The 57,028-nt window shown below is 74.0% G+C and carries 50 protein-coding genes, 2 pseudogenes and 1 riboswitch (1 of these 53 cut by a window edge); of the genes and pseudogenes, 30 read left to right on the top strand and 22 right to left on the bottom strand.

The annotated features are described in order from the left end of the window. A partial coding sequence (locus AB0B85_RS27260; protein ID WP_357411811.1) for an AAA family ATPase occupies positions 1 to 1,240 on the bottom strand: 1,240 nt, incomplete at its 3' end. A gap of 193 nt (positions 1,241 to 1,433) precedes the next feature. Between AB0B85_RS27260 and AB0B85_RS27265 the strand changes: the two genes are divergently transcribed. After that, the gene (locus AB0B85_RS27265) at positions 1,434 to 3,662 is read left to right on the top strand and encodes an adenylate/guanylate cyclase domain-containing protein (protein ID WP_357411812.1); all 2,229 of its coding nucleotides are present in this window, start codon (positions 1,434 to 1,436) and stop codon (positions 3,660 to 3,662) included. Positions 3,663 to 3,711: 49 nt separating this feature from the next. Here AB0B85_RS27265 and AB0B85_RS27270 read toward each other — a convergent pair whose 3' ends face one another. From AB0B85_RS27270 to AB0B85_RS27285, 4 genes are all read right to left on the bottom strand, one after another. Then, positions 3,712 to 4,527, bottom strand: a complete 816-nt coding sequence (locus AB0B85_RS27270) for a class I SAM-dependent methyltransferase (protein ID WP_357411813.1) — start codon at positions 4,525 to 4,527, stop codon at positions 3,712 to 3,714. Between the two features lie 98 nt (positions 4,528 to 4,625). Beyond that, positions 4,626 to 5,192 (bottom strand): dienelactone hydrolase family protein, encoded by a 567-nt coding sequence (locus AB0B85_RS27275; RefSeq protein ID WP_357411814.1) that lies wholly within the window; start codon positions 5,190 to 5,192, stop codon positions 4,626 to 4,628. Positions 5,193 to 5,247: 55 nt separating this feature from the next. Continuing rightward, positions 5,248 to 6,354: a nucleotide disphospho-sugar-binding domain-containing protein gene (locus AB0B85_RS27280; RefSeq protein ID WP_357411815.1), complete on the bottom strand. Its 1,107-nt coding sequence runs from the start codon at positions 6,352 to 6,354 to the stop codon at positions 5,248 to 5,250. Between the two features lie 302 nt (positions 6,355 to 6,656). Then, positions 6,657 to 7,106, bottom strand: a complete 450-nt coding sequence (locus tag AB0B85_RS27285) for a MarR family transcriptional regulator (RefSeq protein WP_357411816.1) — start codon at positions 7,104 to 7,106, stop codon at positions 6,657 to 6,659. A 137-nt stretch (positions 7,107 to 7,243) separates the two neighbouring features. Here AB0B85_RS27285 and AB0B85_RS27290 point away from each other — a divergent pair, with 137 nt between their 5' ends. The 7 genes from AB0B85_RS27290 to AB0B85_RS27320 all read left to right on the top strand — a co-directional run bounded on the left by AB0B85_RS27290 (position 7,244) and on the right by AB0B85_RS27320 (position 13,752). Further along, the gene (locus tag AB0B85_RS27290; protein ID WP_357411817.1) at positions 7,244 to 8,464 is read left to right on the top strand and encodes an MFS transporter; all 1,221 of its coding nucleotides are present in this window, start codon (positions 7,244 to 7,246) and stop codon (positions 8,462 to 8,464) included. A gap of 141 nt (positions 8,465 to 8,605) precedes the next feature. After that, positions 8,606 to 9,364 (top strand): class I SAM-dependent methyltransferase, encoded by a 759-nt coding sequence (locus AB0B85_RS27295; protein ID WP_357411818.1) that lies wholly within the window; start codon positions 8,606 to 8,608, stop codon positions 9,362 to 9,364. A gap of 109 nt (positions 9,365 to 9,473) precedes the next feature. Beyond that, a complete protein-coding gene (locus tag AB0B85_RS27300; RefSeq protein ID WP_357411819.1) occupies positions 9,474 to 9,950 on the top strand; it encodes a CrcB family protein in 477 nt (158 codons plus the stop codon). Continuing rightward, positions 9,947 to 10,309, top strand: a complete 363-nt coding sequence (gene crcB / locus AB0B85_RS27305; protein WP_357411820.1) for a fluoride efflux transporter CrcB — start codon at positions 9,947 to 9,949, stop codon at positions 10,307 to 10,309. Before AB0B85_RS27300 ends, crcB begins: the two co-directional genes overlap by 4 nt. A 91-nt stretch (positions 10,310 to 10,400) precedes the next feature. Then, on the top strand, positions 10,401 to 10,925 hold the full coding sequence (locus AB0B85_RS27310; protein ID WP_357411821.1) for a PadR family transcriptional regulator: 525 nt from the start codon (positions 10,401 to 10,403) through the stop codon (positions 10,923 to 10,925). Then, a complete protein-coding gene (locus AB0B85_RS27315; RefSeq protein ID WP_357411822.1) occupies positions 10,922 to 11,602 on the top strand; it encodes an ABC transporter ATP-binding protein in 681 nt (226 codons plus the stop codon). Before AB0B85_RS27310 ends, AB0B85_RS27315 begins: the two co-directional genes overlap by 4 nt. Further along, on the top strand, positions 11,599 to 13,752 hold the full coding sequence (locus AB0B85_RS27320; protein WP_357411823.1) for an FtsX-like permease family protein: 2,154 nt from the start codon (positions 11,599 to 11,601) through the stop codon (positions 13,750 to 13,752). The genes AB0B85_RS27315 and AB0B85_RS27320 overlap by 4 nt, the downstream gene beginning before the upstream one ends. Before the next feature lie 3 nt (positions 13,753 to 13,755). Here the strand turns inward: AB0B85_RS27320 and cobA are convergent, their stop codons facing one another. The 12 genes and pseudogenes from cobA to cobN form a co-directional block, all read right to left on the bottom strand. Continuing rightward, positions 13,756 to 15,381, bottom strand: coding sequence for a uroporphyrinogen-III C-methyltransferase (cobA, locus tag AB0B85_RS27325; RefSeq protein ID WP_357411824.1), 1,626 nt, complete (start codon positions 15,379 to 15,381; stop codon positions 13,756 to 13,758). Beyond that, complete coding sequence (locus AB0B85_RS27330) at positions 15,378 to 15,974, bottom strand: precorrin-8X methylmutase (protein ID WP_357411825.1); 597 nt, start codon at positions 15,972 to 15,974, stop codon at positions 15,378 to 15,380. Before AB0B85_RS27330 ends, cobA begins: the two co-directional genes overlap by 4 nt. Positions 15,975 to 16,003: 29 nt before the next feature. Next, positions 16,004 to 16,165, bottom strand: a pseudogene (locus tag AB0B85_RS27335) (4Fe-4S binding protein); the annotation flags it as partial. Next, complete coding sequence (gene cobJ / locus AB0B85_RS27340; RefSeq protein WP_357411826.1) at positions 16,153 to 17,946, bottom strand: precorrin-3B C(17)-methyltransferase; 1,794 nt, start codon at positions 17,944 to 17,946, stop codon at positions 16,153 to 16,155. The pseudogene AB0B85_RS27335 and the gene cobJ, both read right to left, overlap by 13 nt. Then, positions 17,928 to 19,241: pseudogene (gene cbiE / locus AB0B85_RS27345) on the bottom strand (precorrin-6y C5,15-methyltransferase (decarboxylating) subunit CbiE); the annotation flags it as partial. The gene cobJ and the pseudogene cbiE, both read right to left, overlap by 19 nt. A 5-nt stretch (positions 19,242 to 19,246) precedes the next feature. Further along, a complete protein-coding gene (locus AB0B85_RS27350; protein ID WP_357411827.1) occupies positions 19,247 to 20,398 on the bottom strand; it encodes a cobalt-precorrin-5B (C(1))-methyltransferase in 1,152 nt (383 codons plus the stop codon). Continuing rightward, positions 20,395 to 21,228 (bottom strand): precorrin-4 C(11)-methyltransferase, encoded by an 834-nt coding sequence (gene cobM / locus AB0B85_RS27355; protein ID WP_357411828.1) that lies wholly within the window; start codon positions 21,226 to 21,228, stop codon positions 20,395 to 20,397. The genes AB0B85_RS27350 and cobM overlap by 4 nt, the downstream gene beginning before the upstream one ends. After that, a complete protein-coding gene (gene cobI / locus AB0B85_RS27360) occupies positions 21,225 to 22,046 on the bottom strand; it encodes a precorrin-2 C(20)-methyltransferase (RefSeq protein WP_357411829.1) in 822 nt (273 codons plus the stop codon). Before cobI ends, cobM begins: the two co-directional genes overlap by 4 nt. After that, positions 22,043 to 23,398 carry a cobyrinate a,c-diamide synthase gene (locus AB0B85_RS27365; protein WP_357411830.1) on the bottom strand — a complete coding sequence of 452 codons (1,356 nt, stop codon included), beginning with the start codon at positions 23,396 to 23,398 and terminating at the stop codon, positions 22,043 to 22,045. The genes cobI and AB0B85_RS27365 overlap by 4 nt, the downstream gene beginning before the upstream one ends. Continuing rightward, positions 23,392 to 24,003: a cob(I)yrinic acid a,c-diamide adenosyltransferase gene (cobO, locus tag AB0B85_RS27370; protein ID WP_357411831.1), complete on the bottom strand. Its 612-nt coding sequence runs from the start codon at positions 24,001 to 24,003 to the stop codon at positions 23,392 to 23,394. The genes AB0B85_RS27365 and cobO overlap by 7 nt, the downstream gene beginning before the upstream one ends. 60 nt (positions 24,004 to 24,063) lie before the next feature. Further along, positions 24,064 to 26,346 carry a VWA domain-containing protein gene (locus AB0B85_RS27375; RefSeq protein WP_357411832.1) on the bottom strand — a complete coding sequence of 761 codons (2,283 nt, stop codon included), beginning with the start codon at positions 26,344 to 26,346 and terminating at the stop codon, positions 24,064 to 24,066. Beyond that, positions 26,343 to 30,011, bottom strand: a complete 3,669-nt coding sequence (cobN, locus tag AB0B85_RS27380; RefSeq protein WP_357411833.1) for a cobaltochelatase subunit CobN — start codon at positions 30,009 to 30,011, stop codon at positions 26,343 to 26,345. Before cobN ends, AB0B85_RS27375 begins: the two co-directional genes overlap by 4 nt. A 338-nt stretch (positions 30,012 to 30,349) precedes the next feature. After that, a riboswitch (cobalamin riboswitch) is annotated at positions 30,350 to 30,479 on the bottom strand. A gap of 349 nt (positions 30,480 to 30,828) precedes the next feature. On the opposite strand from cobN, the gene AB0B85_RS27385 reads away from it, so the two are divergent. Next, positions 30,829 to 31,536, top strand: a complete 708-nt coding sequence (locus AB0B85_RS27385) for an MBL fold metallo-hydrolase (protein ID WP_357411834.1) — start codon at positions 30,829 to 30,831, stop codon at positions 31,534 to 31,536. A gap of 11 nt (positions 31,537 to 31,547) precedes the next feature. Here AB0B85_RS27385 and AB0B85_RS27390 read toward each other — a convergent pair whose 3' ends face one another. Next, positions 31,548 to 31,883, bottom strand: coding sequence for a hypothetical protein (locus AB0B85_RS27390; RefSeq protein WP_355032578.1), 336 nt, complete (start codon positions 31,881 to 31,883; stop codon positions 31,548 to 31,550). Between the two features lie 119 nt (positions 31,884 to 32,002). On the opposite strand from AB0B85_RS27390, the gene AB0B85_RS27395 reads away from it, so the two are divergent. The 8 genes from AB0B85_RS27395 (at position 32,003) to ileS (ending at position 40,194) form a co-directional block, all read left to right on the top strand. Further along, complete coding sequence (locus AB0B85_RS27395) at positions 32,003 to 32,584, top strand: RNA polymerase sigma factor (RefSeq protein WP_357411835.1); 582 nt, start codon at positions 32,003 to 32,005, stop codon at positions 32,582 to 32,584. Continuing rightward, entirely contained in the window at positions 32,577 to 33,287 is a 711-nt protein-coding gene (locus AB0B85_RS27400; protein ID WP_357411836.1) for a hypothetical protein, read from the top strand. Before AB0B85_RS27395 ends, AB0B85_RS27400 begins: the two co-directional genes overlap by 8 nt. An 88-nt stretch (positions 33,288 to 33,375) precedes the next feature. Further along, on the top strand, positions 33,376 to 33,936 hold the full coding sequence (locus AB0B85_RS27405; protein ID WP_357411837.1) for a hypothetical protein: 561 nt from the start codon (positions 33,376 to 33,378) through the stop codon (positions 33,934 to 33,936). 90 nt (positions 33,937 to 34,026) lie between these two features. Then, complete coding sequence (locus AB0B85_RS27410) at positions 34,027 to 35,097, top strand: DUF5937 family protein (protein ID WP_357411838.1); 1,071 nt, start codon at positions 34,027 to 34,029, stop codon at positions 35,095 to 35,097. 62 nt (positions 35,098 to 35,159) lie between these two features. After that, positions 35,160 to 35,285 carry a hypothetical protein gene (locus AB0B85_RS27415; RefSeq protein WP_357411839.1) on the top strand — a complete coding sequence of 42 codons (126 nt, stop codon included), beginning with the start codon at positions 35,160 to 35,162 and terminating at the stop codon, positions 35,283 to 35,285. Continuing rightward, the gene (locus AB0B85_RS27420; protein ID WP_357411840.1) at positions 35,282 to 36,073 is read left to right on the top strand and encodes a metallophosphoesterase; all 792 of its coding nucleotides are present in this window, start codon (positions 35,282 to 35,284) and stop codon (positions 36,071 to 36,073) included. Before AB0B85_RS27415 ends, AB0B85_RS27420 begins: the two co-directional genes overlap by 4 nt. Positions 36,074 to 36,105: 32 nt before the next feature. Beyond that, positions 36,106 to 36,768 (top strand): hypothetical protein, encoded by a 663-nt coding sequence (locus AB0B85_RS27425; RefSeq protein ID WP_357411841.1) that lies wholly within the window; start codon positions 36,106 to 36,108, stop codon positions 36,766 to 36,768. Positions 36,769 to 37,047: 279 nt separating this feature from the next. Continuing rightward, positions 37,048 to 40,194, top strand: coding sequence for an isoleucine--tRNA ligase (ileS, locus tag AB0B85_RS27430; protein ID WP_357411842.1), 3,147 nt, complete (start codon positions 37,048 to 37,050; stop codon positions 40,192 to 40,194). Between the two features lie 19 nt (positions 40,195 to 40,213). Here ileS and AB0B85_RS27435 read toward each other — a convergent pair whose 3' ends face one another. Beyond that, the gene (locus AB0B85_RS27435; protein ID WP_357411843.1) at positions 40,214 to 41,110 is read right to left on the bottom strand and encodes an aldo/keto reductase; all 897 of its coding nucleotides are present in this window, start codon (positions 41,108 to 41,110) and stop codon (positions 40,214 to 40,216) included. 73 nt (positions 41,111 to 41,183) lie between these two features. Then, complete coding sequence (locus AB0B85_RS27440; protein WP_357411844.1) at positions 41,184 to 42,443, bottom strand: MFS transporter; 1,260 nt, start codon at positions 42,441 to 42,443, stop codon at positions 41,184 to 41,186. 160 nt (positions 42,444 to 42,603) lie between these two features. On the opposite strand from AB0B85_RS27440, the gene AB0B85_RS27445 reads away from it, so the two are divergent. Next, a complete protein-coding gene (locus tag AB0B85_RS27445) occupies positions 42,604 to 43,596 on the top strand; it encodes a LacI family DNA-binding transcriptional regulator (RefSeq protein WP_357411845.1) in 993 nt (330 codons plus the stop codon). 93 nt (positions 43,597 to 43,689) lie between these two features. Here AB0B85_RS27445 and AB0B85_RS27450 read toward each other — a convergent pair whose 3' ends face one another. Together AB0B85_RS27450 and AB0B85_RS27455 are read right to left on the bottom strand one after the other, a co-directional pair. Beyond that, the gene (locus tag AB0B85_RS27450; RefSeq protein WP_357411846.1) at positions 43,690 to 44,835 is read right to left on the bottom strand and encodes an FUSC family protein; all 1,146 of its coding nucleotides are present in this window, start codon (positions 44,833 to 44,835) and stop codon (positions 43,690 to 43,692) included. Positions 44,836 to 45,380: 545 nt separating this feature from the next. Further along, positions 45,381 to 45,806, bottom strand: a complete 426-nt coding sequence (locus AB0B85_RS27455) for an NUDIX domain-containing protein (protein ID WP_357411847.1) — start codon at positions 45,804 to 45,806, stop codon at positions 45,381 to 45,383. Between the two features lie 315 nt (positions 45,807 to 46,121). On the opposite strand from AB0B85_RS27455, the gene AB0B85_RS27460 reads away from it, so the two are divergent. From AB0B85_RS27460 to AB0B85_RS27515, 12 genes are all read left to right on the top strand, one after another. Further along, entirely contained in the window at positions 46,122 to 46,916 is a 795-nt protein-coding gene (locus AB0B85_RS27460; protein ID WP_357411848.1) for a DUF3153 domain-containing protein, read from the top strand. A gap of 145 nt (positions 46,917 to 47,061) precedes the next feature. Then, positions 47,062 to 47,397 carry a hypothetical protein gene (locus AB0B85_RS27465; protein ID WP_357411849.1) on the top strand — a complete coding sequence of 112 codons (336 nt, stop codon included), beginning with the start codon at positions 47,062 to 47,064 and terminating at the stop codon, positions 47,395 to 47,397. A gap of 11 nt (positions 47,398 to 47,408) precedes the next feature. Then, the gene (locus AB0B85_RS27470) at positions 47,409 to 48,017 is read left to right on the top strand and encodes a glycine zipper family protein (protein ID WP_357411850.1); all 609 of its coding nucleotides are present in this window, start codon (positions 47,409 to 47,411) and stop codon (positions 48,015 to 48,017) included. Next, positions 48,014 to 48,712, top strand: a complete 699-nt coding sequence (locus tag AB0B85_RS27475) for a carboxypeptidase-like regulatory domain-containing protein (RefSeq protein ID WP_357411851.1) — start codon at positions 48,014 to 48,016, stop codon at positions 48,710 to 48,712. Before AB0B85_RS27470 ends, AB0B85_RS27475 begins: the two co-directional genes overlap by 4 nt. Before the next feature lie 23 nt (positions 48,713 to 48,735). Then, positions 48,736 to 49,998, top strand: coding sequence for a phage tail sheath subtilisin-like domain-containing protein (locus AB0B85_RS27480; protein WP_357411852.1), 1,263 nt, complete (start codon positions 48,736 to 48,738; stop codon positions 49,996 to 49,998). Position 49,999: 1 nt separating this feature from the next. Next, a complete protein-coding gene (locus AB0B85_RS27485; protein ID WP_357411853.1) occupies positions 50,000 to 50,485 on the top strand; it encodes a phage tail protein in 486 nt (161 codons plus the stop codon). Then, positions 50,460 to 51,929, top strand: a complete 1,470-nt coding sequence (locus tag AB0B85_RS27490; protein WP_357411854.1) for a hypothetical protein — start codon at positions 50,460 to 50,462, stop codon at positions 51,927 to 51,929. The genes AB0B85_RS27485 and AB0B85_RS27490 overlap by 26 nt, the downstream gene beginning before the upstream one ends. Then, the gene (locus AB0B85_RS27495) at positions 51,929 to 52,855 is read left to right on the top strand and encodes a hypothetical protein (RefSeq protein WP_357411855.1); all 927 of its coding nucleotides are present in this window, start codon (positions 51,929 to 51,931) and stop codon (positions 52,853 to 52,855) included. Before AB0B85_RS27490 ends, AB0B85_RS27495 begins: the two co-directional genes overlap by 1 nt. Then, positions 52,852 to 54,444, top strand: coding sequence for a contractile injection system protein, VgrG/Pvc8 family (locus AB0B85_RS27500; RefSeq protein ID WP_357411856.1), 1,593 nt, complete (start codon positions 52,852 to 52,854; stop codon positions 54,442 to 54,444). The genes AB0B85_RS27495 and AB0B85_RS27500 overlap by 4 nt, the downstream gene beginning before the upstream one ends. Continuing rightward, positions 54,444 to 54,782 (top strand): hypothetical protein, encoded by a 339-nt coding sequence (locus tag AB0B85_RS27505; protein WP_357411857.1) that lies wholly within the window; start codon positions 54,444 to 54,446, stop codon positions 54,780 to 54,782. The genes AB0B85_RS27500 and AB0B85_RS27505 overlap by 1 nt, the downstream gene beginning before the upstream one ends. After that, the gene (locus tag AB0B85_RS27510) at positions 54,779 to 55,213 is read left to right on the top strand and encodes a GPW/gp25 family protein (protein ID WP_357411858.1); all 435 of its coding nucleotides are present in this window, start codon (positions 54,779 to 54,781) and stop codon (positions 55,211 to 55,213) included. Before AB0B85_RS27505 ends, AB0B85_RS27510 begins: the two co-directional genes overlap by 4 nt. Continuing rightward, positions 55,210 to 57,028: the 5' portion of a putative baseplate assembly protein gene (locus AB0B85_RS27515; protein ID WP_357411859.1), read on the top strand. 824 nt of this gene lie beyond the right edge of the window; 1,819 of the gene's 2,643 nt are visible here — the first part of the coding sequence; the start codon lies at positions 55,210 to 55,212; its stop codon lies beyond the right edge, outside the window. The genes AB0B85_RS27510 and AB0B85_RS27515 overlap by 4 nt, the downstream gene beginning before the upstream one ends.

Genomic DNA, 57,028 nt, shown 5'->3' on the forward strand with positions numbered 1-57,028 from the left:
GCCAACCGCTTCCGCATCGTCCAGTCTCGACGCCACGCCTGATCTCTGGCGGATTTCCGGGGGCAGCACCGTTCCTCGTTGCCCCCGGAAACGCGCGCGCCGGCTCACCGGCCAACCGCCAGTGGTGGGCCAGCCGGGCCTGGTGCAGCTCACCCGGCGCGGCGGTCAGCGCCTCGGCGTAGCGGCGGTGCAGCCCGGAACGCTCGGCCGGCAACAGCTCGTGGGCGAGCACCTCGGCGACCAGGCGGTGCCGCAGCCGGTAACCGTCGTCGGCGCCGACAAGCAGCCGGTGGGCCACCGCGGCGCGCGCCGCCTCGATCAGCTCGTGCTCCGGCAACCCCAGCACCTGGGCCAGCAGCCAGTGTTGGACCGGCTCCACCCCGGCGGCCACCGCGTGCACCACGGCGTGCGCGTGCTGGGGCAGCGCGTCGACCCGGTCGAGGAAGATCTCCCGCAGTGTCTCGGACAGGCCGTCGCGGCCGTCGCGCAGGTCGCGGGCCAGCTCCTCGATGACGAACGGGTTGCCCCCGCTGCGCTGCCAGATCTGCTCGGCCGACTCGGCGGGCAGTGCCCGGCCGACCACTGCGGCAGCGAGCTTCTCGGTGCCGGCCCGGTCCAGTGGTGCCAGGTCGAGCACCCGCACCGTCCGCAGCCGACGCAGCTCGGTGAGCACCCGACGCAGCGGGTGCGCGCCCTGCAACGACTCGGCCCGCACCGCCGCCAACACGGAGAGCTGGAGGTCGCCGAGCCCGGCGAGCAGGTAGAGCAGCAACTGTCGGGTGCTCCGGTCGACCCACTGCAGGTCGTCGAGGATCAGCACAAGTGGTCTGCCCTCGGCGATCAGGTGCAGCCCGCGGCTGACCCGCTCCAGCAACGCGCCCGCGCCGTCCGGCCCTGCGGTCTCGTCGGCGAACACCTGCAACAGCCCCCGCACCGCGGCCGAGGTGCGCGGGTGCGCGGTGGACAGATCGGCGTCGAAGCGGCGCAGCGCCTGCAACAGCGGGTGCAGCGGGGAGGCGTCGCCGATGTCGAGACAGCTGCCGGTGAGCACCACGGCGCCCTGCGCACGCAGCACGTCGCCGACCTCACCCAACAGTCGGGTCTTGCCCACACCGCTCTCACCGCTGAGGAAGACGGCGGCGGTCTGCCCGTGTGCGGCGCCAGCGACAAGCGCGGACCGAACCGTCCGCACCAGCTCGGTCCGGCCCACGAGCGGTGCGGTGTCCACATCGCTGACCATGGCACGCAGCCTAATCACTTGCCCCCGGCCCGTTCTATGGCCAACTGCCGGTTGTGGTACTCCTCGCGTCGACTTCGCGACTAAAGGTGGCAGGTGGCCGACATACGTCGTTCTGCAGATCCGCCGTCAGACCAGCGATGCCAGTCTCCTGAGGTCACCAGGCATCAGCGGGGAGAAGGGTTGGTGCGAAGCCATGACCACCACCGCTACCAGCATCATCGTCGGCGACGCGCGGCGGCCCGCGGGCCCGCACTGGCCCGTACCGGAGGAGAGACGCACGGTCACGGTGCTCTTCGCCGACATCGTCGGCTCGACGGCGCTGGTCAACCAACTCGACCCGGAGGACGTCCGCGCGTTGCAGCGCGTCTACTTCGACACCGTCGCCGGTGTGCTGCACCGCTGGCAGGGAGTGGTGGAGAAGTACATCGGCGACGCCGTGATGGCGCTCTTCGGCGCTCGGCACTCCGACGGTTTCGACGCGTACCGCGCGGTGCGCGCCGGACTCGAGATCCAGGCCGCGCTGGACTGCCGGCCGATGGTGGGGAACATCCGCCCCCGGGTACGCGTCGGGGTCGCCACCGGCGAGGTCATCGTCGACCTGCGCGGCGCGGTCAGCGGCGGGCACGGGGTGGCCAGCGGCGCGGTGATCACCGCCGCGGCCCGCCTACAGGAGTACGCGCCACCGGGCGCCGTCGCGCTCTGCGCGGCCACCGCGGAGGCCACCGCCGGTCTGATCACCAAGCGTCGGCTGGCGGTCGCCAGCCGCGTGTCGCCAGCGCCGGTCTGGCACGCCGTCGGGCCGGTGCGTCCCGGCATCGACAGACACGACGTCCCGCTGATCGGTCGGCGCCGCGAGTTGGCCACCATCCGAGACCAGCTGAGCCTGGCCGTCCGAGAGCAGACCCCGTGCTGGGTCTCCCTGGTCGGGCCCACCGGCAGTGGCCGCAGTCGCCTGTTGCACGAGCTGACCCGCGGACTAACCACTGTGGACGGCAGGCCGGTGCAATGGTCGGCGACGGCCTGCCAGCCGTACCCCGAGCACGTCCTGGAACCAGTCGCCGAGCTGCTCCGCGGTGTCGTCGGGGTGGGTCGCGGTGACGGACCGGCGGCGGTCCACGACCGGCTCGTCGCCGCCCTGAGCGCCCTGTTCCCACCGGCGCGGGTCGCCAGCGCGGTCCCGCTCCTGCAGCGGCTGCTCACCGACCCGGACGGCTCCGCCGCGGCGATGGCCGGCGCGGCGATCTGCCGCGACGTCCTGCTGAGCCTGGCCGCCCAGGTGCCGCTGATCGTCGCCGTGGACGACGTGGACCGGGCGGCGCCCGCGGTGAGCGCGTTTCTGCGGGCGCTGTTCGGCGCGGCGACGGCACGGGGGCTGCCACTGGCCGTGGTCACCCTGCACCAACCGCAGTGGGCCGACACCCCGCCCGGAGTGGCCCGCCCGGTGCCGATCCGACCGTTGGCCGCGGTGCAGGCCGGGCGGCTGCTGCGCCATCTGCTGACCCGGTCCGGTCAACCGCCGACCCTGGTGGACCGGCTGCTGCCGCTTGTGGGTGGGCGGCCCGGGCACGCGACGGCGTACGTGGCGTCGATAGTGGCCGGGGCGGACCCGGCGGCGCTCCCGCTGCCCGAGGCGGTGCGCCGGGCCGTCGGCGCCGAGGTGGACCAGCTCGACGGTGAGCAGCGGGCGGTGCTGATGGCCGCCGGCGTCCTCGGCGGCGTGATCTCCGGCGCGGCGCTCGACCGGGCGCTCGGCTGGGTGCCCGGCCGGTCCGCACCGGCACTGCACCGGCTGGTCGCGGCCGGACTGCTGCTCCCCCACCACGCCGACGGGTACGCGTTCGCGTCGCCCGCGCTGCGTCAGGTCGCCACCGAACGGCTGCCCCGCGCGCTGCGGGCCATCTTCACCCGCCGCAGCGCCGACACCCCACGGCAGGACACCGCCCGTCCCGACCTGCGGCGGCCGAGTCGCGCTGTCGTGAACTCCGCTGGGGCCGCCCGTGTCGGCGGCGGCGCGGCCACCCACGGCGCCGCGGTAGTGCGCCTCGAGAGCGTTCGCTCCCGGGTCGGCCTCGACACCGCCCTCGCGCCGCCGGCACCCGCCCCGCCCCGCCTGCCCACCCCGACGATGGCGACCCCGCCGGCCGCGCCGCCCCGCAGCACCAACCGGGCGCCGGACGTCCACCGGCTCCGGGCCGTCGCGCCGGCCGGTGGGGTGCCGCCGACCGCGCCGCGAACCAACCCGGGCGGTCACTGGTCCGCGGACGTCGACCAGACCCCGGTGGCGATTCGTGCGGTGCCGGCCGGGCCGGAGTCAGCCGGTCCCGGTGTGCGCACCGGTGACGGCGTGCCGCCCGATGGTTCACGCGCCGTACCCGGCCCACCGCCGGTCCGCCGGGCAGCGGGACTGGCCGCCACCGCCTGACGGTCCGCCGGCGGTCGCGGTCGGCCGGGTGGGCGCGTCGACGGCCCGGTCACGGCACGGACGCCGAGGCCAGCAGCGCCGCGGTCGGCAGTACGAGCAGGCCGTCCGGGTCGCGGTAGGCGGCGGTCAGTTCGTCGTACGCGGCCCGGATCCGGGTGACCATCTCCGGCGGCTGACGCTGCAGCACCAGACCTGGCTTGCTGATGCCGTTGGCCGGGCCACTCCACCAGGCCTCCGGGTCGGTGCGATGCGCCCAGGTGATCGTGTCGCAGCGCGCGTCGGCGAGACCGGCGGCGTCCAACAGACCCGCGAACCCGTCGGGGGTACGGGGGAAGTCCCGCTCCGCGTCCACCGACGGCACCGAGGTCGGCCGGTCGACCCCGGCGGTGTCGAACACCGTGCCCCACAACCGCTGCGCCTCCGGCGGCGGGTCGGGCCAGATCGTCACCGCGATCCGGCCTCCCGCCCGGACGACCCGTCGCAGTTCGCCTATCGCGGCAAGCGGATCACCGACATGATTGATCACGAAGTTCGCCACGGCCGCGTCGAAGTGCCCGGCGGGGAACGGCAGGTGGGGCAGGGCCGCGAGGCGGACCTCGGCGGACGGGACACGGCCGCGCACCATCTCGACCATGCTGGGTTCGGCGTCGACGGCCACGACTGTGGCGCCCCGGGCGACCGCCAGCCCGGCCACGGTCCCGGAGCCGGTGCCGGCATCGAGCACCCGCGTGCCCGCGGCGACGTGCGCGGCGTCCAGCAACGATGGCGCGGGATGGGCACAGAGGGCGGCGAGACTGTTGTCGAACGCCGCCGCGCGTCCGGCCCAGCGCGACCGTTCGTACTCGTCGAAAGCTGTCGTCGGCACTGCCCACCCCGCTCAAGATCTTGATAGTGTCGCCACGCTATCGAACGCGAGGTGTCGGGTGCTGCCCCGCGCTGCGGCGGGACGCCGCCCGCCGGCAGTCAGGTAGCGGCCAGGAAGGCGAGCACCCGCGGCCAGGTCGCCGCTGTGGCGTCCGGAGAATGCTCGGCCAGGTCGGGGTCGGTGAACAGGTGCCCCGCACCGGGATAGCGGAAGACCGTCAGGTCGGCACCGGCGCCGGTGAGCGCCTGCTGCCACTCCTCGACCTCGTCCGGTGCGTCGTACGGGTCGGGGTCGGCCAGGTGCAGCTGCACCGGCAAGCCGGGCCGGACCGCGTCCGGTGCCCCACCGGTGCCGTGCAGCAGGAGCAGACCGGCGGCGTCCGGGCGCTCGGCCAGCAGCGCCCCGGCCACCCCGGCGCCCATCGAGAAGCCGGCGACAACCGTCTCGGGTGGCAGCTCGGCGAGCGCCGTCCGGGCCCGGTCGAGCACCACCTCCTGGCCGATCTTGTCGAGTAGCGCGAAGCCCTCCTCGACGGTGTCGGTGGCGGGTACGCCGTACAGGTCGGGGGTGCTGACCTGATGCCCGGCGGCCCGCAGCCGGTCGGCGGCGGCGCGCACGGCGGGCCGCAACCCGTACACGGAGTGGAACAGCACGACGTGTCGCATCACGTCATCCTGCCGCAGCCGACCGCACGGCCGGTGGGGCCACGCGGGGCGGCGGTCAGACCAACGCCGCCAGCCGTGCGACGAGGTCCGTCGGCGGCGGCATCGCGGCGATCTCCCGGCCGACCTGCCCGGCGGCGGTACGCAGGTCGCCGTCGTCGAGCAGACGGGTCAGCGCCGGCGCGGTGATGTCCCGGGGGCGCAGCGCCAGGCCGGCACCGCGACGGGCCACCAGTTCGGCGTTGTGCCGCCGGTCCCCGGGACCGACGGTGGCCAGCTGGGGCAGACCGGCGGTGAGAGCGCCGAAGACACTGCCCGCCCCGCCGTGGTGGACCAGCGCCGCGCTCGCCGGCAATGCCGCGTCGAGTGGGATCCAGTCGACCACCCGCACGTTGCCGGGCAGCGAGCGAGCCGACCGCTGGTCCGGTCGGACCAGCACGATCTCGGCGTCCACCTGCGCGGCAGCCGCCACCACGGCGGGCATCGGCCCCCGGTCACCGGGGCCGGTCAGGGTGCTGCGGGTGACCAGGATCCGGGGCCGCTCACCGGGTTCGCGCAGCCAGGCCGGCAGCTCACCGCCGCCGACGTAGGAGTCGTACCGCATCGGCCAACCGCTCTGCGTGGCGACGCTGGGCGGGGCCACGGCGAGGGCGGCGGCGGGTGGCGGCAGCTCGGTCAGACCGTGTCGGCGCAGGGCGGCGCCGAGCCGGGCGGTGGTGGCGCGGACCAGGTCGCGGCCGTCGAAGAGGGCGTTCTCCTGGCGTACGGCCGGCACGTCGAGGCGCGCGGCGGCCACCGCGCCGGCGACCGCGAACGGCTCGTGCAGCACCAGGTCGGGCCGCCACCGGGCGGCCAGCGCGACCACGGGGTCGGTGAGCTGGTCGTTGAGCGCGCCGAAGAGCAGGCCGGCGCCCCGGGTGCCGGCGGTGCCGGCCATCTCGGCGCGTGCGATCAGCGGATGGCGAGGGAAGACCCTCAGGGCGATCCGGCCGAAGTCGAAGCCCGGTGCGATGTCGTGTACGGGCAACCCGGCGCCGGCGGCGGTCAGACCACCGCCGCCGGTGGCCAGCAGCACGTCGTGGCCGGCGTCGCGCAGCGCGACCGCGAGCGGCACCAGCGGGAAGACATGACCGACCAGCGGGGCGGAGACCACCAGCACACGCATGGCCCGAATCCTAGGTCCGCAGCGGCGTCGGGGCAGGCCCCCAGGACGCGCACCCACCGGTCCCCAGGACGCCCACCCCACCGGGACCAGCGCACCTGCCCCAGATCTGGGGCAGCTCTACAGGAGACGAAACAGGGTCGCCGGTCGCCGGTCGCCGATGCGGCGCATCTTGCCCATCGACCGCTCCACCTCGTCCGGGCGGGAACGTCGCCGCTCCACCCGCACGGTACGCACTGAAAGTGCGGCGACAGCTGCGGAGTCCGCAGGCCGTACGCCCGCCGGCGTCGAGGCTGACGGGGCGGTCAGCGGGCGGCCGGCAGCCGGTGCAGGGCGTCGACGAGTGGGGCCAACTCGGGGGTGGCCTCGGCCTCGGCCAGCGCCGCGGTGAGCACCCGGTCGTGGGTGGGGCGGGTCTGGGCGAGCAGGTCGGAGCCGGCCGGGGTCAACTCGGTGTAGATGCCGCGCCGGTCGTCGGCGCAGAGGATGCGGGTGAGCAGGCCGCGCTGCTCCAGCCGGGTGACCAGGCGGGTGGTGGCGCTGCCGGAGAGCGCGGCGGCGCGGGCGAGCTGGCTCATCCGCATGTGCCAGCCGTCCTGCCGGGAGAGTGCGTCGAGCACCGTGTATTCGACGACGGACAGGTCGTGGTCGGCCTGCAAGGCCCGCTCCAGGGACGTCTCGATCAACCCGTGCAGGGCGGCGAGGGTGCGCCAGCCCTGCGCGCGGATCTCGACCGCGTCGTCGGCGATGCCCATGCCGGCCCTCCTCGGGGGTGATCTCGACGACCCCAGGCTAGCACGCTTGCGCCGAAATCCGGCGTGTGCAAGTATTTCGTTGCCGGCGCGGGTAGTTGCGCGCGCCGCATATCTGCCCCCTCCCCGATGGGAAGACCATGTCCGTACCCCACAGGTCCCTGCCGCCCGGCCTGATCGCGCTGGCGATCGGCGCCTTCGGCATCGGGCTCACCGAGTTCGTGATCATGGGGCTGCTGCCCGAGGTGGCCGCCGACTTCGCGGTCACCGAACCGGTCGCCGGCTGGCTGATCTCCGGCTACGCGCTGAGCGTGGCCGTCGGCGGGATCGCCCTCACCGCGGCCGTCACCCGGCTGCCGCGCAAGCCGGTGCTCCTGGGCCTGATGGTGCTCTTCATCATCGGCAACCTGCTCTCCGCTGTCGCCGGCGACTACGCCGTGATGATGGCCGGGCGGATCGTCGCCGCGCTCTGCCACGGCGCGTTCTTCGGCATCGGCGCCGTGGTCGCCGCCGGCCTCGTGGCACCGGCCCGCCGGGCCGGCGCGATCGCGATGATGTTCGCCGGCCTGACCATCGCGAACGTGCTCGGCGTCCCCTTCGGCACCTTCCTCGGGCAGCACTTCGGCTGGCGGTCGACGTTCTGGGCGATCACCGCCATCGGGGTGGTCGCGCTGATCGGGCTGGCCCTGCTCATTCCGGCCGGCGACAGCACGAACGCCGACCGGCCCGCCGGTGGCCTACGCGGCGAGTTGCGCGCCTTCACCCACTCGCAGGTCTGGCTGTCGCTGGTGATCACCGTGCTCGGCTTCGGCGGCATGTTCGGCGCCTTCACCTACATCGCCTACACGCTCACCGAGGTCAGCGGCTTCGCCAGCAGCACCGTGCCGTGGCTGCTCGTCCTGTTCGGCGCAGGGCTCTTCGCCGGCAACCTGCTCGGCGGCCGGGCCGCGGACAGGTCACTGTCGCGCACCCTGGTCACCGTGCTGGCGGTGCTCACCGTGGTGCTCGTCGGGTTCGCGCTCACCGCGTCGAACCCGGTGCTGACCGTCATCTCGCTGGTACTGATGGGCGGGTTCGGGTTCGCCACCGTCCCGCCGCTGCAGATGCGGATCATGCACTACGCCAGCCAGGCGCCGACCCTGGCGTCCGGGGCGAACATCGCGGCGTTCAACCTCGGCAACGCGCTGGGCGCCTGGATCGGCGGGGTGACGATCGCCGCCGGACTCGGCTACACCTCGCCGATCTGGGCCGGGGCGGCGCTCACCTTGGCAGGGCTGGGCGTCCTGCTGGGTGCGTTGCGCCTGGCCCGTCGCAGCGAGCCGACCGAGACCGACGCGGCCCTGGTGAAAGCGGCGGTCTGAGCCGTCGACAGGAGAACGCCGGGTCAGGCTGGTGCCCGACCCGGCGTCACTCTGATCATCGCTCTGCCATCATCCCGCAGTTGCAAACTATGTGCAACAAGGTCTGGACAACGCGGTCGCAACGTAACTAGCCTTCCTGACATGAGTCCTTACATTGTGGATCCCTGGGCCTGGCAGGAGAGCTGGGACCGTCAGCAGGAGGCCTACCTCCCGGACCGGGAACACCGGTTCACCGCCATGCTCGACACCGTCGACGCGGTCCTCGACGGCCGGCCGCCGCGGGTGCTCGACCTGGCCGGCGGCACCGGCAGCATCTCGCTGCGGACCCTCGCCCGCTTCCCCGCCGCGGAGCCGACACTTGTCGACCTCGACCCGGCGCTGCTCGCCATCGCCGCCGCCTCGCTGGCCGAACGGGCCACCATCGTCACGGCCGACCTCGGCACCCCCGAGTGGCGCTCCACGCTCCCCCACCAGGAGTACGACGCCGTGCTCACCGCCACCGCCCTGCACTGGCTGCCGGCCGACCGGCTCGGGCAGCTCTACGCCGAACTGCGCGACGTGCTGCGACCGGGCGGCGTCTTCGTCAACGCCGACCACATGCCCGACGACACCCTGCCGGAGCTGACCAAGCGGCTGATGGACCGGGCCCGGGACCGACGCAACGCCCGGTACGCCGCCGGCTCGACGCTGTCCTGGTCGGACTGGTGGGAGCGGGCCGGCGCCGACCCGACGCTCGCCCCGCTGGTCGCCCAACGACACGCGATCTACCCGACCGGGCACAGCCCCGAGTGGAACCCGCCGGTCTCCTGGCACCTGGCCGCGCTCACCGCGGCCGGCTTCAGCGAGGTCGGCACGGTCTGGCGAGGGGGCCCGGACGCCGTTGTCGCGGCAGTGCGGTGACGCCACCCGCGCCGGAAGGTGACCGCCGCGCCCTCAGCGGGGGCTGACGAACGCCACCCTCGCGGGGAGGTGAGCGACGCCGCTGTCGCCCGCACTACGCTGACAACCCGTGGCAGAGCCGTTGGACCCGCGTACCGACCCCGACGTCGACCTGCGGGTCTCGGCCGACCGGGGCGAGCTGGCCGCGCGCCCCGCGACGACGCTCGCCGCCATCGCGGCCGGCGGGGTGCTCGGCGCGCTGGCCCGGGCCGGCCTGCAACACGCCGTACCGCACCCGCCGACGGGGTTCGCCTGGGCGACGTTCGGTGTCAACACGTCCGGGTGTCTGCTGATCGGCGTACTGATGGCCGTGCTCGGGCACCTCGGCGGCGGGCACCCCCTGGCTCGCCCGTTCCTCGGGGTCGGGGTGCTCGGCGGGTTCACCACCTTCTCCACCTACGCTGTCGATGTCCAGCAGACGATCGTCGCTGGCGTTCCGGGTACCGCGCTGGCCTACCTCGCCGCCACGCTCCTCGGGGCGCTCGTCGCGGTCTGGCTGGGCGACGCCGCCACCGCCCGACTGCTGCGACGCGGGGCGACCCGATGACAGTCCTGCTCATCGCCCTGGGCGCGGCCGTCGGCGCGCCGCTGCGCTACCTCACCGACCGGGCCGTGCAGTCCCGGCACGACTCGGCGTTTCCCTGGGGCACGCTGACCGTCAACGTGGTCGGGTCCCTGCTGCTCGGCGCGCTGGTCGGATGGCCGGTCGGTCCGGCGGTGACGGCGGCGCTCGGCACCGGGTTCTGCGGCGCGCTTACCACCTACTCCACCTTCAGCTACGAGACGCTGCGGCTCGCCCGGGGCGGCGATCAAGGCCTCGCGATCGTCTACGTGCTGGGCAGTGTGGCCGCCGGGCTCGCCGCAGCCACCGCCGGCTACGCCGTGGCCCGCGCCCTGACCGGCTGACCTCCGACCACAGTGCTGCCCCGACCAGGGGTCCAACGAGAACACCCCGAATGTATATACGCGAGGTATACCCTCGGTGTAGTCTCCTCCCATGAGCGTGCCACTGACCCTTCTCGGCCTCCTCGAACGGGAGCCCAGCCACGGTTACGACCTGAAGCGCGACTACGACGCCTTCTTCGGCCGGGGCAAGCCACTGCCGTTCGGCCAGGTCTACTCCACCCTCAGCCGCCTGGCCCGCGACGGCAAGGTGGTGATCAGCGACGTCGCCCCCGGCTCCGGCCCCGACCGCAAGCGCTACGTCATCACCGATGTCGGCGCGACAGAGGTCGAGCAGTGGCTCACCCAGCCGGTCGACCCGGAGCCGCACCTGCAGACGGTGCTGTTCGCGAAGGTCGTGCTCGCGCTGATGCTCGACCGTCCCGCCGCCGACTACCTCGACACCCAGCGCAGCGCGCACCTGCACCGGATGCGCGAGCTGACCGAGATCAAGCGCGCCGGCAGCCTTGTCGACGCGCTGCTCGCCGACCACGGCCTGTACCACCTGGAGGCGGACCTGCGATGGATCGAGATGACCAGCGCCCGCCTGGACGCCCTGCGCAAGGAGGTACGGCGATGAGCGTCATGATCGAGGCCCGCGACGTGACGTTCGCCTTCGGCCAGACCCCCGCCCTGCGGGGAGCCAGCCTCGCCGTGGACGCGGGCGAGATCCTCGCCGTCATGGGCCCCAGCGGCTCGGGCAAGTCGACCCTGCTGCACTGCCTGGCCGGCATCCTGGTGCCCGACTCCGGCGAGATCCTCTTCGACGGAGCCACGGTCCACACCATGGCCGAGACCGAACGCAGCAGCCTGCGCCGGGACCGGTTCGGGTTCGTGTTCCAGTTCGGCCAGCTCGTCCCCGAGCTGACCGCCGTGGAGAACGTCGCCCTGCCCCTGCTGCTCAGCGGCGTACACCGCAGGCAGGCGCTGCCCAAGGCGGGCGCCTGGTTCGCGCGCCTCGGACTGGACGGCCTGGAACAGCGCCGATCGGGTGAGTTGTCCGGCGGGCAGGCGCAACGCGTCGCTCTGGCCCGGGGCCTGGTCGCCGAGCCGCAGGTGCTCTTCGCCGACGAACCGACCGGCGCGCTCGACTCGCTCACCGGCGAGCACGTCATGGACCTGCTGGTCAGCGCGGCCCGCGAGCAGGGCACCACTGTCATCCTGGTGACCCACGAGGCCAGGATCGCCGCGTACGCCGACCGTGAGGTCATGGTGCGCGACGGGCGCGTCAACGCGCCGGACCGGATCGCCTCATGATCCGCTTCGGGCTCCGCCTCGCCCTGGCCGGCGGCCGGGAGGCACTCACCCGCCTGCTCGTCATCGCCGCCGCCGTCGCGATCGGCAGCGGGCTGCTGTTGACCACCCTGGCCGGGGTCAACGCGGTCGACGCCCAGCTCACCCGGTACGCCTCGATGTATCCCAACGCCTCGGCCGGCGACGTCGACCCGCTGTGGTGGTCGACCCGTCAGGACTACTTCCGCGGCAAGCAGATCATCCGCATCGACGTCGCCGCGACCGGTCCGACGTCGCCCACCCCGGTCGGCGTCCCGCGCGTTCCGGCAGCCGGGGAGTATTTCGCCTCGCCCGCGCTCCGCGAGTTGCTGGCCGCACGGCCAACCGCCGAGTTGGGCGACCGCTACCCGGGGCGTGGCCTCGGCACTGTCGGTCCGGCCGCGCTGACCTCGCCGGACACCCTGCTGATCATCGTGGGCGGCACCCCCGACCAGGTCGCCGCGCTGCCCGCCGCCAAGAAGGTCACCAGCGTCGGCGACACCCCCGCCCTCCCCGAGACCACCGTGAACCTGATCCTGGGGGTGATCGCCGGCGGGCTGCTGTTCCCGGTGCTGATCTTCATCGGCACCGCCACCCGGCTCAGCGCCGCCCGCCGGGAGCAGCGCTTCGCCGCGATGCGCCTGGTGGGCGCGACACCCCGGCAGATCTCGACGGTCGCCGCGGTGGAGGCGGCGGCCGCCGCCGTCGCCGGCACCGCCGTCGGCTTCGGCCTGTTCTACGCCTTCCGCGAGCCGCTCGCGGGCATCCCGTTCACCGGCATGCCGTTCTTCCCCGGCGACATGTCCCTGGGCCTGCTGAACGTCCTGCTCGTGGCGCTCGGCGTCCCGGCCGGCGCGGCGCTGGCCGCCCAGATCTCGCTGCGCCGTGTCCGGATCTCGCCGCTGGGCGTCACCCGGCGGGTCACCCCCCGCGCGCCGCGCGCGTACCGGTTGATCCCGATGGTGCTCGGCGTCGCCGTGCTGGTGTTCGCCCTCGGATACCGGCCCGAGACGTCCGACGGCCAGACCGCGATCTTCCTGCCCGGCCTGCTGCTCATCATGGCCGGTCTCGTCTTCGCCGGCCCGTGGTTGACGATGGTGGGCGCCCGGGTGATGGCCCGATACGCCAACCGTCCGGCCACGCTCATCGCCGCGCGGCGGCTCGCCGACAACCCGAAGGCCGGCTTCCGGGCGATCAGCGGCATCATGCTCGCGCTGTTCGTGACCAGTGTCGCCGTCGGCGTGATCACCACGATCGTCGACGAACGCGGCCCGGCCCCGATCGGCTCGACCGACGCGGGCACTGTGAACACCGTCTTCGACGAGAAGGCGTCATCGGTGCCCGACACGCTCTTCGCCGACCTGCACGCGATCACCGGCGTGCGGTCCGCGACCGCCATCCGGGAAGCCCCGGACATCAACACCGGCGGCGAGGGCGGGGTGATCGCGTGCGCCGACCTGCCGAGCGCGTACGGCAGGTGCGCCGAGGGCGCGAGCGTCATCGAGGTGCCGATGGGCCTGAGCCGCTGGCGGGAGTCGGCGTCGCCCGCGACGGTCTGGCCCGCCGCGTCGCTCACCCTCGACGAGCTGCAGCGGTTGCCGGTGAGCTCGGTCGTCGTGGGCACGGACGGCTCGGCTGCCGCTATCGAGCGCGTCCGCACAGTGCTGGAGGTCGCCTTCCCGACCTTCTGGGTGGGGCCGAACGTGCCCGGCGACTTCGAGTCGGACTTCGCCGACACGCTGCGCGGCTGGGAACAACTGGCCAACGTCATCATCATCGCCAGCCTCGCGCTCGGCGGGTGCAGCCTCGCGGTAAGCGTCATCGGCGGTTTGACCGAACGCCGTCGCCCGTTCAGCCTGCTGCGCCTCAGCGGCGCTCCGGTGCGGGTGCTGCGTCGGGTGGTGGCGCTGGAGAGTGCCGTACCGATGCTCGCCGTCGCCGCCGTCGCCATCGGGATGGGCCTGCTCGCCGCGCATCTGTTCCTGCGGGCGCAGATGCACTACACGCTCATCGCGCCCCAGCCGCGCTTCTACGTGATCGTCGTGGTCGGACTGGTCACCTGCCTCGGCGTCATCGCCTCCACGATGCCGCTGCTGGAACGCGTCACCGGGCCGGAGACCGCCCGCAGCGAATAGCCGTCAGGCGCTCGGCCCGGTGGCCGCGAGAGCGACCACCGGGCCGAGCACGAAGACGGCGGGCGGACCGATGCCCTCCCGGGCGGCGACCGCGCCGATCTCGTCCAACCGGGCGGGCACGGACCGCTGGCCGGGCAGCCCCGCGTCCTGCACCGCGAGCACCGGGGTCTGCGGGGCCCGACCGTGCTCGATCAGCACTGACGCGATCTTCGCGATGGTGTCCACGGCCATCAGCAACACGACGGTGCCCCGGGCGCGGGCCAGCGCCGCCCAGTCGACGAGCGAGTCGGGGTGCCCGGGCGGCAGGTGCCCGGACACGACTGTGACATCGTGCGCCACGCCCCGGTGGGTGACCGGCACGCCGGCCAGGGCCGGTGCGGCGAGCGCACTGCTCACCCCGGGCACCACCGTCACCGGCACGCCGGCCGCCGTACAGGCCTGCACCTCCTCGTGGCCGCGCCCGAAGACGTACGGGTCACCGCCCTTGAGCCGGACCACCCGGCGACCGGCTCTGGCGTGTGACACCAGGGCCGCGTTGATCGTCTCCTGGGCCATCGACGGGCCACGGGGCACCTTGCCGGCGTCGATGACCAGCACGTCGGGGCGCAGCCCGGCGAGCAGCCCTTGCGGGGCCAACCTGTCGACCACGACGACGTCCGCGGCGTCGAGCAGCGTCTTCCCGCGTAGCGTGATCAGGTCGTCGGGGCCCGGCCCGCCACCGACCACCGCTACCGACCCGTGGTCGTGCTGGTGGGAATGGGCGTGGTGATGGTGGTGGCCGACCGGGTCGTCGGGGTGGTCGTGCGGGCGTTGCGGGCGACCGACCTTGTCGGCGAAGCCGGGCATCAGCACCCGGTACGCGCAGGTGTCGCAGTTCATCCGGATGTCCCCGGCCAGCGCCTCGGCGTGGCGTTCGCGCACCAGATCCGCGAGGGCGTCACAGTCGCCGATCACCTCGGCGACCCGCACGTCCAGGTCCGGGTGGGCGGCGGCGAACTCCGCCGACTGGGCGACGATCCGGTCCGGCAGCACCCCGGCGAACAGGAAGTACGGCGCGACGACGATGCGCCGCGCGCCGAGCCGGCGCAGCCGCTCCAGCACGTCCGGCACCGACGGAGACGCGAGGGAGATGAACCCCGGCTCGACGCCCGCGTAGCCGCGCCCCTCCCAGAGCAGCCGGGCGACCTTGGCGACCTCGGCGTTGGCGTCCGGGTCGGTGGAGCCCCGCCCGATCAACGCCACCCACGTGCCGGCCCGGTCGGCGCCCGCCAGTGCGGCGTCGACACGCTCTTCGAGGGCGGTGTGCAGCAGCGGGTGTGGGCCGAGCGGGCGACCGTAGCGGTAGCTCAGCCCGGGGTGCCGTTCCTGCTCCCGGGCCATCGCGGCGGGGATGTCGCCCTTGCCGTGTCCGGCGCCGGTGAGGACCAGTGGCAACGCCACCAGCGCGCGGTGTCCGCGGGCGACGAGCGCGCCGACCGCGTCGGTAAGCGGCGGGCGGGACAGCTCGATGAAGCCGCCCTCGACGTCCCCGATGTCGGCGCGACGGCGGACCCGCTCGACGAGTGCGGCGAACTGCTCGACCCCGGCCGCGCTGCGCGTGCCGTGCCCGACGATGACCAACCCGGTCATGACTTCTCCTCGCTGTAGAGCAGGGCGTTGACGGCGGCGGCGGCGACCGCCGAACCGCCCTTCTCGCCCACGTTCGACACGGCGGGCAGGCCGCTGGCCCGCAGCGCCGCCTTCGACTCGGCGGCGCCCACGAAGCCGACCGGCAGACCTATGACGAGGGCCGGTGCGGCGTCCACTGTGAGCAGTTCAATCAGCGCGGTCGGCGCGCAGCCGACCACCCAGACCGCGCCCGGGCCGACCCGGGCCAGGGCGATCCGCACGGCCGCCGCCGAGCGGGTGATCCCCGCCGAGCGGCCCAGTTCGGCGGCGGCCGGGTCGGCGACCGGACAGACCAACTCCAGGCCGGCCCGGGTGATCCCGGCGGCCACCATCGCCACGTCCGTGACCACCGGCGCCCCGGCGCGCAGCGCGGCCAGCCCCGACTCCAGGGCGGCCTCGTCGCAGACCAGGTCGTCGACGTACGCGAGGTCGGCGCTGGCGTGCACCACCCGTTCGGTCACCGCCCGGGTCAGCGGCGGCAGGTGCGACAGGTCGACGCGCTCGCGCAGGATGCGGTACGACTCGACCTCGATCGGATGCACCACCCGGCTCATCGGGCTCCCTCACCAGTGTCGGAAACGACGCGGATCGCGTCGACCGGGCAGATCTCCAGGCACTCCAGGCAGCCGGTGCACCGGTCGGCGCGTACCGTCAGGCCGCCGGCGACCGGCCGGATCGCGTGCGTGGGGCAGGTCAACAGGCAGGCGCCGCAGCCCTGGCAGGCGCCGATTGTCACGACCGCCACCGGTACCCCCGGGGTGTGACCATCCGGCCGGCGACCACCCGGGTGTCGCTGTTGCCGACCACCACGACGCTGTACATGTCGACAACCGTCGGGTCGAGGGTGGCAAGCGTCGCCACGTGCACCCACTCGCCGGGGCGGCTGGCGTTGCGCACCACCCCGACCGGGGTGTCCGGTGGCCGGTGCGCGGCGAGGATGCCGAGCGCCTTGCCGAGCTGCCAGTCCCGGGCCCGGCTGCGCGGGTTGTAGAACAGCGTCACGAAGTCACCCTCGGCGGCTGCTGTCACCCGCCGCTCGATGACCTCCCACGGCGTGTGCAGATCGGACAGGCTCACGTAGGCGTGGTCGTGGCCGAGCGGCGCACCGAGCAGCGCCCCGGCCGCGAGGGCGGCGGTCACCCCGGGCACACCCACCACGTCGATCCGCTCGTCGGCGTACTCCAGGGCGGGGCTGGCCATCGCGTACACCCCGGCGTCGCCGGACCCGATCAGCGCGACCGCCCGGCCGGCGACGGCCTCGGCGACGGCGGCGCGGGCCCGGGCCTCCTCCGCGCCCAGCCCGCTGGCGAGCACCCGGCTGCCCGGCCGCAGCACGTCCCGCACCTGGTCGAGGTACTGGTCCAGGCCGACCACCACGGCGGCCCGCCGCAGCTCGGCCACCGCGCGCGGGGTGCGCAGGTCGGCCGCGCCCGGCCCGAGCCCGACCACGGCGAGCCGGCCGCGCGGAGCGTGCCGGGCCACCGCCACTGTGGCCATCGCCGTCGCGGTCTTGCCGACAAGCAGCGTGGCGTCGCCGGGCCGGCCGTCCGGGCCGAGCAGCGCCGCGGCCTCCGCGACGCTCGGCGTGCCGACCGCGGCGCGGACCACCTCGCTGGGATGCGGCACGTCGACAGCCGCCAGCCGCGTCGCCGGCCAGGTCACCAGGGGTACGCCGAGCGCGTCGGCGGTGCTGCGGATGCCCGCCTCGTCGGCCTTGATGTCGGCGGTGGCCAGACAGCGCAGGCTCGCCGGGTCGAGCCCGGCCTCGGCGAGCACCCGGTGCAGCAGCTCCGCCACCTCGGCGGCCGGTACGCCCCGACTCGCCCCCACCCCGGCGACAAGCGACGGTGGGCGCAGCACTGCGGTCCGACCGTCAAGCGGCACCACCCGGTCGGTGACAAACAGCCGGTAACCGCTGCCCTGCTCGGCGCCGCTGTCGGACTCGGCGGCGGACGCGGCGGCGGACTCGGCACCGGTGTCGGCGGCGGGCACGGCGACAACCGGCCGGGGCTGAACGTTCGGCGGCAGGGCGGGCAGCGGCCACTGGGCGTCGGCGATCACCTGGACCGGCTCACCGTCCAGGATGGCCCGGGACACCGCGGCGACCGCGCCCCGCACGGGCCAGCCGAGGGTGTCCAGCCCCGGCAGGCCGACAGTGTCGGTGGCGGTGGTGATCACCGGTCGGGCGTCCAGCAGGGCGCCGACCTGCTCGGCGAGGTCGTTGCCGCCGGTGTGCCCGCCGAGCAGCGCCACGGCGTGCCGGGCCGCCTCGTCGACGACCACCACCGCCGGGTCGCTGCGCTTGTCGGCGAGCAGTGGCGCGAGGACGCGCACCACGACCCCGGTGGCCAGGAACGCGACGACCGCGTCGCACTGCGCCCAGGCGGTCCGCAGCGCGTCGGTGACGCTCTCCCCCGCCACCAGCCGCGCGTGCGGCCAGGCGGCGGCGACGGTCTGCGCGTGTCGCCGGCCGGCGGCGGTGGCCGCCACCAGGCCGATGCGGGAGGTCACGGTCGGGTCAGGCACTGGCGCTCCCCGGTGAGGACGACCACCGGGTTGGTGGCCGCGAGGCGGATCGACCCACCGGGCAGGTCGGCGAGGCGGGCGGCGCTGAGCTGACTGCCCTCGACTGTGTAGCCGGCAGCGCGCAGCAGATTCACGGCCGGCGCTACCCGGTCCAGGGCGGCCAGGGTGAGCACCACGCGCTCGGGTTGGCGGGCCACCACTGCGGCGAGCACGTCGGCCCCGCCGCCGCCGACGAATACCGCGTCCGGCTCGGGCAGGCCGGCCAGCACCTGTGGGGCTCGGCCGGTGACGAGCCGGACGTGCACCGCGTGCGCTGTGGCGTTGGCCCGGATGGTCGCACCGGCCCCGGGGTCCTGTTCGACGGCGAGCACTGCCGCGCCGAGCAGCGCGCACTCGATGCCGACCGAGCCGCTGCCCGCGCCGACGTCCCAGATCAGCCGGCCCAGGCGGGGGCGCAGCCGGGCGACGACGAGGGCACGCACCTCCGACTTTGTGATCATGGAGTCGCGGTGGGCGTACCGGCTCTCCGACAACGCCCAGCCCCCTGCCGGGGCGGCGGCCGGCTGGTTGTCCGCGCGCACCCCACCCGGCCCGAACCGATCACGGGCGGACCCGGCCGGATCGGGCGCGGCGTCGGCCGGGTCGGGCGCGGCGTCGGCCAGGTCGGGCGCGGCGTCGGCCGGATCGGACGCGGCGAGGCTGAGCAGGACGTGCGGGTCGGCCCAGGTTTCGGTGGCGGCCCGCTCGGGGGTCACCGCGCGGATCCGTTCGGCGTCGGTGCCCAGGTGCTCGGCGACAAGCAGGCGGCGGGACCAGCCGATCAGACCCTCGCCCAGCTCGGCGGCGCCGGCGCCGGGCGCGGTGAGGACCGCGACGAGCGGCAGCGCCCGGCACGCGTTCAGCGCCGGTCGGGGATCGCGGCCGTGCGCGGTGACCACTGCGGCACCGTCCCAGGGCAGACCGGCGCTGGCGAACGCGGCGGCCACACTGGACACCGCCGGCACCACCCGCAGCGGCAGTCCGGCCGCGCGCAGCCGCCGGACGATGCCGAACAGGCCGGGGTCCCCGCTGGCCAGCACCACGGCCGGCACCCCGGCGGCGACGGCGGCGGCCAACCGGTGCAGGGCGGGAGCGAGCGGCCCGAGGGCGACCGTCTGCGCGCCGGCCGGTACGGGCACCGCAGCCAGGTGCCGGGCGGCCCCGACGACCAGCCCGGCGGCGGCCAGCACCGGCGCGAGCGCGGGATGCGGCGGTGCCCCGGCGGCGTCCAGGCCGACCACTGTGACGCCGGCCGGCCGGGTCATCGGGACCACCGACCGGACGAGGCGACGACGCGCGTGCCGGCGAAGTCGACAATCGCCACGTCCACTGTGACGGTCGGCCCGGCGAAGCGCCGTAGCACCTGGCGGACCCGCTGGCAGAGCAGGTCGCCGGCCGGTTCGAGCAGCCCGGCGGCCTCCCACAGCTCGTACGCGTGCCGCCCGGTGTTCGCCTCGGTCACCGCGGCGACAAGCGCCGGATCGCCCCCGGCGTCGGCGGTCACCGCGCCGAGCAGGGACAAATCCACCTTCGAGCGGGTGTAGTGGGTCATCAGGATGCCCGCCGCGAGTTTGGCAAGCTTGCCGGCCATGCCGACGAACACGACACCCGTCATCGCGTCGTCCACGGCGGCGGTCACCGCGGCCCCGGTGAAGTCACCGACCTCGACGAAGCACACCTCGGGCAGGTCGGGCAGGAGCGCGCGGGCGGCCCGTTCGGTGCGCCCACCTGTGCACAGCACCACGGTCCGCTCCCCCTGGGCGGCCATCACCTGCACGGCCTGCACGACGCTTGCCCGCCAGGAGGCGGTGGAGAAGGGACGGACGATCCCGGTGGTGCCGAGGATCGAGATGCCGCCGAGGATGCCGAGTCGCCGGTTTGTGGTCTTGCGGGCCATGATCTCGCCCCGGGGCACGCTGATCACCACCCGGACGCCGACCTCGGTGAGGTCGACCACCTCGGCGACCGCCGCGCCGATCATCCGGCGGGGGGTGTCGTTTATCGCCGGACCGCCGACGGCCAGCCCGAGGCCGGGTTTGGTGACAGTGCCGACGCCCTCGCCGCCGGCCAGCCGCAGCCCGGGGGCGTCGATCCAGTCCACTGTGGCGGTCAGCTCGGCCCCGTGGGTGACGTCCGGGTCGTCCCCGGCGTCCTTGACCACCACCGCCTCGGCCCGCACCGGCGGCGTGCCGGTCAGTTCGCAGCGGTGCACCGGGAAACGCACCCGGCGTCCGGCGGGTAGGCCGATCTCCACGTCCGGCTGGACCTCGCCGGTGACAAGCGCGGTGACCGCCGCCTTGGCCGCCGCCGTCGCGCAGGCGCCGGTGGTCCAGCCGGTCCGCAGCGCCGTGGGCCGGACCTTCGCGGTGCGCGGCAGCTCCGGCTCGCGCAGCGGCGGTTCGGCGTACGTCACTGTGTGCCGGTTTCCCCGGCGCGGACGCCGGTCTGGCGGCGCAGCTCGGCCCGGGCGGCCGCCTCGGCGCGACGGAAGGTGTGGAAGTGCCCGGGGTGGTACAGGTGCGAGCGGGTGCCCTCGGCGGCCAGTGCCGGCCCGACCAGGAAGAGGGTGTGCTTCCACAGCTTGTGCTGCTTGACAGTCGCCTCCAGGGTGCCCACCGTGCAGCGCACGACCAGCTCGTCGGGCCAGGTCGCCTGGTACGCCACGACGGCCGGGGTGTCCGCCGGGTAGCCGCCGGCCAGCAGCTCGGCCTGCACCTGCCCGGAGCGGGCGGCGGAGAGGAACAGCGCCATTGTGGTGCCGTGCCGGGCGAAGTCGCGGACCCGCTCGCCGGGCGGCATCGGGGTCTTGCCGCCTTCCAGGCGGGTGAGGATCACCGACTGGGCGACCTCGGGCACTGTCAGCTCCCGCCCGACGATCGCCGCGACCGCGGTGAACGAGGAGACCCCGGGCACGATCTCCACGGCGAGGCCGAGCGCCGAGCACAGCTCCAGTTGTTCCTGCACCGCGCCCCACAGCGCCGGGTCGCCGGAGTGGATGCGCGCCACCGTCAGCCCCTGTTCGGCGGCGCGCCGGTAGAGCGGCAGGACACCCTCGATCGGTAGCTGCGACGAGTCGATGATCTCCGCGCCGGGCCGGGCGTGGTCGAGCACGTCGGCGTGCACGAGGCTGGCCGCCCAGATCACGATGTCCGCCGCGGCGATCACCCGGGCGGCCCGCAGGGTCAGCAGGTCCGCCGCCCCGGGGCCGGCTCCGACGAACCACACAGTGCCGTCGCTTGTCACAGCTTTCCTCCTCGGTGGTCGCGGCGGGCCGGCACCAGCAGCGTCGACAGGTACGGCAGGTCGTGCTCGGCGTCGTCGACTGGGCCGATCCGTTCACCGGGCAGACCCAGGCTGCGCCCGAGCACCGCGTCGGCGAGCCGGCCCTGTCGGCGCAGCTCGGCGAGCAGCTCCGGATGCCGCCGCCAGCCCTTGTAGGCGACCACGGTGCCCGGCCCGGCGAGCGCGTCGGCGAACAGCGTCAGTCCGGCGGTGGCCGGCAGCAGGGTCAGCGGCTCGCGCCCCTCGCAGAGGGGGATGCCGCTGCGCGCCGCCAACTCCTGCATGGCGGTGACGCCGGGCACTGTGGCCACCCGCACCGCCGGGCGCAGCGCCCGGACGCTCTGCGCCAGGTAGCCGAAGGTGGAGTAGACGTTGGGGTCCCCGATTGTCGCGAACGCCAGCGACCGCGCGCCCGCGTCGATCGTCTCGACCACCACCCGGGCCGCGTGATCCCAGGCCGCCGCCCGGCGGGCGGTCACCCCACCCCGGTCGTCCAGGGCGAACGGCAGCCGGCGCAGCCGGTCCACCGGCACGTGCTCGCGGACTGTCGTCTCGGCCCGCCCGGCGTCCGCGCCCGCCGGCGTCGCGGCGGCGGTCGCGGTCGGCGCGACCCGGTCCGCCATCATGGGTACGAAGACCACGTCGGCGTCACGCAGGATCCGCACCGCCTTGACGGTGAGCAGTTCCGGGTCACCCGGGCCGACACCGACACCGGTCAGCGTGGCATCGGCGGGACCCGCCTCGATGGTCGGCCTCGCGTCGGCGCGCTGCGCGCTCATCGGCACGCCTCGACCAGTCGGCGGGCGGCGGCGGGGTGACCGGCCCAGTGGGTGTGCAGGTAGGAGGCGTGCACCCGACCGCTGACGAAGCCGTGCTCCGCGTCGTCCCAGCGCCACGCCGACCGGTCACCGTGCCCAGGGTCGGTGGTGGTGCGGTGGAACTCGTGGCCGCGTACCGGCTCACCGGCACGGGCGATCGGGGAGTCGGTGACCGCCACGGCTTCGCGGTAGCCGAGGGTGAGCCGGCCGGTCATCCGGGCGGTCAGGTCCAGCCGACCGCACATCGGTACGCCGTCCAGGGACCGCCCGAGGTAGAGCAACCCGGCGCACTCGGCAACGATCGGCCCGTCGAAGTCGGCCAGCTCGGCGCGCAGCGCGGTGTTCCCGGCAAGCGCCTCGGCGTACGCCTCGGGGAACCCGCCGCCGACGACCACCGCGCGGGTGCCGGCGGGCAGCGTCGGGTCGTGCAGCGGGTCGACGGTGCGCACGTCCGCCCCGGCCGCGGTGAGCAGTTCGGCGGTCTCCGCGTACGAGAAGGTGAAGGCCGGACCACCGGCGAGCGCGACCACCGGCCGCCCGGCACCGGCCGGCCCGCCGACCGCGGTGACCGGGTCCCACGCCGGGGCGGTCAGCGGCGGGGCGCTGCGGGCCAGGTCGAGTACGGCGGCCAGGTCCACTGTGGCCTCGACCAGCTCGGCAAGCGCGGTGACGATCGCCAGGGACTCGGGGGCCCGCTCGGCGACCGGGACCAGCCCGAGGTGCCGGGCCGGCGCGGCCACCTCGGCGGCGCGGGTGACGGCCCCGAGCACCGGCACGTCCACCTCGGCGAGGGCGTCGCGGAGCAGCTTCTCGTGCCGCTGTGAACCGACCCGGTTGAGGATCACCCCGCCGATCCGCACCGCCGGGTCGAAGGCGGCCATGCCCAGGGTCAGCGCGGCGGCCGAGCGGCCCTGCGCTGTGGTGTCCAGCACCAGCAGCACCGGTGCGTCGATCAGCCGGGCGACGTGCGCGGTGGAGGCGTAGTCGCGCCGGCCCACAGCGCCGTCGTGCAGACCCATGACGCCCTCGACGACGGCGATGTCGGCGGGTGTCGGGACGCTCGCGCCGTGGCGCAGCAGGGCGGCGATCCGGTCGGCCCCGACCAGGAAGGGGTCGAGGTTGCGCCCGGGTCTTCCGGCGGCGAGGGCGTGGTAGCCGGGGTCGATGTAGTCGGGGCCGACCTTGTGCGGGCTGACCGTCAGGCCGCGACGGCGCAGTGCGGCGAGCAGCCCGGTGGCGACTGTCGTCTTGCCGTGGCCGCTGGCCGGCGCGGCGACCAGCAGCCGGGGCAGCGCCCACTGTGTGCTCACCACTCGATGCCCTTCTGGCCCTTCTGGCCGGCGTCCATCGGGTGCTTGACCTTGGTCAGCTCGGCCACCAGGTCGGCGGCGGCGACCAGCCGCGGGTCGGCGTCGCGGCCGGTGATCACCACGTGTTGGAAGCCGGGCCGGTCGGTCAGGGTGGCGACCACCTCCTCGACGTCCACCCAGCCCCACGTCATCGGGTAGGTGAACTCGTCGAGCACGTACAGCCCGTAGCGTTCGGCGGCCAGGTCGCGCTGGATCTGCCGCCAGCCCTCCAGGGCGTCGGCGGCGTGGTCGGCGTCGCCGCCGCGCTGGATCCAGGACCAGCCCTCGCCCATCTTGTGCCAGGCCACCGGTGCGCCCTGGCCGGTGCGCTCGTGCACCTCGCCGAGGGCCCGGAAGGCCTGCTCCTCGCCCACCCGCCACTTGGCGCTCTTGACGAACTGGAACACGCCGATCGGCAGGCCGGCCGTCCAGGCCCGCAGCGCCAACCCGAACGCGGCAGTCGACTTCCCCTTCATTTGTCCGGTGTGGACCATCAGCAGTGGCCGGTGCCGCCGCTGCCGGGTCGTCAACCCGTCGGCGGGCACCACGCTCGGTTGTCCCTGCGGCATCAGCGGTCTCCCGTTCGCGCGATCGTGTGGTCCGGCTCGGTCATCGGTGTCCGTCGTCGCTCACGCCGGGCCGGCGAGCGCCGGGCCGGCGAGCGCGGCGCCGTCCGGGTGGGTGAGGGCGGCCAGCGGGTGGTGGGAGGCACCCAACTGGGTGGCCAGCCGACGCGCCAGGTGCAGGCGGACCGGACCGGTCTCGCAGTCGACGACCACGCAGGGCGCGCCGGTCGCCGCGAGCACCGCCGCCGCCGTGGCGGCACGGTCCAGCGGGCGACTTCCCGCTGTGGCGCGGCCGTCCGTGACGACGAGGACCAGGGGACGCCGCAACGGGTCGCGCAGCCGCTGCACCCGCAGCAGGTCGGTGGCCGCGAGCAACCCCTCGGCCAGCGGCGTACGCCCACCGGTGGGCAACTCGGCAAGCCGGGTCGAGGCGGCCAGCACCGACGAGGTGGCCGGCAACAACGTCCGCGCGCCGGCTCCCCGAAAGGCGATCACCGCGACCTTGTCCCGCCGCTGGTACGCGTCGGTGAGCAGGGCGAGCACCGCGTCCTTCACTGCTGTCATCCGCTGCCGGGCACCCATCGAGCCGCTGGCGTCCACCACGAACAGCACCAGGTTGCCCTCGCGGCCCTCGCGGACGGCCTCCCGCACGTCGTCCGGGCGCAACCGCAGCGGGCCGGTCAGCCGCCCCCGGGAGGCCTGGTGTGGCGCGGCGGCGCGGACCGTCGCCGGCAGGTGCAGGGCCGCGACCCGACCGGTCGGCACCCGTGCCCCGGTGGTGCGCCCCCGCCCGGTGCGGGCCCGGGAACGCCGGCCGGGCACCCCGTCACCCACGCCGGGCGCGGTGAGCACCCGCGCCCGCAACCCACCCCGGGGTACGGCCACCGGCTGCGTCCGCCCACCGCCAGTTGTCGGCTCGTCGTGATCGGCCGCCCGTGCTCGGCCGTCGCGGCTGCCCGCGCCCCGGCCGTCACCTTCCCGGTCGTCCGCCGAGAGGGGCGGCCGGCAGTCGTCGCCCTGGTCGCCCGCCTGACGCTGCGGCCAGCCGTCGCCGCCGTCCGCACGTCCGTGCGGGCCGGTGCCGTCACGCTTCGCCGAGTACCCGGTCGACTCGGGTTCCCCCTGATCCACGCCGTTTGCGCCGCCGTGCGGGCCGCCGTTCGTCGGGTCGACGCTGCGCGGGCCGCCGGGACCGGCCGGGCCACCGCCCTGCGGACCACCGTCGTTCGGTCCAGCGCCGGTCGGGCCGCCGTCGTCCGGCCCACCGCCCTGCGGGCCGCCGTCGTTCGGGCCGCTGTCGTTCGGGCCGCTGTCGTCCGGGTCGTCGGGGTGGGCGTCCTGGGCACGTTGCAACGCCTCGTCCAGGCGCTTGTCGTCCAGCCCGGGAGTGTCGAACGGGTCGCGGCGACGGCGGTGCGGCAGGGCCAGCCGGGCAGCCACCCGGACGTCGTCGATGCCCACCCGGTCCCGGCCGTGCCAGGCGGCGTGGGCCAGGGCGGTACGGGCCGTGACGATGTCGGCGCGCATCCCGTCCACGTCGAACGCGGCGCACACCTCGGCGATCTGGCGCAGCGCGGCGTCCGGCAGGCGTACCCCGGGGAGCCGGCGACGGGCGGCGGCCACCTGGCCGGCGATCTCCGCATCGGCGTCGGCCCACCGGGCGGCGAACCCGGCCGGGTCGGCATCGGCGGCGAGCCGGCGACGGACCACCTCCACCCGCACCTCCGGGTCCCGGCTGGCGCCCACCTCGACGGTGAGCCCGAACCGGTCGAGCAGCTGCGGACGCAGCTCCCCCTCCTCCGGGTTCATGGTGCCGACAAGCAGGAACCGGGCCGCGTGGCTTACCGAGACACCCTCCCGCTCGACGTGGCTGCGGCCCATCGCCGCCGCGTCCAACAGCAGGTCGACGAGGTGGTCGTGCAGCAGGTTGACCTCGTCGACGTAGAGCACCCCCCGGTGCGCGGCGGCGAGCAGACCCGGCTCGAAGGCGCGTACCCCGGCGCCGAGAGCCTTCTCCAGGTCCAGTGAGCCGACCACCCGGTCCTCGGCGGCGCCCACCGGCAACTCCACGAGCCGGGCCGGACGGGTCTCGGCGGCGGCGTCGGCGGGATGCGGGCCGTCCGGGCAGCCCGGGTCCGGCTCGCCCGGGTCACAGCCGAAGCGGCAGCCGACGACCCGGCGGACCGGGGGCAGCAGGGCGGCGAGGGCGCGCACGGCTGTGGACTTGGCGGTCCCCTTCTCGCCGCGCACGAGGACCCCGCCGATCGCCGGGGACACCGCGTTGAGCAGCAACGCCAGCCGCATGTCGGCCATGCCGAGCACCGCACTGAACGGAAAAGTGGTCATGCCCGGTCCTCCAGATCGCCCTCACTGGCCAGGTACGTGTCGCGCAGCCGGTCCAGGGTCGCCGGTTCGGGGTTCGCCCACAGCCCCCGGTCGGCGGCCTCCAACAGGCGTTCGGTGATGCCGCGCAACGCCCACGGGTTGGACCGCTCCAGGAACTCCCGGGTCGTGTCGTCGAACAGGTACGCGGCGGCCAGGTGCTCGTACATCCAGTCGTCGACGACCCCGGCGGTGGCGTCGTAGCCGAACAGGTAGTCCACTGTGGCGGCCAGCTCGAACGCGCCCTTGTAGCCGTGCCGGCGCATCGCGGCGATCCACTTCGGGTTGACCACCCGGGCCCGGAACACCCGCCGGGTCTCCTCACCCAGGGTGCGGGTGCGCACGTCGTGCGGCATCGCCGAGTCACCCACGTACGCCTGCGGTGCCGTGCCGGTCAGGTGGCGGACCATCGCCACCATCCCTCCGTGGTACTGGAAGTAGTCGTCGGAATCGACGATGTCGTGCTCGCGGGTGTCCTGGTTCTTGACCGCCACCGCGATCCGGGCGAAGGAGCGTTCCATGTCGGCGCGCGCCTCCCGCCCGTCCAGGCCGCGGCCGTAGGCGTAGCCGCCCCACACCGCGTACACCTCGGCCAGGTCGGCGTCACTGCGCCAGGTCCGGGCGTCGATGAGCGGCAGCAGGCCCGCGCCGTACGCCCCGGGTTTCGAGCCGAAGATCCGGGCCGTGGCCCGCCGCTCGTCGCCGTGCTCGGCGAGGTCGGCGGCGACGTGCGCCCGCAGGTAGTTGTCGTCGTCCGGCTCGTCCAGGACGGCGACCCGCCGCACGGCGTCGTCGAGCAACGCCACGACGTGCGGAAACGCGTCCCGGAAGAACCCGGAGATCCGCACTGTCACGTCGACCCGGGGCCGGCCCAGCTCGGCGGTCGGCACCACCTCGATGCCGGTGACCCGCCGGGACCTGTCGTCCCAGACCGGCCGGCAGCCCAGCAACGCGAGGATCTCGGCGATGTCGTCGCCCTGGGTGCGCATCGCGCTGGTCCCCCACACTGTCAACCCCACCGAGCGGGGGTACGCCCCGGTGTCGGCCAGGTGCCGGGCCAGCAGCGAGTCGGCGAGGGCCACCCCGACGTCCCAGGCGTTGCGGCTGGGAATGGCCTTCGGGTCGACGGAGTAGAAGTTGCGGCCGGTGGGCAGCACGTTCACCAGGCCCCGGGTGGGTGAACCGGACGGGCCGGGCGGCACGAACCGGCCGTCGAGCGCACCGAGGGTGTTCGTCAGCTCGTCGGTGGTGCGGTCCAGCCGGGGCACCAGCTCGGTCGCGGCGAAGCGCAGCACTGCGGCGACGTCCGGGATCGGCTGGCCGGTCACCTCGACGACCACCGCGTCGACCGCGTCCACCGCCCAGTCCAGGGTCTCCATCCCGACCACCAGGCGCCGGGCGAGCGCCTCGATCAGGTCGATCGCGTCGGCGGCGGTGCCGGCCGGCCCGTCCACCACGTCGGTAAGCGTGGTGGGCACGGTCAGACGTTCGCCCGGGGCCGCGAGCAGCGCCTGCTCGTCGAGGGAGTACGCGACGGCGAGCGCCTGCCGCAGGCCGGGCAGGGCGTGGGCGCCACCCCAGATCTGGGGTGCGCGCAGCACCGCGAGGACCAGGTTGACCCGGGGTTCACCGGTGGGAGCGTCGGCGAGGATGTGCAGCCCGTCGCGGATCTGCACGTCCTTGACCTCGCACAGGTACCCGTCGAGGTGCAGCACGAAGTCGTCGAAGTCGTCAGCGTCGGGCATCGCCTCGGCGTGCAGGTCGTGGTGCAGCTCGGCGGCGCGGACCAGGTCCCAGATCTGCGCCCGCACGGTCGGCACCTTCGCCGGGTCGAGGGCCTGCACTGTGGCGTACTCGTCGAGCAGTTGCTCCAATTTGGCCAGGTCACCGTAGGTCTCGGCGCGGGCCATCGGCGGCACCAGGTGGTCGATCACCACTGCGTGCGCCCGGCGCTTGGCCTGGGTGCCCTCGCCGGGGTCGTTGACGATGAACGGGTAGACCAGCGGCAGGTCACCCAGGACCGCGTCGGGCGCGCAGCCGGCGGCCAGGCCGAGGCCCTTGCCGGGCAACCACTCAAGGGTGCCGTGCTTGCCCAGGTGCACGACGGCGTCCGCGCCGAAGCCGCCGTCGTCGACAGGGGCGGCCAGCCAGCGGTACGCGGCCAGGTAGTGGTGACTCGGCGGCAGGTCCGGGTCGTGGTAGATGGCGATCGGGTTCTCCCCGAACCCACGCGGCGGCTGGATCAGCAGCACCACGTTGCCGAAGCGCAGCCCGGCGAGGACGATGTCCCCACTCTCGGTGTAGAGCTGGCCGGGCGGCTCACCCCAGTGTTCGCGCATCCGCTCGCGCAGCTCGGCGGGGACCCTGTCGAACCACCGCCGGTACGTGTCCCCCGGTATCCGGGCCTCGGCGGCGGCCAACTGCTCCGGGGTGAGCCACTCCACGTCGTGCCCACCGGCGGCGATCAGCGCGTGGATCAACGCGTCACCGTCGTCGGGCATCGGGCCGTCGCCCAGGTCGTAGCCGTCCTCGGCCAGCGCGGCGAGCAGCCGGACCGCCGAGACCGGAGTGTCCAGCCCGACGGCGTTGCCGACCCGGGAGTGCCTGGTGGGGTACGAGCTGAGCACCACGGCGACCCGCTTGTCACCGTTGGGCACGTACCGCAGCCGGGCGTGACGCACCGCGATCCCGGCGACCCGGGCGGCCCGCTCGGGATCGGCGACGTAGACGGAGAGGCCGTCGGCGTCGATCTGCTTGAACGAGAACGGCACAGTGACGATCCGGCCGTCGAACTCCGGGATGGCCACCTGCATCGCGGCGTCCAACGGGGACAGCCCGGCGTCGCTGCCGGCCCACTGCTCGCGGGTGCTGGTCAGGCAGAGCGCCTGGATGATCGGCACATCAAGGGCGGCCAGGGCGCCGACGTCCCAGGCGTCCTCGTCGCCGCCGCCGGAGGCGTCCGCGGCGACCGCGCCACCTGCCGCGAGGACGGTGACCAGCAGCGCGTCACAGCGGGCGAAGAGCCCGAGCGGTCCACTGTCGGCGGTGAGCCCCCGCAGCGAGCCGCAGAAAATCGGCAGCGGACTGCCGCCGGCCTCCCGCACCGCGTCGACCAGCACGTCGACGAAGCCGGTGTTGCCGGCCAGCGCGTGTGCCCGGTAGAAGACGATCCCCACCGTGGGCCGGTACGGGTCGGCCAGGTGCGCGCCGTGCACGCCGTACGCCGGGGTGCGGGCGGGCGGGGCGAACCCCTCGCCGGTGAGCAGCACCGTGTCGGAGAGGAACCGGGCCAGCTGCCCGAGGTTGTCCGGCCCACCCTCGACCAGGTACGCGAGCGCCTGGGTGACGACCCCGGACGGCACTGTGGAGATGGCCATCAGCTCCGCGTCGGGCAGCGTCTCGCCACCGAGCACCACCGTCGGCACACCGGTGGCGAGCACCGCGGCGAGACCGTCCGGCCAGGCCTGTCGACCGCCGAGCAGGCGTACGACGGCGAGGTTCACCCCGTCGAGCAGGGCGGGCACCTCGTCGGCGGCGACGCGGGCGGGGTTGGCGAGCCGATAGTCGGCGCCGCTGGCGCGGGCGGCGAGCAGGTCGGTGTCGGCGGTGGAGAGCAGCAGGATGCGCACGGCAGGCTCCGGAGAGTGACGCCCCGGCCGCCACTGAGGCGACCTGGACGAAGCGGGTGGGTGCGGCGTCAGCCGGTACGACGGCGCGACCGGACCTGTCGACGCGGACGTCGGGGGGTCGGTCGGCGCCGGGCGCTCAGCTCAGCGGGACCGGTGGCCCGCTCGGCCGACCTGGAGCCCGCCGGCGCGGCCGGCGCTCTGGATGCCGGCGCGGCCGGTCGTGGGCGCGGTGCGGCGCCCACGACACCTGTCGTGGTGATTGTCGTCAATGTGTGCGACGCCGTGCGTCATCGGGTCCTCCTCGGGTGTCCACGCCCTGGGGTACGTCCCGACGGCCGAAGTATCCTGGCTTCCGGATCGACGCTCTCCCCCGGCCTTCCAACCGCAGACACACGGCCGTGACTCACGAGGGGGGATCGCTCCCCGGTGACAGTGGCGGGACCGCGTCGGATTCGCACCGACTTCCTTCACTGCCGTCAGGCCGCGAATGCTGCCACACCGCCGCGCCGCCGGTCAACGTCGACCCCGAGGCCGTCAAGCGGGCGCAGTCCATTGACATACGCCGATAATGATCGCCACGAAGTCGCGCCCGGCAATGGCGCCGGCCTATGCGGCATCTCGCTTTCTCTGCTGTGCCGCGCGCGGCGGGGCGGCCGTTCCCGCGGTGCGTCAGGTGACGCCGAGCGGGGTGCGCACACCCGCGCTGACCTGCGACGGTCGGCCGGCAGGGCGGTGTCAGGCGGCGCGGTCACCTAGGATCGGCGACCACCGCAGCAACGTCCGCAATCGATCCCGGAGGTCGATCACCATCGTCGCCATGCGATTTCACCGGCTCGCCGGCCGGGTCTGGCTCTGCCCAGGTGATCCGGACCCAGCGGCGGTCCAGGCCGGCGTCGCCGTCGTGGCCGACGAACGCGGCAGTGTGATGATCGACGCCGGGCAGAGCCCCGGGCACGCCCGCGACATCCAGGCGGCGCTGACCGCCGCCGGGCTGCCGCCGCCGCGCTGGCTCGTCTACACCCACCACCACTGGGACCACGTCTGGGGCGCCTGCGCGTGGCCGGGAGTCGAGATCGTCGGGCACCAGACGGCCGTGCCGCTGCTGCGCGCCGAAGCCGCCCGACCGTGGAGTCACCGCTACCTGGACGAGCAGGTCCGCGCCGAGCCCCGCCTCGGCCCGAGCTTTCGGGCCCGGGCCCGGGCCATGGACTCCTGGGCGGACTTCACCATCCTGCCGCCCACCCGGGTCTTCGCCGAGCGGGACGAACTGCCGGTCGGGGTGGGGCTACGCCACGTCGGCGGCGGGCACGCACCGGACTCGACGGTCGTGCTGGTGCCCGACTCGGGCGTCATGCTGCTGGGCGACTGCTTCTACCCCCCGCCGGCGCACCTGCGCCGCCCCAACGACGACCTCGACCTGGGCCTGGTCCGACGGCTGCTCGACGACACCTACCACTGGTACGTGTCGAGTCACGCCGAGCCGATGACGCTTGAGCAGGCCCGCGCGGCGGTCGGACCCGCCTGAGCGGACCGGCCTCAGCGGGCGTGCCGTTCCGGGTGGGCGCGGTTCCACACCCGCATCCGCTCCGGGTAGCCGGTCCGGCCCGCCTCGTACAACGGCACCGCGTGTTTGCGGGCGATGGATCCCGCCGCCCGTGGCGTGCCGGTACGCCGACGGATCCACTCCCCGTCGTGGGCGATCGCCACCACAGTGGTGTCCGTGGCGGTGGTCTCCGGCTCCAGGTAGAACTCCACCCCGCGCCGGCTCAGGACGAACGCCTCAAGCGCGGCGAGGTCGTCCCGGGTCGCCTCGCGGTCCAGCTTCGTCGGGGTCGCCTCGGCACCCCGTGACCGGCGACTGAACCAGCTCATGCCCAACCCCTCTCCTCGACGCCCCGCAAGTGCAGCACCGATTCCTGGCAATACCCTGCACGCCGGATGGGAGAAAGCTGACCCGACGAGGGTGGAACCCGCCAGGCGTGGGCGGTGTCATGAGTGTGACCCGAACGGAGGTTCCCCTGGACGACGACGCACTCGTCACCCGCGCCCGCTCCGGCGACCTGGCGGCGTACGACCTCCTGGTCGCTCGGCACACCGCGTCCGCGTTCCGGACGGCGGTGCTGCTCGGCGCGGGTTCGGACGCCGAGGACGTCATCCAGGAGGCGTTCGTGAAGGCGTACCGCAAGTTGTCCCGTTACCGGGGCGAGTCGTCCTTCCGATCGTGGCTGCTCGCGATCGTCGCCAACGAGACCCGCAACCTGCACCGGTCGCGCGGCCGGCGCGACGGGCTCGTCCTGCGCGCCGCGGCGGCGGACCCGACCTCGGAGATCGCCGAGGACGGGGCGGTGGGTGCGGTTCTCGCCGGTGAGCGTCGCACCGCCCTGGTGCAGGCGCTGCGCCAACTACCCGTACGCGACCGCGAGGTGATCGTCTGCCGGTTCTTCCTCGACCTCAGCGAGGAGGAGACGGTGGCGGCCCTGGGCTGGCCGCGGGGCACTGTGAAGTCGCGCACGTCCCGGGCCCTGGCGAAGCTTCGCGGCCTGCTCGACCGGGAGGAGGTACGGCATGGCTGACCTGGAACGGGAACTGCGCGACCTGTCCGCCTGGCTGGAGACGCCCGAGCCGCCCGACGTGCGCGCCGCGGTCCGCGGCCGGCTGCGCCGACCGGCGCGGCGGTGGCGCCCGCTCGTCGCTGCGGTGCTCGTCGCCGTGCTGGTGGCGGTGTTGCCGCCGACCCGTGCCGCCATCGCCGACGCGGTCACCGGCCTGCTGCGCTTCGCCGGCGTGAGCATCGCCGTCTCGCCCACCCCGTCGTTGCCCGGTGGCGTCGCGTCGCCGTTGCCCGCGCAGCGGGTCACCGGGCTGCAGGAGGCCCAACGTGCGGTGCGGTTCCCGATCCGGCTACCGGCGAAGCTGGGCCCGCCCGAGCGGGTGCAGGTCGCCGACCCCGACCCGGCGGGCACCTGTCGGGTCGCGACGCTGCTCTATGACGGCGGCGCGCTGCGCATCGACGCGTTCGACGGTCGGCTGAATCTGTCCTTCCACAAGGAGGTCATGCCGGCGGGTGTGGGCTGGGTCGAGGTCAACGGTGGCTTCGCGGTGTGGGTGGACGGTCCGCACGTGCTGTCGTACGTGGACCGCTCGGGCCAGATCCGCCAGGAGACCGCCCGGCTTGCCGCCTCGACCCTGATCTGGGCGGACGGCGACGTGAGCTACCGGCTTGAGGGTGCCGTCAGCAAGGCCGAGGCGATCGAGATCGCCCGTTCGCTGCGCTAGGGGTCTGTTTCATCGGAGCTGGGAACCTGACGGGCTCGGCCGGTGTCCTGAAGATGCGAGAGGTTGTCGACGGGTACCGGAGGTAGAGATGGGTTCACGGGGCAGGTCGCTGCTGGCGGCATCGGTGCTTCTGCTGGCGGGGTGCGCGACCACGACCGGCGGCGGGTCGGTCGCGCCGACCACCACCGCGCCGACCACCACGCCGAGCAGCGCGGGCGCCGCGACCACCGCAGGCGCCGCGGGCGTCGCGGGCGCCGCGACGGGCTGCCACTCACGGGTCGAGACGACGTCGCTGCCCGACTGGGCGGACACCGGGTTCCACGGGGGCAGCAGTGGGCCACACGTCGTCGGGGCAAAGGGTGACATCGTGGCGGTGCTCTTCGCCCACCCGCTGCGCCAGGTCCGCAAGGACGGATCGAACAACAAGATCCTGTGGGTGGCCCGCGCCGCCACGACCTCACCCGACCCGACCGCACCGGCGGCCCTTGTCATCACCGCGACGCTTGACGGCACCGACACCCGGGTGACCCGGGAGGTCGCCGGCGGCCCCGGTCCGTCGATCATCGACATGCCGCAGGCCGGGTGCTGGCATCTCGACCTACGCTGGTCCGGGCACACCGACACGATGGACCTGGTCTACGCCCCCTGAGCCACCCCGGTGTGGCCAACGACGTCGAGCGAGGCGGGAGCGGCGACCTCATCGCCCGCTCCCGCCGCCACCGCCGCCTAGGGTGTGGTCGTGCCGATCACCTTTCAGCTTCCCGCGGATCGGGCCACGGCGGTGACGTTCGCGGTCTCGCCGATCGTGGAGTTGGCCTGGGCGTGGCACGTGCTCGTCGGCGTCGAGCATCACCCGGAGCGGGCGGAGTGGGCGGCGCGCGTCCTCGCCGAGTTGCCAGCCGACCTGGTCGCGGAGCTGAATACCTGGTCGTTCGCGGTGCGGGCGGTCCGCGCGACAGTGTTCGCGGATCCGACGCTGCCGCCGGCCCTCGACTGGGCGCAGGCGGTGGCGGCACTGCGCGCGATGCCGCCCGCCCAGTTCGCCGCCGCGATGCTCCGACCGCTGCTGCGGGTGGGCGGCCGGTCCGCCGACGTGACCGACCATCGCGTGGGTGCCGAGTTGATGGCGTTGTCCCGGGCGCGGGGCGCGGCCGCGACGCGGGCGGTGCGGCTGCTCCTGGAGCAGCCCGCCGCGGCACAGACCACAGTGGTCCGCCTGCTGCAGGGGTGCTGGGCGGCGTTCTTCGCGGCCGAGTGGCACCGGATCGAGCCGGCGCTCGCCGGTGAGGTGCGGGCGCGATCACGTACGGCCGCCCGTGGCGACCTGCCCGCCGCGCTGGCTGGCCTGTCTCCCGCCGTCGCCATCGGTACGGATGGCCGCGTCACCATCGACAAGGTGCAGAGCAAGTCGCTGGCGGTACCCGAACGGGGGCTGGTGCTGGTGCCCACCGTCTTCGGCGCCCCCCATGTCTACGTCGCCGACGAGGCGGGCCGTCCGGTGGTGGTGCACTACCCGTTCCCGCCGCCGGAGCACACGGCCGACCGGCGACTGACCCTGCGACGCCTCGACGTGCTCGCTCACCCGGCACGCCTGGAGGTGTGCCGCGCGATAGCCGTCGAACCCAGGTCCGCCCGGGAGATCGCCCGGCTCTGGCGCCTCGACGAGACCGCGGTGACCAAGCACCTGTCCGCACTGCGCGTCGCCGGTCTGGTCCGGGCCGAACGAGCTGGGCACTTCGTCAGGTATTCCCTGGAGGCGGCTGCCATCCAGGCGATCGGCGCCGACCTGCTCGACGTGCTACGTCGCTGATTGCCTGCCGAAGACGCGCAGACATTGGCTGCCGGCCGGCGGCACCCCCTACCGTGGCGGCCATGGTGACGCTCGACGAGACGCTGCGGCGGTCGACCGCCGAGCTGCCCCGGTACGTCATGACCGTCCCCGGCCACGAGCCGTACTGGCATGCCGCGGTGCACCTGGGTGAGCTGGCGGCGGCATGACGGCGCTGTACGTGGCGGCGGACATCCACGGTCACCGGTCCGAGTTCCGGGAGTCACTTCGCGAGGCCGGGCTCGTCGACCAGGCCGGGCACTGGTCCGCGGGTGACGCGCGGCTGTGGCTGCTCGGCGACTACGTCGACCGCGGCCCGGACGGTCTCGGCGTCATCGACGACATCCGGCGGCTCGCCGGCGCCGCAGCCGCGGCGGGCGGCCACGTCGGGGCGCTGTTGGGTAACCACGAGGTGCAGTTACTCGCCGCACACCGGTTCGGCAGCCGGCCCGTTCCCGGGTGGGACGAGCCCGGCGGGTTTCGCGGTGGCTGGGCCCGGTTCGGCGGACGTGAGCAGGACCTGCACCAGCTGACCCCGCAGCAGGTCGAGTGGATGACGCGACTGCCAGCGGTCGCTGTCGTCGACGGGTTCCTGCTCGTGCACTCCGACACCACCCGGTACCTGGAACTGGGATCACGTGTGGCCGCCGTGAACGCGGCGGTCGGCAGGGCGCTCGGCTCCCGCGCCCCCGCGGCATGGCTCGACTTCTGCGCTCGGATGAGCGACCGGGGCGCCTTTCGTGACGCCGAACCGGCCAGCCCCGACGACCGGGTGTCGATGATGCTGCGCACGCTCGGGGGCGACGTGCTCGTCCACGGCCACAGCACCCTCACCACGCACTTCGGCGTGGCGCCGTCGGATGTCACTGTCGCGCTGCGCTACGCCGACGACAGAGTCATCGCCATCGACGGTGGCGTCCATGAGGGCGGCCGGATCCTGCTCACCCGACTCCGCTGACCCTGGCTGATCCCGAGGCTAGGCTGCCCGACGTGCTCAAGGACGTGCGGACGGCGGCCCGCGACAACGCCGAATGGTGCGACATCGTCTGCGCCAGCCACGGGCTCACCGGCCAGACCGACGCCGACGCCTGGTCGGTCCCCCACCGCTCACCACAGTGGTACCCGGACGCTGTCACAGTGCGGCCGGGCGTCGCCGCCGTGGCGCTGCTGGCCCGGATCGACGCGGGGCCCGGGGCGTCGGTGAAGGACAGCTTCGCCGACCTCGACCTGTCCGGGTACGGGTTCCGGGTGCTCTTCGACGCGCGGTGGATCCACCGGCCACCCCTGCCACCACCTGTCGACCCCCCGCTGGACCCGGTCGGCACAGCCGACGAGCTGGCCGCGTGGGCGGCGGCCCACGGCGGTGGGGAGCTGTTCCGCCCCGCGCTCCTGGCCCACCCCCGGGTGCGGGTGCTCGCCCGCCACGACGACCGGGGTGCGATCACCGGCGGAGCGGTGCTCAGTGGCGACGGCCCGTACGGCGTCTCCAACCTGTTCACCCGCACCGACGACTCCTGCGACATCTGGCGAGCGGTGTGCGCCACAGTGCCCGGCGCGCCGCTTGTCGGCTACGAGACCACCCCGGAGCTGGCAGCGGCGCTCGCCGCCGGCTTCACCGCCACCGGCCAGCTCCGCGTCTGGCTGCACGCCTGACGCTGCGGCCACTGGTGCCCGGCTGGGACAGCTATGCTGGGCGGCATCGGCACCGATCCGGCCATCACCGGGGAGCCTCCGGAAGAACGGGCAGCGCAACGGCCCCAGTAGAACCGGACGTAGCGGCACGTCACGTCGCGAAATGAAGCGGCGCCCGCACGTCGGGGCGCAAGCGGGGTGGTACCGCGGAGTCCTGGCCATACGCCTGACACTTCGTCCCCGCGTGGGCAGTGCGCTGTTGCCCGCGTGAGCGGACTGTGGAGTGTAGGGAGAACGTCGGTGCCGGACGGTCCGTCGAAGTCGCCATTCGTGCCACTGCCCACCAAGATCGACCTTGGTGGGCTGGACCGTGCGGTGATCGAGTGGTGGCAGGCCAACAACGTGTTCGAGCGGAGTCTGGCCCAGACGGCGGACGGCCCGCCGTGGGTGTTCTACGAGGGGCCACCCACCGCCAACGGCACGCCGGGCACCCACCACATCGAGGCGCGGGTGTTCAAGGACCTCTTTCCCCGGTACCGGACGATGCGGGGCTTCTCGGTGCCCCGCCGGGCCGGCTGGGACTGCCACGGCCTGCCGGTCGAGCTGGCGGTGGAGAAGGAGTTGGGGCTCGGCGGCAAGCCCGACATCGAGAAGATGGGCATCGCCGAGTTCAACGCCCGGTGCCGCGCCTCGGTGCTGCGGCACGTGGACGAGTTCGTCCAGCTCAGCGAGCGGATGGGTTACTGGATCGACCTGGAGCACCCGTACCAGACGATGTCCCCGGAGTACGTGGACAGCGTCTGGTGGTCGCTGAAGCGGATCCACGACGGCGGGCGTCTGGTGGAGGATTTCCGGGTCGCGCCGTACTGCACCCGCGACGGTACGACCCTGTCCGACCACGAGGTGGCCCAGGGGTACGAGACCGTCGCCGACCCGTCCGTGTACGTGCGGTTCCCGGTGCGCGGGGAGGTGGCCGGACACAGCGGTGTCGACCTGCTGATCTGGACGACCACCCCGTGGACCCTGGTGTCGAACACCGCCGTCGCGGTCCACCCCACGGTGACGTACACCCTGGCCCGCACCGAGCGGGGCACGTTCGTCGTCGCCGAACCGCTGACCCGGCGGGTCCTCGGCGACGAGGCGGAGATCCTGGCGACGGTCCCGGGGGCGGCCCTGGAGGGGTTGCGGTACGAGCGGCCGTTCGACCTGGTGGACATCCCGGACGCGCACCGGGTGGTCCTCGCGGACTACGTCACCACCGAGGACGGCACCGGCCTGGTGCACCAGGCGCCGGCCTTCGGTGCGGACGACCTCGCCGTCTGCCGCGCCTACGGGTTGCCGCTTGTCAACCCGGTCGCCCCGAACGGGCGGTTCGACGACGGCATCGACCTGGTTGGCGGGGTTTTCTTCAAGGACGCCGACGCGTTGCTCATCGACCGCCTCCGCAGCTCCGGCCGGTTGTTCCGGCACGAGCCGTTCGAGCACCCCTACCCGCACTGCTGGCGGTGCCACACCCCGCTGATGTACTACGCGCAGCCATCCTGGTACATCCGGACCACAGCGGTACGCGACGAGCTGACCCGGGAGAACGAGCACACGAACTGGTTCCCGGAGCACATCAAGCACGGCCGCTACGGCGACTGGCTGAAGAACAACATCGACTGGGCGGTGTCCCGCTCCCGGTACTGGGGCACCCCGCTGCCGCTGTGGCGCTGCCCGGACAACCACGTGACAGCTGTCGGCTCCCGCGGCGAGCTCGGCGAGCTGGCCGGCGCCGACCTGTCCGAGCTGGATCCACACCGCCCGTACGTCGACGAGATCACCTTCGCCTGCCCGGACTGCGGCCAGCTCGCCACCCGGGTACCCGAGGTGATCGACGCCTGGTACGACTCCGGCGCGATGCCGTTCGCGTCGCTGGGCTACCCCCATGTCCCGGGCAGCGAGGAGACCTTCGAGCGCAGCTACCCGGCCCAGTACATCTGCGAGGCGATCGACCAGACCCGGGGGTGGTTCTACACGCTGATGGCGGTGGGCACGCTGGTCTTCGACAGGTCCCCGTACGAGAACGTCGTCTGCCTCGGGCACATCCTGGCCGAGGACGGCCGCAAGATGAGCAAGCACCTGGGCAACATCCTGCTGCCGATCCCGCTGATGGACACCCACGGTGCCGACGCGGTGCGCTGGTTCATGGCCTGCTCCGGTTCACCGTGGTCGCCGCGCCGGATCGGGCCCGGTCCCCTCGACGAGATCGTCCGCAAGGTGTTGATGACCTACTGGAACACCGCTGCGTTCTTCTCCCTCTACGCGGCGAACTCGACGTGGGCGCCGCAGCTGGCGCAGCCGGTCGCCGAGCGACAGGTGCTGGACCGGTGGATCGTCGGCGAGGTGCACGCCCTCGCCGCGGCCGTTGACGAACGGATGCAGAACTACGACACGGCACGCGCCGGTCGACTGCTCGCCGACTTCGTCGACGACCTGTCGAACTGGTACGTGCGGCGCTCGCGGCAGCGTTTCTGGGCGGGCGACCCCAACGCCCTCACCACCCTGTACGAGTGCCTCGACATCCTCACCCGGCTGCTCGCGCCGTTCATCCCCTTCCTCACCGAGGAGGTCTGGCAGCAGGTCGTCCGGCGGGGTGCCGGATCGGCCCCGGAGTCGGTGCACCTGGCGTCCTGGCCCAGGCCCGACACCGACGTGATCAACTCGGAGTTGTCGGCCCAGGTGGCCACGGCGCGGGCGTTGGCCGAGGCGGGCCGGTCCGCCCGCAAGGGGAGCGGCCTGCGGATCCGTCAGCCGTTGAGCCGGGCGCTTGTGGGACTACCGTCCGGCACCGTGCTCCCGCAGGCGTTGCTCGACGACATCGGCGACGAGTTGAACGTCAAGGTCCTCCAGCCGCTCGATGCCCAGAGCGGGATCATCGACGTACGGGTCAAGGCGAACTTCCGGACGCTGGGCCGCCGGTTCGGCAACCGCACCCAGCACGTCGCGCAGGCCATCGCCGCGGTGGACCCGCGGGAGCTGGTCGACGGGGTCCGGGCGGACGGGACGTTCCCGCTGACTGTCGACGGGGCGCCGGTGGAGGTGGGCCTGGACGACATCCTGATCACGGAGGTGCCGCGTACCGGTTGGGTGGTGGAGTCCCAGCGCGGGGTGACGATCGCGCTGGACACCGAGGTCACCGCCGAACTGGCGGCCGAGGGCGTCGCCCGCGACGTCGTACGCCTCGTCCAGCAGGCCCGCCGCGACGCTGATCTGGAGGTCTCCGACCGGATCACGGTGACCATCGCCGCGCCCGCTGATGTCGCGGCGGCGATCTCGGCGCACCAGAAGCTCATCGCGCACGAAACCCTCGCGCTCGGGCTCACTGTGGTGGACGCGGTGTCGGAGGGTTTCGCCGGCACAGTGGGTGACGGTCAGGAGATCGTGGTGCACGTCGTGCGGGCCTGAGCGACGCCGGGCCGGACGGTCACCGCAGCCGGGCCAGCTCCTGCGGGGTCAGCCGCAGGGCCCCGGCGGCCACGTTCTGTGCCAGGTGGTCCGGGTCCGTGGTGCCGGGGATGGCGAGCACGTGCGGGCCCTGGTGCAGCGTCCAGGCCAGGCGTACCTGCTGCGGGGTGACGCCGTGGGCGCGGGCGACGGCCTCGACCGCCTCGCTCTGGGTGGCGCTCGCGCCCTTCTCCCGGCCGGTGCCGGCGAGGGCGAAGAACGGCACGTAGGCGATGCCCCGCGCACCGCAGGCCCGGACGAAGTCGTCCTGCTCGCGGTAGGCGTCCACCCCGTAGTTGTTCTGCACGCACACCACCGGCGCGATGTCGGCCACCTCGTCGAGGTGCTCGGGCCGGACGTTGGAGAGCCCGAGGTGCCGGATCAGCCCGGCGGCCCGCAGCTCGGCGAGCGCGCCGAACCGATCGACGAGCGGCCCCCCGCCGACGCCCCGACCGAGGCGCAGGTTCACCACGTCGAGCTGGTCAAGGCCGAGCCGACGCAGGTTCTCCTCGACCTGGGCGCGCAACTGCGCCGGGGTGAGCGCCTCGGTGAAACCCGCCTCCGGGTCGTACCCGAAGCCGACCTTGGTGGCGATCACCAGGTCGTCCGGGTACGGGGCGAGCGCCGCGCGGATCAGCTCGGTGGCGTAGCGGGCCGGGCCGGTGCCGACCCGCAGGGTTCCGCCGGGTGAGACGTAGAACGCGGCGGTGTCGATGTGGTTGACGCCCAACTCCACGGCGCGGCGCAGCAGCGCGACCGCCCGGTCCCGGTCCGGGTTCGCGGTGATCCGCATGGAGCCGAAGCCCATCCGGCGTACGGTGCGGTCGCCCAGGGTCCAGGTGCCCGCCGCAGCGGCGGTGATCTCGTGGGTTGACATTCGGCGACCCTAGCCAGGGCGGGTACGCGGCGCAGTCGGCCGCGCACCCGATACCGCTCGGCGGTGTTCTGGGTTAGTTTTTGTTGGCTGCCGGAGCCGGCTCGGCGGTGTGCGGCGGGCGCAGCACCGGCACCAGCAGCAGTGTCGGCAGCAGCAGCAACGGCACCACCAGCAGGGCGCGCAACGTGCCGACCTCGTCGCCGAGCAGCCCCAGCAGCGGCGGCCCACCCAGGAACGCGGTGTAGCCGATCACCGCGACCACGCTCACCCGCACCGGCGCGTGCGCCTCCTCGTCGGCGGCGGCGCTCATCCCGACCGGGAAGCCCAGCGACGCGCCGAGACCCCACAGCGCGACGCCGACGATGGCCAGCGGCCCCGAGCCGGCCAGCACGGCCAGGCCGGCACCGACCACGGCGAGCCCGATGGTGCCGGTGAGCACCGGCACCCGACCCCACCGGTCCAGCGCCACGGTGCCCGCGGTGCGCCCGGCGGTCATACCCACCACGAAGACCCCGAAGACCGCCGCGCCGGCTGCCTCGCTCAGGTCCCGTCCGTCGATGAACGCGACGGCCAGCCAGTCGTTGGCGGCACCCTCGGTGAACGCCGCCACCAGCACGAACAGCCCGATCAGCAGAGTCCGCGGCTCCCGCCAGGCGGCCAGCTGCGCTCGGCGGCGGGCCGCCGGGGTGGCGTCCGCCGGGTCGCCGGTGTGATCGCCGACGGCGGGCAGGAACGTCCGGGAGGCGAGCGCGGTGCCGACCAACACGACCACCGCAACCGCGACGAGGTGCGTGCCGACCGCCACGTCGAAGCGGGCCGCACCGGCGCCGAGCCCCGCCCCGGCCACCGAGCCGAGGCTCCATCCGGCGTGGAAACGGGGCATGATCGTACGACCCAGGCGCCGCTCCACCGCCGCGCCCTCGACGTTCATCGCCACGTCGCAGGCACCGGAGCCGTAACCGAAGGCGACCAGGCCCAGGGCCACGACGGCGAACGACCCGGTCATCGTGGCGCCCAGTCCCGCCACGGTCAGGCCGACCGCGACGAGCAGGGTGGCCACGGTCACGGTGCGGGCCGCGCCGAGTCGCTGGGCGAGCAGACCTGCGGTGGGCATGGCGAGCAACGCGCCGACGCTCATCGCCAGCAGCAGCAGCCCGAGCCGGCCGGCGGAGAGGTCCAACGCCTCCCGGACCGCTGGCACGCGCGAAAACCAGGTGCCGACGGCCAGCCCGTTGAGGGTGAAGGTGACAGCGACGCCGTTGCGGGCGATCAACACCGCCCGCGAGGGCGGTGCGGTGTCCGGGGCTACGGCTCTGCTGGTGGGGGCGCTCACGGGAACTGACCTCTTTCTCGGAGTGATCTCCTGGCACGATCGCACACCTGAGAGCGCTACCACCACAAGCGGCTACCGCCCCCTTATCGCTGTCGGACCGGCCGGGCATGATGTGAACAGGCGTTTGTCCGACCGGACGGGTCGCCGCGGGGAGGCAATGATGACGGCAGCGGCACAGCGACCGGCCACTCTCGAGGACGTCGCCCGGATGGCCGGGGTGTCGCGGTCCACCGCCTCGCGGGTGATCGCCGGCACGGGCTTCGCCTCGCCGGCAGCCCGGGAACAGGTCACGGCAGCCGTTGACCAGCTCGGTTACGTGCCGAACCCGGCCGCCCGGGCGCTGGTGCGTGGCGGCGGTGGCGTACGACTGGTCGTGGCCGCCCAGGCGGCCAGCGCGGCGGTGCTCGACGACCCGTACGTCCACCAGGTGGTCGGCTCGGCCGCCCGGGTGTGCACACCCGCCGGAGTCGGGGTGGCGTTGCACTGGCTGCCGCTCGGTGATCCCCGCGGCCTGCACCAGCTCGCCGGGGACCGCAGCGTGTGCGGGGTGATCCTGGTCAACACCACCGAGGACCTGCTGGCGGCGGTGCCCGGGTCGCTGCGCGGCCGGGTGGTCTCGATCGGGGTCGGCTCGGCGACAGTGCCGTCCTTCGACGTCGACAACACCGCCGGCTCGGACGCGGTGCTGCGCCACCTGTACGCCACGGGTCGCCGCCGGATCGCCATGGTGACCGGCCCCCGGTGGCTGCCCTGCGCGCAACGCCCCGTGCAGACGTACCGTCGGCTGATGCGCCAGGCGGGCCGGCCGGCGTGGGAGATCAGCGGGGACTTCACGGCGGCGCGCGGCCGGGTGGCGGCCGGCGAGGCGCTGCGGCGCTGGGCGGACGTCGACGCGATCTACGCGATCAGCGACGAGACCGCGCTCGGCGTGATGGCCGGGCTGCGCGACGCTGGTGTACGGGTGCCCGGCGACGTCGCGGTGGCCGGCTTCGACGACATCCCGCTGGCCGGGATGACCGCCCCGGCGCTCACCACGGCGAGCCACCCGGTCGGGCGGATCGCCGTCGCCGCGGCGACCGCCCTGCTGGACTGGCGTCCGGCCCCTCCGGTGACCCTCTTCCCGTCCACCCTGGTGGCCCGGTCCAGCGCCTGATCCCGGCCGGCGGCGGCTCGCCGCGCCTCCCGCCGCCGACCGGTGCCGCCGGCTGCCGCTCACCACCGCACCCGCGTCGGGCCCGGGCGGACGTCAGATGGCGGGGAGGCCGAGGGCTTCGTCGACGCGGGCGAGGACGGCGGCGTCAGCCTCCGGGTTGACGCCGCGCAGCAGGTCGATTGCGGTTGCCCGGACCTGGCCAATGATCATGGCGAGCGGGAGGGTCGGCGTGGCGCCGAAGAGCTGCCCGGCGATGTGCACGGCGGCCAACGCCGACTCGTCGGCCCGGCTGCCGTGCCGGTCGGCGGTCTCGTCCTGGCCGTCGAGGTCGGCGGCGAGGGCGGCACCGGCCTGGCGGACGGCCTCGGCCAGGGATCGCAGAGCGGCACCCAGCTCGGGCGGTGCCGGGGTGTGCAGCCGGCTCAGCGTCACGCCCGCGCGGGCCAGCACCCGGACGTTGCGGACCGCGTAGTCGATCTGCCGGATCGACTCGTCCACCGACCTCAACCGACCGATGTGCCGGCGTCGACGGACGTTGAGCCGTAGCGCCTCAGCGGCGGCCAGCACCTTGTCGCGCAGCCCGTCCACCCGGGCGTCCATGCCGCGGGCCTGTGTCAGCGCCGCAAACGCGGCGGCCTCGTCACCGTTGTCCAGCGCGTCGGCGATCTCACCGAGCAGCCCGGCGAGTTCGTCGAAGGTTCGCCGCACCTCGGCGACAAGCGGCGCGAGGGGGTGCCGGGCGTCGACGAGCAGGCTGATCGCGAGCGCGACCGCGCCGCCGACAAGCGCGTCGACGAAGCGGAACGGCACCAACGAGGCGTCCGGCGGGGCGACCACCACCAGGTAGAGCGCGGAGACCGCAGCCTGCACCAGCGTCACACCGGTGGCGCCGAAGGCCACCGCGAGGACGACGGTGAGCAGGATGACGGTGCCGACCGTCCAGGTGCTGCCCGGGCCGAGTGCCTGCACCACCAGGTCCGCGACGAGCACCCCGGCGGCGACCCCGAGCACGACCTCGACGGCCCGGCGAATACGTTGCCCGCGGGCCTGACCGAGCACGATCAACGCTGCGGCCGGCGCGAAGAAGGGCTGCGGATGCCCGAGCAGCCGGGTGGCCAGCAGCCACGCCACTGTCGCCGCGGCGGTCGCCTCCAGCACCGGCCGCCAGCCGTGCCGCAGCCGCTCACCGGCCGTTCGCAGCCGTTCACCGGCCGTCCGCAGCCCACCGAGCCTCACCATCGCCACCCTCCTTTCCCCCACTGGCCGGTCGGCCGCGAAACCAGCCCGGCATCCACGCCGCCAACCCGCCCGCTCCCGACCGGCCCGCTCCCGGCCTGCCCGCTGCCCAACCCGCCCACTCCCGACCCGCCCACTCCCCCACCCGCCCACTCCCCCACCCGCCCACTCCCGACCCGCCCGCTCCCCAGCCCGCCCACTCCCCACCCGTCGCATCCGCCGTCGACCGGCATAGGGTCCCGCGTCGCCTTTGGAGTTGATGTCGTAAACGGATCGCGCCTGATGTCGTAGACGATTCAGCTCCAAAGCGTCGGCCCGAGGCACCGCTGCGCCAGTCCACGACATCCCGTGGCGATCGTCTCCCATCACGGGACCGACCTGCTCACCGGGGCTGCGCCGCGTAAGCACCGTGCCCGCACCGCACCGCACCGCGAACGTGCCGCACCCCGGCCGCCACCGCGAACGCGCCGGGCCCGCGCCACGCCACCCGCGCCGCGGGTCGCGCTGCGTGGCATGGCCCACCACGCCGACTGGCGACCTCCCGCCGGCTAGGACGTCTCGGTGAACGCCGCGGTGTAGTCGGGCGCGGCGAGGAACCGGGTCAGCACCTCCTGGGTGCCCGGCGTCCAGGGACGACCGTTGAGCACCTCGTCGCCGGGCACGAAGACCATCGCCGCGCCCTCACCGAGCACCACGTCCTCCTGTCGGGCCCGGGTGCGGCCGAGAAAGTAGTGCATCTCCCGGTCCAGTTCGGGATTCGGCTGCACGGCGATCGGGCGCAGCGGCCCGTCGGCTCGCAGGCCGGTCTCCTCCCACAGCTCCCGCTCGGCGGCCTGCTCCGGCGTCTCCCCCGCCTCCGCGTGGCCGCCGGGCAGCCCCCACACGTCCGGGTGGTGCATCGCGTCGGCGTCGCGCAGTTGCAGCAGCAGCCGCCCGTCGGGGTCCACAAGAAGCACACACGCGACAACAATCACCTGGTCAGCTTAGGCAGGTGCGCCGCCCCGGTACGCCTGCTCCCCCACGGTCACCAGTCGTGCGGCCTCGGCGGCGTCGCCGAGCATGCCGCGCAGGCCAGCGGCGTAGGCGGTCTCGGCGGTCACCCCGAGCTGGGCACTGCCCCACGCGGGGGGATCACCACCGTGAAATTGTTCTTGGCCCAAAGCTCCAGAGTAGTCATTTGCGCCCCGATTCACCTCGGACACATATGACAGTACGTCGGTACAATCGGCGACTACCTTGTGACTGATCGCTGACTGCTCATGGTGAAATGGATCACACACACTGAGCCCATGAACAGGAGAGTCAACCGCGGTAAGGCACTCCGCGTCGCGGTGTGCCTCCTGCTGGTCGCCGCGCTGAGCGGGTGCATGCAACTCAACATGGGGCTCACCGTCAACGCCGACGACACAGTCGACGGGCAGTTGCTGCTGACCGCCGAGAAGTCCCTGCTGACCTCGCGAAACAAGAACATCCCGGCGGCCTTCGCAGAGCTGCGGCAGAACATTCCCGCGCTGCCGGCCGGGGAAGAGACCGGTTACCAGGACGACAAACTGTTCGGCTCCCAGATCAGTTATCACAAGGCACCGCTGGCAGGTTTTGACACGGAGAGCGTAAAACTGGTCCGAGACGGTGACTTGTACCGTTTCACGTTGCCGCTCGATCCGTCGAAATACGGCGGAAAGGTGGCACAGCAGAATCCTCAGCAACAGCAGGCGTTCCTCAAGCTGATGTCGTTCGAGATCTCGGTGACATTCCCCGGCCGGGTGATCGACAGCAATGGCACTGTCAACGGCCGGTCGGTTAGCTGGAAGGTCGACCCCAACCAGGACAAGCCGACCGAGCTACGCGCCGTCGCCGAGGCGCCACCTCGACCGTCGACCTCGCCGGCCGCCGCCGCTGACGACGAGGGCGGCATCGGATGGCCGCTGATCGTGGGCGGTGCGCTACTCCTCCTGCTGTTGCTCGCCGCGGTGGGCGTACTCCTGCTGCGACGTCGACGCCCCACGGCGCCGGCCGCCCCCGGTCCAACCTCGCCCGGACCGACACCGCCGGGCCCGCCCGCCGGCGCCCCGGGGCCCGGTTGATCCATCCGGTGGCCGGCACAGCCGGCCACGTCCGGCCCCGGCCGCCCCGAGACGACGGCGACCGGCCCCGGTGCTCCCTCTGGGCGGCACCGGACCTCACCACCACCACATCCCGGTCGCACCATCGCAGAAAAGGGGGATCGTCATGAACGATCTCTTCACCTGGGCAGCCCTGGGGACCATCGCCGGCGCGAGCGCCGCCACCCTGCTCGCCACAAACGTCATCGGCGGACTGATCGGCCCCAGCGGCGACAAGCTCCGCAAGTGGATCGCCATCGCCATCGCGCTCCTGCTGTCCTACCTGACCGCGGCGTTCGCCGACGACGCCGGCGGCGAGAAGTGGATCATCGCGTTCTTCAACGCGCTCGTCATCTTCTCCGCCGCGCTCGGCATCAACCAGTTCCCGCCCGGCAACCGGCAGGCGACGCCAACCCAGGTCGCCAGCGGTCGCGAGCCCCGGGTCTTCCGGTCCTGGGTCTGAGGGGGGTCGTCATGGTCTTCGGAGTTCTCAGCGCGGCGATCCAGGTCATCCTCGGCGCCCTGTTCGGCTTCCTCGCCGGCGGCCCGATCGGCCTCCTGGTCGGCGCCGTCGTGGGCCTGCTGACCGGCGCGGTCTTCGGCTGGGCGGTGGCCTCCGCCGGGGTGTACGCGGCGGACGCCCGCGGCATCTTCCTCTTCGTCGTCGACCACACCTGGAGCCTGCTCAACACGGTCGTCGGCGCCATCTACCTGGGCGTGCACCTGATCTTCGGGCACTCGCTGGACCGGCCCACCTCGGCCGGCAGCGGCCGGGTCTGCGTGGTGGAGGGGGTCTCGCCCCGCTACGCCACCACCATCGGCACCGTCTGCGCCGGCGCCAGCTCCGGCATCCAACGGCACGAGGACGTGCACATCTTCCAGGGCCGCCTGCTCGGCCCGCTCTACATCCCGCTGGTGCTGGCGAACTACGTGCTGTTCACCATCGCCCCGGTCTGGCTGCTCTACCACGACCACGCGAACGCCCCGATCAACAGGTTCACCAGGTACTTCGAGATCGGCGTCTACCCGCACGTGTGGAACGAGGCCATCGCGTACCGGATCCAGGGCAGCCCGCCGCGATGAGCGACCACGGGCGCGGACCGATCGAGACGGCCACCGCCGAGTTGGCCGCCTGGCTGACCAGCGCGGCCGGTGAACCCGTCCCGATCGGCCCACCCGGCACCGGCGGCGACACCCCGGACCTCACCCTCTGGCCGCTGGAGCTGCGCCCGGCCCAGCAGACCCGTTGCAGCGGCGCGGCCCGCGAACCGTACCGGTTCACGGTCCGCTACCTGCTCTGCGTGACCGGGCCGGCCGGGCTGCCCCGACTGGACCGGGTGCTCACCGCCGCTACCACCGACGGCAGGTACCCGGTGGTCCTGACGGCTGGCGACGCGGCACTGTGGACGGCGTTGGGCGCGGCACCGCGCCCGGCGCTGCTTGTCGACGTGCCCGCGCAGGTCAACCACCCGACCCCGGCCGCACCGCCGGTCCTGCGACCGTTGCGGCTGCGGCAACTGGAGATGCGCACCCTCACCGGCCGGGTGGTCGGCCCCGAGGACCAACCCCTCACCGCGATGCGGGTCGAGCTTCTGGCCACCGGGTCCGCCACCCGCACCGACACCGACGGCCGGTTCCAGCTCGTCGGCGTCCCGCACGACCCCGAACACCCCGGCCCGGCCCGGCTCCGGCTGAGCGGGCGCGGGCTCGTCCTCACCGCCGACGTCGACCCCGGCGACGCCGACCTCGTCATCGTCTGCGCGCCCCCGACCCACTGACGCCCACCCGCACAGGAGGACCGATGCCCAGTTACTTCTCCCCCGGCATCTATGTCGAGGAGGTCCCCAGCGGCGCCCGACCGATCGGCCCGGCGAGCACGAGCATCGCCGCCTTCGTCGGAGTCGCTCCGAACCGCGACGCCCAACTGGGCCGGGCGGTGCCGGTCAACAACTGGACGGAGTTCCTGCGGCTCTTCGCCGACGGAGAACGGCTGGAGAGCACCCCGCTGGCCCGGGCGGTCTTCGGCTTCCTGGACAACGGGGGCGCCCGCTGCTGGGTGGTGAACGTCGGCGAGGGCGGCGCGATCACCGGCACCGGGCAGCGTCGCGGTGGCCTGCAACTGCTGGAGGCCATCGACGAGATCTCCATCATCGCCGCACCCGGCTTCCACGACGTGGTGTCCCACGAGGCACTGCTCAGCATGGCCGAGCGGACCCGCACCATGGTCGCCATCTGCGATCCGGCGCCGGACATCGACGACATCTCCGCGTTGACCCGGGTCGCCACGCCGTCCTCCGGCAAACCCGCCAAGCCCGCCGAGGGTACGGGCGGCGGTGCGGCCGGTGGTCCCGGCGGCGGCACCGCCCAGCCCGGCGGCTCCGGGGGCCACGAGGGGGCAGCCTATCGGCCGCGGCAGTCCGAGTTCGGCGCCTTCTACTACCCGTGGCTGCGGGTTCGCGACCCGATCAGCGGCGAGTTGGAACTGACCCCGCCGAGCGGGCACCTGGCCGGCATCTGGGCCCGCACCGACGCGCTGCGCGGCGTGCACAAGGCACCGGCCAACGAACCCGTACGCGGGGCCGTCGACCTGGGCTACCTGGTCACCCGGCCGGAACACGACGTGCTCAATCCCAAGGGCGTCAACGTGATCCGCTACTTCGCCGGTGAGGGCATCCGGGTCTGGGGCGCCCGTACGCTCGCCGCCGAGGCCAGCGAGTGGCGTTACCTGAACGTCCGGCGGCTCAGCATCGCCATCGAACAGGCAATCGCCAACGGCACCCGGTGGATGGTCTTCGAACCCAACGACTTCACCCTCTGGCGCTCGATCCGGCGCGACATCGGGGCGTTCCTCACCCGGGTGTGGCGCGACGGGGCGCTGCTCGGGCGCAGCCCCGAGGAGGCGTTCTTCGTCAAGTGCGACGAGGAGACCAACCCGGCGGACGTCCGCGACGCCGGCATGGTGATCGCCCACATCGGCATCGCCGTGGTCAAGCCCGCCGAATTCGTGGTGTTCAAGCTGAGCCAGTGGGCCGGCGGCACCGAGACCGAGACGATCGGAGGCTGACATGCCCACCCCCGCCACCCCGCAGCAGCCCGGCGCCCCGGTCGACCCGTACCGGGCGTACAACTTCCGGCTGCTCATCAACGGCGTCACCAACGGCCACTTCACCGAGATGACCGGGCTGGAGGTGAACATCCCCGGGCAGCCGTACCGGGAGCACGGCCTGGGCCGGATGCGGATGGTGCCCGGCCAGGCCGAGTACGAGCCGGTGACGCTGCACTTCGGCCTCACCGCCTCCCGCGAGCTGTGGGACTGGGTGAACGCCACCGCGCAGGGCACCCTCAACCGCCGCAACGTCTCGGTGGTGCTGCTCGACTCGGTAGGGACCGCCGAGGTGCTGCGCTGGAACCTGATCGACGCCTGGCCCACCAGGTGGCGCGGCGCGCACCTCAACACGCTCAGCCACGAGATCGCCATCGCCGCGTTGACCCTTCGCTATGAGGGCCTGGAGCTGGAGACCGGCGGTGCCACCGCGCCGACACCCGCGTAACTGGCTGGCCGGTCGGCTGCGCTCGGCGGCCGGGGCGGTGCAGCGCCTCGCCGGATGGGTCGAGCCGGCCGGGCACCCCCCACCGCCGGACGCGCCGACGGCGGCCCCGCGCCGCTTCGGCGAACCCCCACAACACTGGCTGGACCTGGTTGCCGCCCACGCGCCCGGCCTGCTGCACGATGTGGACCTCGCCCGGTCCCCGCACGACTCCGACGACGCCCCGGTCGCCGACCAGCCCGGCGACACCGGGCTGACCGGCGTCGATGCTGCCGGACCCACCGGGCACGGCCCGTCCGGCAGCACCACGGGCGCGCGGGGCAGCACCAGCGCGACGGGCCCCGCCGCCGCCGGGGGGCGTGGGTTCGCGGGGCGGGGCGGGACGCGCCCGGCGAACCGGACCGGGCGGTCGGACCGGGCGGCACCGCCGGCCGCCGACCCGAGGACCGGCGACGCCTACCCAGCCGGCCCGGGGACGGGCAACGCCTACCCAGCCGGCACAGGGACCGGCGACGCCTTCCCAACCGACCCCGGGACGGGCGACGCCGGACCGGGCGGCACCGGGGTCGGCGACGCTGGCCTGGCCAGGACGAGGACCGGCAACGCCGGACCGGGCCACACCGGGACCGGCGACGCTCACCCGGCCGGCACGAGGCTCGGCGACGGCGGCTCGGTCGGCGGCTCGGCGCCTCGCGTGCCGGCGCTGCCGGACACCTCGTTCGGGCGTGGCGGGCCGGGCGCAGCAACAGGGCCGGAGGGGTCGGTGCGACCGGACGGGTGGGGTGACGGCATGTCCGCGCCCGCCCGCACCCCGCGCCGCGCCGCCCGCGTACCCCGTGGTTCCCGATGGTCGGACCCCACCGGCGGTGGCGGACCGGGTGCTCCGCGGCCCGTCCCCGCGGACCCGGCCGGCTCCGGCGACGGCCAGTTCCGGAGTCGACCCGGGTCGGCGGACCACCGACGCGGGTCTCCGGCCGGCCCGGCACCGGGCCGGGCCCGGACGTCGCGACCGGGCGTCGCGGCGGGTTCGGGGCCGGCACCCGACCCGGCCGACGAGGACACGGCGTGGCCCGGGTCGGCGGGCTCCACAGTGCCGTCAGGTGTCCGGGGCACGACGATCGACGGACCCGCCACCGGCGAGTGGCCCTGGCCGGCACTGCCCGACGAAGCGGCACGGCCCCGGCCACCGGGCGGAGCACCGCTCGGACGGTACGTCGACCAGAGCGCCGCGCCCGGCGGCCGGACCTGGACCGGCGGCGGGTGGCACGACCCGAGCGACGGTGGGCGGTCGACCGGCACCGAACCACGGGCGGCGACCCCGGTCGGCTCGCCGGTGCCCGACCGGTGGCCGGCGCTGCCGGACGACGCGACGCTGTGGACCGTGCCGGCCGACGCGCTGGACACCGCCCAACTCGGTCGACTCGACCGGGAACAGGCGGGTGGCTGATGGAGCGCGTCGCGTTCCTCATCGACTCCTCCGGCGAGCGGGTGGACTGCCTGCTCAACCCGGAGACCGTCCAGGTGACCCGGCTCGCCGGGGTACGCCACCGGGGTGCCGGCGGTGGGCAGCTCACCGGGTCCGAGTTGGCCGACGACCCGCTTGTCTTCACCGGCGGCGGCCGGACCGAACTGGTACTCGACCTGCTCTTCGACGTCGAGTTCGTCCAGGCGCAGGTGCGTCCGGCCGACGTCCGGGTGCTCACCCGTCCGCTGTGGATGCTCGCCGAGAACTCGGCAGTCGAGCATGGTTGGCTGCGTCCGCCGCTGGTCCGGTTGGTGTGGGGAAAGACCTGGAACGTGCCCGGCGTGATCGTCGCGGTGGCGGAGCGGTTCGACGCGTTCACCGGCACCGGCTCGCCCCGGCGTTCCTGGCTGCGGATGAAGCTGGTCCGCGCCGCCGAGACCGCCGACCAGGCCGAGGCGGGGTTCGCCGAGGAGTTGGCCGCGGCGAGCACCCCGACCGCCGCCCCGGGCACCGCGGTGATCGCGGCCGGCGACGGCGCGGCGGAGCCGGGCCGTTCCGGCGTACGGTTCGACCTGCTCGCCAACGACGCGCTCGGCTCGCCGCTGCGGTGGCGTCTGCTTGCCGAACACAACCGGATCACCGACCCGCTCGCGGTGCCGCCGGGCACCACCCTCGCCGTACCGCCGACCGCCGCGACCCGGGCCGGCGACGGTCTGACCGGTGGCAGCCCGACCGGCGGTCCCCCGGGGGTCGGGTCGACGTTGGCCGGCACGGTGGCCGGGATGGCTCGGACGGTGGCCGGTGCGGTACGCACGGGAGCCTCGTTCGTCGGCGCCGCGCTCACCGACCCGGCGGCAGCACCGGTCACGACCAGCGGTGGTCCCGGCAACCCCGGGGGTACGCCGTGACCAGCCTCGCACCCCGGGCCCTGATCGTCCTGCTGGACGGCGCCGAGCTGACCGGCGCGGTTCGTCAACGGATCCGCTCGCTGCGGGTGGCGGCCCGCCTGAACCAACCCACGCAGGCGGAGCTGGTGCTGGCCACCTCCGTCGGGGTCGGCGCGTTCGAGCCGGCGGTACGCCCCGGCACGGCACTCGACGTCCGGCTCGCCGACCAGGCCGACACCCTGTTCAGCGGGGAGGTCACGGCCGTGGAGGTCGAGTACGCCGGCGACGGCGCGGCAGTGCTGCGGCTGCGGGCGTACGACCCGCTGCACCGGCTGCGCAAGCGGCAGGGGTTGCGGGTCTTCACCTCGGTGACCGCCGTCGAGCTGGCCCGTGAGCTGTGCGACGCGGTGGGGCTGACGGTGAGCGCGGAGGTCGACGGGCCACGGCTGGACCGGTTGGCACAGCACCGGCACAGCGATCTGGAGCTGTTGTGCGAGGTGGCCGGCCGGGCCGGGCTGCACCTGGCCGCCGACGGCGACACGCTCCGGCTGGTCACCCTCGCGGGCTACGGAGACCCTGTCGCGTTGGCCCTCGGTACCAGCGTGCACACCCTGCGCCTGGCCACGAACGCCGACCAGGCCAGCGGTGCCAGCGCCGCGTTGGGCTGGCACCCGCAGCGGGCCGAGGTGATCAGCCAGCGGGTCGACGAGGCGCGGTGCGGCCGGCCGGCGTTCGACCGACCGGACCCGGCCGACGTCGGCGCCGGCGGGGTCCGCACCGCCGTCGACCAGCCCGGCCGCAGCGACGACGAGTTGGCGGCGCTGGCCCAGGCGCGGCTGGACAGCCGGGCGGCCACCCTGGTCACCGCCGAGGGGGTGGCCGAGGGCGACCCGGCGCTGCGGCCGGGCCGTCGGGTCGAGTTGAGTGGTGTGCCCGACCCGGTCGCCGGGACGTACGTGCTGACCGAGGTGGTGCACACGGTCGACGGCAACGGACATCTGACCCGGTTCTCCACGGTGCCGCCGACCATCCCGGCGGCCCCGCCCGGCGCGGCGGTGGTGACCCTCGGCACCGTCACCGACGTCGCCGACCCCGACGGGTTGGGTCGGGTCCGCCTGACCCTGCCGACGTACGGGGACCTGGACGTCGGCTGGCTCGCCGTGCTCTGCCCCGGCGCGGGGCGGGGCAAGGGGCTGGTGGCGCTGCCGGATCCGGACGACACGGTGCTCGTGGTGCTCCCCGGTGGCGAACCGGCCTCGGGCATCGTGCTCGGTTCGCTGTTCGGCGCCGTCGAGCCGTACGACGCGGGCATCGACGACGGGAAGGCCCGCCGCTGGACGATGCGCACCGCCGGCGGGCAGTCGATAGTCGTCGACGACGTGCGGCGCAGCCTGCGGCTGGCCACCGAGGGTGGCAGCTTCCTGGAGCTGACCCCCGACCTGGCCACCCTGCACGCCGCGTCCGACCTGGTGATCTCCGCGCCCGGCCGGGCCATGGTGGTCCGCGCCCGCAGCGTGGACTTCCTGCGTGCCGAGTCGAGCGAGGACCCGACCACCGCGGCGCGGCAGGCCGGTGCGCTGGCCCGCGCCCACCACGAAGGAGGCGGCTGATGCGCTGGATCCACAGTGACTCCGTGATCACCTGCGATCACGACGGTCGGGTCGAGAACCGACCCTCGCAGCGGTGGGTGACCATCACCGGGGTACCCGTGCTCGTCGACGACGACCCGCAGGGCCGCGACATCACGGCCTGCCCCAACTACGGGCCGACGATCAAGCCGTGCGGCAAGACGGTGAGCGTCCGGGTCGGCTACAGCGACTGGCTGCGGGTGGACGGGCAGCGGATCCTGCTGTCGCACCTGGAGGGGTTCACCGACGGCACCCCACCGGGGCTGGTCCACCACACCGTCCGGGATCCCCGCCAGCGGTTCCTGGGGGCGGACCGGTGAGGGCGTTCCGTTTCGTCGGGGCCGGCTTCGACGCCGGGCGCGGCGGCGGCCCGGCCCTCACCGCGGCCGGCGGCCTGGCGATGACCGAGGGCGACGAGAGCGTACGGCAGGCGCTGTTCCTGCTCCTGTCGACGACCCCGGGCGAGCGGCTGATGCGCCCCGGGTACGGCTCCCGGTTGCACCGGCTGGTCTTCGCGCCCAACGACGACACCACCGCCGGCCTGGCCATCCACTACGTCCGGCAGGCCATCGTCCGGTGGGAGCCGCGGGTCGAGGTGATCGACGTCGACGCCGGGCCGGATCCGGACGACGCGTGGCGGCTGGTGATCCGGTTGGACTACCGGGTGCGCGCCAGCCTGACACCCGGGCAACTGATCTTCTCCGTGGACCTGCTGCCCGCCGACGAGCCCGTGCAGGGAGAACAGTCATGACGCTGCCCGTGCCGCACCTGGACGATCGCGGTTTCCTCGACCTCGTCACCGAGGCCCGGGAACGGATCCGGCAGTCCTGCCCGGGGTGGACCGACCTGTCGGCGCACGACCCCGGGATGGCGCTCGTGGAGGCGTTCGCCCACCTGACCGAGGTGATGATCTACCGGTTGAACCAGTTGCCGGAGAAGGCGTACGTCTCGTTTCTGAACCTGCTCGGCGTCACCCGGCACGCACCGAGCGCGGCCTGGGCGGACGTCCGGTTCACCCGCACCGGCGGCGACCAGGCCGCGATCCGGATCCCGGCCGGTCTGCGGGTCGCGGCGGCGCGCGGCGCGGATCCCCGGCCGGTCGTCTTCGTCACCACCGAACCGGCGCTGCTGCCCGCCGACGAGACGTCGGTGACGGTACGGATGCACCACTGCGAACCGGTCGAGGCGGAGTTGCTGGGCATGGGCACCGGCCAGCCGGGGCAGGTGCTGCGGGCCGCGAACGCGCCGCTTGCGCACACCGCCGAGCCGCTTGACCTGCTGCTCGGTGTGGAGGTGCCGGCCGGCAGCGTGGAGTTGGGCGCGGCGGCCCGGGAGCACGACGGCCGCACCTTCGAGATCTGGCGGCCGGTGGACAGCTTCGCCGGGCTCGGCGCGCAGGCCAAGGCGTACCTGGTGGACCGCTGCTCGGGCACCGTCACCTTCGCCCCGGCCCTCGACCTGCGGCCGCCCGCCGGGCAGGCCACCCCGGCGGGCGCCCCCACGCCGGTGAGCGTGGCGGCCGTGCCGCCGGCCGGGCGGCAGGTCCGGCTCTGGTACCGCGCCGGTGGTGGGCCCACCGGCAACGTGGCGGCGGGCACCCTGACCAGCCTGCGTGACCCGCTACCCGGGGTACGCGTGGACAACCCCGCACCGGCGGCCGGTGGCCGGGAGGTGGAGGCGTTGGAGTCGGTGCTGCTACGCGGCCCGTACGAGTTCTTCGCCCAGCAACGGGCGGTCACCGCCCGCGACTTCGAGGTCCTCGCCACCAGCTCCGGCGCGGTGGCGCGGGCTCGGGCGTTCACCCGGGCGGCGGTGTACAGCTTCGCCCGGCCCGGTGAGGTCGAGGTGGTGCTGGTGCCGTACGTGCCGCCCACCGCCCGCCCCGGTGGCCGGCTGCCGGTGTCGGTGCTGCGCGAGCACGAGGTGCCCGAGGCCCGCCTGCGGGTGGAGGCGGACCTGGAGGAACGCCGGATGGTCGGCATCCGGTCCCGGGCCACCTGGGCCCGGTTCAAGGCGGTGTCGGTCCGGGCCCGGGTGGTGGTCCGCCGGGAGGAGGACGTGGACGCGGTCCGCCGCCGGATCCACGACCGGCTGCACCAGACGTTGAGCCCGCTGCCGACAGCGCTCAACCCGACCGGTTGGCCGTTCGGCGAGCCGTTGCGGGCGTCGAACGTGTACCGGCTGCTGGAGCACGCCGAGCCGGGGGTGCGTTACGTCGAGTCGGTCCGGTTCGTTGTCGACGAGGCCCCGGACGCGGACGTGCGCGCCCTCGCCGTCGACAAGTACCAGCCGCGCACCTGGTACGCCGGGCGCGGCCCGGTGTTGTTCCGGTCCAGCAACGGCGCTGCGGGGTGGGAGCCGGCCGGCCGGTTCGACGACGAGACGGTGCTGCGGGTGGCGCCCGCGCCCGCGCCGGTGCGGCCCGGCATCGTCGCGCGGCCCGGCTCGGTGGCAGTGGTGACGCTGCGCGCCTCCGGTGGCTCCCGGGTGCACCTGAGCACCGACCTGGGTGAGACGTGGTCGCTGCTGACCGACCTGGATTCGCGGATCTCCGACGTGGCCTGGC

Origin of the sequence: Micromonospora sp. NPDC049044 (assembly GCF_040649215.1) — a bacterium.
In the GTDB taxonomy this organism is placed as follows: Bacteria; Actinomycetota; Actinomycetes; order Mycobacteriales; family Micromonosporaceae; genus Micromonospora.

Coding starts and splice junctions, on each gene's coding strand:
- AB0B85_RS27265 (WP_357411812.1), top strand. CDS start 1,434: ATGACCACCACCGCTACCAGCATCATCGTCGGCGACGCGCGGCGGCCC.
- AB0B85_RS27275 (WP_357411814.1), bottom strand. CDS start 5,192: ATGCGACACGTCGTGCTGTTCCACTCCGTGTACGGGTTGCGGCCCGCC.
- AB0B85_RS27280 (WP_357411815.1), bottom strand. CDS start 6,354: ATGCGTGTGCTGGTGGTCTCCGCCCCGCTGGTCGGTCATGTCTTCCCG.
- AB0B85_RS27285 (WP_357411816.1), bottom strand. CDS start 7,106: ATGGGCATCGCCGACGACGCGGTCGAGATCCGCGCGCAGGGCTGGCGC.
- AB0B85_RS27290 (WP_357411817.1), top strand. CDS start 7,244: ATGTCCGTACCCCACAGGTCCCTGCCGCCCGGCCTGATCGCGCTGGCG.
- AB0B85_RS27295 (WP_357411818.1), top strand. CDS start 8,606: ATGAGTCCTTACATTGTGGATCCCTGGGCCTGGCAGGAGAGCTGGGAC.
- crcB (WP_357411820.1), top strand. CDS start 9,947: ATGACAGTCCTGCTCATCGCCCTGGGCGCGGCCGTCGGCGCGCCGCTG.
- AB0B85_RS27310 (WP_357411821.1), top strand. CDS start 10,401: ATGAGCGTGCCACTGACCCTTCTCGGCCTCCTCGAACGGGAGCCCAGC.
- AB0B85_RS27315 (WP_357411822.1), top strand. CDS start 10,922: ATGAGCGTCATGATCGAGGCCCGCGACGTGACGTTCGCCTTCGGCCAG.
- AB0B85_RS27320 (WP_357411823.1), top strand. CDS start 11,599: ATGATCCGCTTCGGGCTCCGCCTCGCCCTGGCCGGCGGCCGGGAGGCA.
- cobA (WP_357411824.1), bottom strand. CDS start 15,381: ATGACCGGGTTGGTCATCGTCGGGCACGGCACGCGCAGCGCGGCCGGG.
- AB0B85_RS27330 (WP_357411825.1), bottom strand. CDS start 15,974: ATGAGCCGGGTGGTGCATCCGATCGAGGTCGAGTCGTACCGCATCCTG.
- cobI (WP_357411829.1), bottom strand. CDS start 22,046: ATGAGCGCGCAGCGCGCCGACGCGAGGCCGACCATCGAGGCGGGTCCC.
- cobO (WP_357411831.1), bottom strand. CDS start 24,003: ATGCCGCAGGGACAACCGAGCGTGGTGCCCGCCGACGGGTTGACGACC.
- AB0B85_RS27375 (WP_357411832.1), bottom strand. CDS start 26,346: ATGACCACTTTTCCGTTCAGTGCGGTGCTCGGCATGGCCGACATGCGG.
- AB0B85_RS27385 (WP_357411834.1), top strand. CDS start 30,829: ATGCGATTTCACCGGCTCGCCGGCCGGGTCTGGCTCTGCCCAGGTGAT.
- AB0B85_RS27390 (WP_355032578.1), bottom strand. CDS start 31,883: ATGAGCTGGTTCAGTCGCCGGTCACGGGGTGCCGAGGCGACCCCGACG.
- AB0B85_RS27395 (WP_357411835.1), top strand. CDS start 32,003: ATGAGTGTGACCCGAACGGAGGTTCCCCTGGACGACGACGCACTCGTC.
- AB0B85_RS27400 (WP_357411836.1), top strand. CDS start 32,577: ATGGCTGACCTGGAACGGGAACTGCGCGACCTGTCCGCCTGGCTGGAG.
- AB0B85_RS27405 (WP_357411837.1), top strand. CDS start 33,376: ATGGGTTCACGGGGCAGGTCGCTGCTGGCGGCATCGGTGCTTCTGCTG.
- AB0B85_RS27415 (WP_357411839.1), top strand. CDS start 35,160: ATGGTGACGCTCGACGAGACGCTGCGGCGGTCGACCGCCGAGCTGCCC.
- AB0B85_RS27420 (WP_357411840.1), top strand. CDS start 35,282: ATGACGGCGCTGTACGTGGCGGCGGACATCCACGGTCACCGGTCCGAG.
- AB0B85_RS27435 (WP_357411843.1), bottom strand. CDS start 41,110: ATGTCAACCCACGAGATCACCGCCGCTGCGGCGGGCACCTGGACCCTG.
- AB0B85_RS27445 (WP_357411845.1), top strand. CDS start 42,604: ATGACGGCAGCGGCACAGCGACCGGCCACTCTCGAGGACGTCGCCCGG.
- AB0B85_RS27450 (WP_357411846.1), bottom strand. CDS start 44,835: ATGGTGAGGCTCGGTGGGCTGCGGACGGCCGGTGAACGGCTGCGAACG.
- AB0B85_RS27460 (WP_357411848.1), top strand. CDS start 46,122: ATGAACAGGAGAGTCAACCGCGGTAAGGCACTCCGCGTCGCGGTGTGC.
- AB0B85_RS27465 (WP_357411849.1), top strand. CDS start 47,062: ATGAACGATCTCTTCACCTGGGCAGCCCTGGGGACCATCGCCGGCGCG.
- AB0B85_RS27470 (WP_357411850.1), top strand. CDS start 47,409: ATGGTCTTCGGAGTTCTCAGCGCGGCGATCCAGGTCATCCTCGGCGCC.
- AB0B85_RS27475 (WP_357411851.1), top strand. CDS start 48,014: ATGAGCGACCACGGGCGCGGACCGATCGAGACGGCCACCGCCGAGTTG.
- AB0B85_RS27480 (WP_357411852.1), top strand. CDS start 48,736: ATGCCCAGTTACTTCTCCCCCGGCATCTATGTCGAGGAGGTCCCCAGC.
- AB0B85_RS27485 (WP_357411853.1), top strand. CDS start 50,000: ATGCCCACCCCCGCCACCCCGCAGCAGCCCGGCGCCCCGGTCGACCCG.
- AB0B85_RS27495 (WP_357411855.1), top strand. CDS start 51,929: ATGGAGCGCGTCGCGTTCCTCATCGACTCCTCCGGCGAGCGGGTGGAC.
- AB0B85_RS27505 (WP_357411857.1), top strand. CDS start 54,444: ATGCGCTGGATCCACAGTGACTCCGTGATCACCTGCGATCACGACGGT.